This window comes from Lysinibacillus zambalensis, from assembly GCF_040183165.1.
Lineage (GTDB): Bacteria > Bacillota > Bacilli > Bacillales_A > Planococcaceae > Lysinibacillus > Lysinibacillus zambalensis.
The window spans coordinates 173,014-230,684 of record NZ_JBEGDG010000001.1 but is presented as its reverse complement, the minus strand read 5'-3'; the positions used below and the strand labels follow the sequence as shown (position 1 = coordinate 230,684).

General features: G+C 33.3%; 49 protein-coding genes and 1 pseudogene (2 of these 50 only partly in view). 13 read left to right on the top strand and 37 right to left on the bottom strand.

Translation table 11 applies throughout. The features are described 5' to 3' along the window. The 5 genes from arcC to ABNX05_RS01070 form a co-directional block, all read left to right on the top strand. A protein-coding gene (arcC, locus tag ABNX05_RS01090) for a carbamate kinase (RefSeq protein ID WP_349657991.1) crosses the window boundary here: on the top strand, nt 1-319 show its 3' portion. The gene continues 614 nt to the left of window position 1, outside the view; only the last 319 of its 933 coding nucleotides appear in the window; its start codon lies beyond the left edge, outside the window; it ends in the stop codon at nt 317-319. Nucleotides 320-688: 369 nt separating this feature from the next. Further along, entirely contained in the window at nt 689-1,615 is a 927-nt protein-coding gene (locus ABNX05_RS01085; protein WP_349657990.1) for an alpha/beta hydrolase fold domain-containing protein, read from the top strand. Nucleotides 1,616-1,932: 317 nt separating this feature from the next. Further along, a complete protein-coding gene (locus tag ABNX05_RS01080) occupies nt 1,933-2,403 on the top strand; it encodes a DinB family protein (protein WP_349657989.1) in 471 nt (156 codons plus the stop codon). Nucleotides 2,404-3,392: 989 nt separating this feature from the next. After that, on the top strand, nt 3,393-3,812 hold the full coding sequence (locus ABNX05_RS01075) for a MerR family transcriptional regulator (RefSeq protein ID WP_349657988.1): 420 nt from the start codon (nt 3,393-3,395) through the stop codon (nt 3,810-3,812). A 35-nt stretch (nt 3,813-3,847) separates the two neighbouring features. Next, nucleotides 3,848-5,161 (top strand): hemolysin family protein, encoded by a 1,314-nt coding sequence (locus ABNX05_RS01070; RefSeq protein ID WP_349657987.1) that lies wholly within the window; start codon nt 3,848-3,850, stop codon nt 5,159-5,161. Between the two features lie 190 nt (nt 5,162-5,351). On the opposite strand, the gene ABNX05_RS01065 is transcribed toward ABNX05_RS01070, so the two are convergent. Next, nucleotides 5,352-5,810, bottom strand: coding sequence for a hypothetical protein (locus tag ABNX05_RS01065; protein ID WP_349657986.1), 459 nt, complete (start codon nt 5,808-5,810; stop codon nt 5,352-5,354). A 308-nt stretch (nt 5,811-6,118) separates the two neighbouring features. Beyond that, a complete protein-coding gene (locus ABNX05_RS01060) occupies nt 6,119-6,478 on the bottom strand; it encodes a helix-turn-helix domain-containing protein (RefSeq protein ID WP_349657985.1) in 360 nt (119 codons plus the stop codon). 132 nt (nt 6,479-6,610) lie between these two features. On the opposite strand from ABNX05_RS01060, the gene ABNX05_RS01055 reads away from it, so the two are divergent. Next, the gene (locus tag ABNX05_RS01055) at nt 6,611-7,606 is read left to right on the top strand and encodes a DGQHR domain-containing protein (protein ID WP_349657984.1); all 996 of its coding nucleotides are present in this window, start codon (nt 6,611-6,613) and stop codon (nt 7,604-7,606) included. Between the two features lie 64 nt (nt 7,607-7,670). Here the strand turns inward: ABNX05_RS01055 and ABNX05_RS01050 are convergent, their stop codons facing one another. The 19 genes from ABNX05_RS01050 to ABNX05_RS00960 all read right to left on the bottom strand — a co-directional run bounded on the left by ABNX05_RS01050 (nt 7,671) and on the right by ABNX05_RS00960 (nt 32,150). Further along, complete coding sequence (locus ABNX05_RS01050) at nt 7,671-8,846, bottom strand: hypothetical protein (protein ID WP_349657983.1); 1,176 nt, start codon at nt 8,844-8,846, stop codon at nt 7,671-7,673. A gap of 15 nt (nt 8,847-8,861) precedes the next feature. After that, nucleotides 8,862-9,581 (bottom strand): TraX family protein, encoded by a 720-nt coding sequence (locus ABNX05_RS01045; protein WP_349657982.1) that lies wholly within the window; start codon nt 9,579-9,581, stop codon nt 8,862-8,864. A gap of 190 nt (nt 9,582-9,771) precedes the next feature. Then, nucleotides 9,772-10,776, bottom strand: a complete 1,005-nt coding sequence (locus ABNX05_RS01040) for a metal ABC transporter solute-binding protein, Zn/Mn family (protein WP_349657981.1) — start codon at nt 10,774-10,776, stop codon at nt 9,772-9,774. A 138-nt stretch (nt 10,777-10,914) separates the two neighbouring features. Then, a complete protein-coding gene (gene asnB / locus ABNX05_RS01035; protein ID WP_349657980.1) occupies nt 10,915-12,765 on the bottom strand; it encodes an asparagine synthase (glutamine-hydrolyzing) in 1,851 nt (616 codons plus the stop codon). A 190-nt stretch (nt 12,766-12,955) separates the two neighbouring features. Next, nucleotides 12,956-14,374 (bottom strand): sensor histidine kinase, encoded by a 1,419-nt coding sequence (locus ABNX05_RS01030; RefSeq protein ID WP_349657979.1) that lies wholly within the window; start codon nt 14,372-14,374, stop codon nt 12,956-12,958. Beyond that, entirely contained in the window at nt 14,371-15,075 is a 705-nt protein-coding gene (locus tag ABNX05_RS01025; protein WP_349657978.1) for a response regulator transcription factor, read from the bottom strand. The genes ABNX05_RS01030 and ABNX05_RS01025 overlap by 4 nt, the downstream gene beginning before the upstream one ends. A gap of 19 nt (nt 15,076-15,094) precedes the next feature. Further along, the gene (locus ABNX05_RS01020; protein ID WP_349657977.1) at nt 15,095-16,084 is read right to left on the bottom strand and encodes a rod shape-determining protein; all 990 of its coding nucleotides are present in this window, start codon (nt 16,082-16,084) and stop codon (nt 15,095-15,097) included. A gap of 149 nt (nt 16,085-16,233) precedes the next feature. Further along, nucleotides 16,234-16,788 (bottom strand): TVP38/TMEM64 family protein, encoded by a 555-nt coding sequence (locus ABNX05_RS01015; protein ID WP_349657976.1) that lies wholly within the window; start codon nt 16,786-16,788, stop codon nt 16,234-16,236. Nucleotide 16,789: 1 nt separating this feature from the next. Continuing rightward, nucleotides 16,790-18,151, bottom strand: coding sequence for an MATE family efflux transporter (locus ABNX05_RS01010; RefSeq protein WP_349657975.1), 1,362 nt, complete (start codon nt 18,149-18,151; stop codon nt 16,790-16,792). Between the two features lie 13 nt (nt 18,152-18,164). Further along, nucleotides 18,165-18,467, bottom strand: a complete 303-nt coding sequence (locus ABNX05_RS01005; protein WP_349657974.1) for a metal-sensing transcriptional repressor — start codon at nt 18,465-18,467, stop codon at nt 18,165-18,167. Nucleotides 18,468-18,908: 441 nt separating this feature from the next. Then, nucleotides 18,909-20,471: a hypothetical protein gene (locus ABNX05_RS01000; protein WP_349657973.1), complete on the bottom strand. Its 1,563-nt coding sequence runs from the start codon at nt 20,469-20,471 to the stop codon at nt 18,909-18,911. Between the two features lie 15 nt (nt 20,472-20,486). Beyond that, the gene (locus ABNX05_RS00995; RefSeq protein ID WP_349657972.1) at nt 20,487-21,461 is read right to left on the bottom strand and encodes an AAA family ATPase; all 975 of its coding nucleotides are present in this window, start codon (nt 21,459-21,461) and stop codon (nt 20,487-20,489) included. Nucleotides 21,462-21,473: 12 nt separating this feature from the next. Beyond that, a complete protein-coding gene (locus tag ABNX05_RS00990; RefSeq protein ID WP_349657971.1) occupies nt 21,474-23,645 on the bottom strand; it encodes a TnsB C-terminal domain-containing protein in 2,172 nt (723 codons plus the stop codon). Beyond that, nucleotides 23,630-24,280, bottom strand: coding sequence for a TnsA endonuclease N-terminal domain-containing protein (locus tag ABNX05_RS00985; protein ID WP_349657970.1), 651 nt, complete (start codon nt 24,278-24,280; stop codon nt 23,630-23,632). The genes ABNX05_RS00990 and ABNX05_RS00985 overlap by 16 nt, the downstream gene beginning before the upstream one ends. Before the next feature lie 866 nt (nt 24,281-25,146). Further along, entirely contained in the window at nt 25,147-25,836 is a 690-nt protein-coding gene (locus tag ABNX05_RS00980) for a hypothetical protein (protein ID WP_349657969.1), read from the bottom strand. Between the two features lie 974 nt (nt 25,837-26,810). Continuing rightward, nucleotides 26,811-28,373 (bottom strand): glycoside hydrolase family 10-like protein, encoded by a 1,563-nt coding sequence (locus tag ABNX05_RS00975; protein ID WP_349657968.1) that lies wholly within the window; start codon nt 28,371-28,373, stop codon nt 26,811-26,813. Between the two features lie 982 nt (nt 28,374-29,355). After that, nucleotides 29,356-31,212, bottom strand: a complete 1,857-nt coding sequence (locus tag ABNX05_RS00970; protein WP_349657967.1) for an alpha/beta fold hydrolase — start codon at nt 31,210-31,212, stop codon at nt 29,356-29,358. Nucleotides 31,213-31,269: 57 nt separating this feature from the next. After that, a complete protein-coding gene (locus tag ABNX05_RS00965; RefSeq protein ID WP_349658298.1) occupies nt 31,270-31,836 on the bottom strand; it encodes a TetR/AcrR family transcriptional regulator in 567 nt (188 codons plus the stop codon). A gap of 116 nt (nt 31,837-31,952) precedes the next feature. Then, entirely contained in the window at nt 31,953-32,150 is a 198-nt protein-coding gene (locus ABNX05_RS00960; RefSeq protein WP_349657966.1) for a hypothetical protein, read from the bottom strand. 70 nt (nt 32,151-32,220) lie between these two features. Between ABNX05_RS00960 and ABNX05_RS00955 the strand changes: the two genes are divergently transcribed. Next, nucleotides 32,221-32,544, top strand: a complete 324-nt coding sequence (locus tag ABNX05_RS00955; RefSeq protein ID WP_349657965.1) for a TnsA endonuclease N-terminal domain-containing protein — start codon at nt 32,221-32,223, stop codon at nt 32,542-32,544. A 134-nt stretch (nt 32,545-32,678) separates the two neighbouring features. Further along, the gene (locus ABNX05_RS00950; protein WP_349657964.1) at nt 32,679-32,882 is read left to right on the top strand and encodes a tyrosine-type recombinase/integrase; all 204 of its coding nucleotides are present in this window, start codon (nt 32,679-32,681) and stop codon (nt 32,880-32,882) included. Nucleotides 32,883-33,920: 1,038 nt separating this feature from the next. On the opposite strand, the gene ABNX05_RS00940 is transcribed toward ABNX05_RS00950, so the two are convergent. Further along, entirely contained in the window at nt 33,921-34,931 is a 1,011-nt protein-coding gene (locus ABNX05_RS00940; RefSeq protein WP_349657963.1) for an aldo/keto reductase, read from the bottom strand. Between the two features lie 599 nt (nt 34,932-35,530). Then, nucleotides 35,531-36,244 carry a ZIP family metal transporter gene (locus ABNX05_RS00935; protein WP_349657962.1) on the bottom strand — a complete coding sequence of 238 codons (714 nt, stop codon included), beginning with the start codon at nt 36,242-36,244 and terminating at the stop codon, nt 35,531-35,533. A gap of 474 nt (nt 36,245-36,718) precedes the next feature. Here ABNX05_RS00935 and ABNX05_RS00930 point away from each other — a divergent pair, with 474 nt between their 5' ends. Next, complete coding sequence (locus ABNX05_RS00930) at nt 36,719-36,994, top strand: YqhV family protein (RefSeq protein WP_054611762.1); 276 nt, start codon at nt 36,719-36,721, stop codon at nt 36,992-36,994. Nucleotides 36,995-37,336: 342 nt separating this feature from the next. Here ABNX05_RS00930 and ABNX05_RS00925 read toward each other — a convergent pair whose 3' ends face one another. From ABNX05_RS00925 to ABNX05_RS00915, 3 genes are all read right to left on the bottom strand, one after another. Beyond that, on the bottom strand, nt 37,337-37,603 hold the full coding sequence (locus tag ABNX05_RS00925; RefSeq protein WP_349657961.1) for a hypothetical protein: 267 nt from the start codon (nt 37,601-37,603) through the stop codon (nt 37,337-37,339). 619 nt (nt 37,604-38,222) lie between these two features. After that, nucleotides 38,223-40,022, bottom strand: a complete 1,800-nt coding sequence (locus tag ABNX05_RS00920) for a S9 family peptidase (RefSeq protein WP_349657960.1) — start codon at nt 40,020-40,022, stop codon at nt 38,223-38,225. 429 nt (nt 40,023-40,451) lie between these two features. Further along, nucleotides 40,452-40,949 carry a DinB family protein gene (locus ABNX05_RS00915; RefSeq protein ID WP_349657959.1) on the bottom strand — a complete coding sequence of 166 codons (498 nt, stop codon included), beginning with the start codon at nt 40,947-40,949 and terminating at the stop codon, nt 40,452-40,454. 824 nt (nt 40,950-41,773) lie between these two features. Between ABNX05_RS00915 and ABNX05_RS00910 the strand changes: the two genes are divergently transcribed. Further along, complete coding sequence (locus ABNX05_RS00910) at nt 41,774-42,193, top strand: epimerase (protein WP_349657958.1); 420 nt, start codon at nt 41,774-41,776, stop codon at nt 42,191-42,193. A gap of 179 nt (nt 42,194-42,372) precedes the next feature. On the opposite strand, the gene ABNX05_RS00905 is transcribed toward ABNX05_RS00910, so the two are convergent. Together ABNX05_RS00905 and ABNX05_RS00900 are read right to left on the bottom strand one after the other, a co-directional pair. Then, a complete protein-coding gene (locus tag ABNX05_RS00905) occupies nt 42,373-42,906 on the bottom strand; it encodes a hypothetical protein (RefSeq protein WP_349657957.1) in 534 nt (177 codons plus the stop codon). A 553-nt stretch (nt 42,907-43,459) separates the two neighbouring features. After that, nucleotides 43,460-45,616, bottom strand: a complete 2,157-nt coding sequence (locus ABNX05_RS00900) for an ATP-dependent helicase (RefSeq protein WP_349657956.1) — start codon at nt 45,614-45,616, stop codon at nt 43,460-43,462. An 829-nt stretch (nt 45,617-46,445) separates the two neighbouring features. Between ABNX05_RS00900 and ABNX05_RS00895 the strand changes: the two genes are divergently transcribed. Continuing rightward, nucleotides 46,446-46,829 (top strand): winged helix-turn-helix transcriptional regulator, encoded by a 384-nt coding sequence (locus ABNX05_RS00895; RefSeq protein WP_349657955.1) that lies wholly within the window; start codon nt 46,446-46,448, stop codon nt 46,827-46,829. A gap of 53 nt (nt 46,830-46,882) precedes the next feature. Here ABNX05_RS00895 and ABNX05_RS00890 read toward each other — a convergent pair whose 3' ends face one another. The 6 genes from ABNX05_RS00890 to ABNX05_RS00865 all read right to left on the bottom strand — a co-directional run bounded on the left by ABNX05_RS00890 (nt 46,883) and on the right by ABNX05_RS00865 (nt 52,056). Beyond that, complete coding sequence (locus ABNX05_RS00890; RefSeq protein WP_349657954.1) at nt 46,883-47,728, bottom strand: aldo/keto reductase; 846 nt, start codon at nt 47,726-47,728, stop codon at nt 46,883-46,885. 72 nt (nt 47,729-47,800) lie between these two features. Beyond that, complete coding sequence (locus ABNX05_RS00885) at nt 47,801-48,595, bottom strand: SDR family NAD(P)-dependent oxidoreductase (RefSeq protein WP_349657953.1); 795 nt, start codon at nt 48,593-48,595, stop codon at nt 47,801-47,803. A 150-nt stretch (nt 48,596-48,745) separates the two neighbouring features. Next, nucleotides 48,746-49,702, bottom strand: a complete 957-nt coding sequence (locus ABNX05_RS00880) for an LLM class oxidoreductase (RefSeq protein WP_349657952.1) — start codon at nt 49,700-49,702, stop codon at nt 48,746-48,748. A 45-nt stretch (nt 49,703-49,747) separates the two neighbouring features. Then, a complete protein-coding gene (locus ABNX05_RS00875; RefSeq protein ID WP_349657951.1) occupies nt 49,748-50,221 on the bottom strand; it encodes a tautomerase family protein in 474 nt (157 codons plus the stop codon). A 17-nt stretch (nt 50,222-50,238) separates the two neighbouring features. After that, nucleotides 50,239-50,712: a heme-degrading domain-containing protein gene (locus tag ABNX05_RS00870; RefSeq protein WP_349657950.1), complete on the bottom strand. Its 474-nt coding sequence runs from the start codon at nt 50,710-50,712 to the stop codon at nt 50,239-50,241. A 615-nt stretch (nt 50,713-51,327) separates the two neighbouring features. Further along, entirely contained in the window at nt 51,328-52,056 is a 729-nt protein-coding gene (locus tag ABNX05_RS00865; protein ID WP_349657949.1) for a DUF981 family protein, read from the bottom strand. Nucleotides 52,057-53,071: 1,015 nt separating this feature from the next. Between ABNX05_RS00865 and trhO the strand changes: the two genes are divergently transcribed. After that, entirely contained in the window at nt 53,072-54,028 is a 957-nt protein-coding gene (gene trhO / locus ABNX05_RS00860; RefSeq protein ID WP_349657948.1) for an oxygen-dependent tRNA uridine(34) hydroxylase TrhO, read from the top strand. 411 nt (nt 54,029-54,439) lie between these two features. Here trhO and ABNX05_RS00855 read toward each other — a convergent pair. Then, nucleotides 54,440-54,868: pseudogene (locus ABNX05_RS00855) on the bottom strand (hypothetical protein); the annotation flags it as partial. A gap of 261 nt (nt 54,869-55,129) precedes the next feature. Here ABNX05_RS00855 and ABNX05_RS00850 point away from each other — a divergent pair. After that, nucleotides 55,130-55,465, top strand: a complete 336-nt coding sequence (locus tag ABNX05_RS00850) for a 2Fe-2S iron-sulfur cluster-binding protein (RefSeq protein ID WP_349657947.1) — start codon at nt 55,130-55,132, stop codon at nt 55,463-55,465. Between the two features lie 294 nt (nt 55,466-55,759). Here the strand turns inward: ABNX05_RS00850 and ABNX05_RS00845 are convergent, their stop codons facing one another. Both ABNX05_RS00845 and ABNX05_RS00840 read right to left on the bottom strand, forming a co-directional pair. After that, complete coding sequence (locus ABNX05_RS00845; RefSeq protein WP_349658297.1) at nt 55,760-57,205, bottom strand: GMC oxidoreductase; 1,446 nt, start codon at nt 57,203-57,205, stop codon at nt 55,760-55,762. 299 nt (nt 57,206-57,504) lie between these two features. Then, a protein-coding gene (locus ABNX05_RS00840) for a nitroreductase family protein (protein WP_349657946.1) crosses the window boundary here: on the bottom strand, nt 57,505-57,671 show its 3' end. 433 nt of this gene lie beyond the right edge of the window; the window shows 167 of its 600 coding nt (coding positions 434-600); its start codon lies beyond the right edge, outside the window; the stop codon is at nt 57,505-57,507.

Here is a 57,671-nt window from a genome sequence, read left to right as displayed (position 1 = left end):
TATTGAAGCAGTCATTGACAAAGATCGTTCAGGATTAAAGCTGGCACAACAAGTGGCTGCGGATGTTTTCATGATGCTAACAGATGTACCAAATGTCTATATTAATTTTGGGAAAGAAAATGAGCAAAAATTAAGCCACATTACAGTAGCAGAAGCTGAACAGTATGTTGCAGAAGGACAATTCCCTGCAGGAAGTATGTTACCAAAAATGCAAGCAGCTATAGAATTTGCGAAATTAGGTAAAGAGGCAATTATTTGTTCATTAGATCAAGCGATAGCTGCATTAGACGGAAAAGCAGGTACACGTATAACAAAATAAGCTAAATTAGTTGTTTGCAACGTCCTAGAGCGAAATATAGCGTTTTCTAGACGTTGCAAACTTCTTGTCGTTTACTTACTTCGAAATTATTGAATTGCTCTTAGAAGGGATTCTAATAGCCTTTAAACGAACTAGAGGAAAGTATATGAATCGATTGTTTTAATTTGAGAGTCCAAAACTATTTGTCTTAAAAGTGGAGAAATAGTTTTGGGCTTTTTTATATATAGGAAAAAAAGGATAATAAAGTATAATGAAGATGTAAAACAGTTTGAAAACTTCTAAGATTTACGGCTATTACATATCATTATTCTGTGTTTTGAAACAAAATGGACGATAAAAATGATTATTTAAAGGGGAGAAAACTAAAAGATGAGTGTAACTATTTATAACGGAGAACGTTCTGAAGAAAGTATTCAATTCGAAAAATGGATAATTGCTGAAAGTAATAAAGAGAGTTTTTCTAGTATTGCAAATACTGAACAGTTTGTTAAGGAAAGAGGAACTGAAAACACTAAACCATATGTTATTGGAGAGGATGTTACATTTTTAAGCGAAGTTAAGGAGCATGTATTCGAGGGAATGCAAGTTTTCACATTAAATGACGAAAAGTCTTTGAAGCGAAAAGCTATTTTATATCTACACGGTGGTGCTTGGACGGAGCAACCTTTAAGTTTCCATTGGTTGTTCTTGGATAAAATGGCGCAATCTTTGAATGCGAAAATAATTGTACCGATTTATCCTAAAGTGCCTCATTTTAACTATAAGGATACTTACCCGAAAATTCTAAACCTATATAAAGAAATGCTTGCAACTGCTGAAAATTCAAATCAATTAACGATCATGGGGGATTCGGCGGGCGGTAATATAGCACTAGGCCTGGCCCATGTTATAAAATTGAACAATTTGCCTCAACCGAAAGACATTATTTTATTATCAGCAAGTGTTGATTTGACTTTTGAAAATCCTCTTATAGCTGAATATGAAGAAATCGATCCGATGTTAGCAAGTGAAGGAATGGTAGTCATTACTAAGTTATGGGCAGCTGATAAAGATTTAAAAGATCCATTGATTAGTCCAATATTCGGTGACTTTAAAGGACTTGGAAAGATAACTCATTTTATTGGAACGTACGAATGTTTATATCCAGATGCAATAAGACTTGATGAAGAACTAACTGAACAGGGAATTGAACTCAATACTTTTGTTTATCCGAAAATGAATCATGTGTTTGTTGTTATGCCAATCCCTGAAGCTCTAGATGCTCAACAGAAAATTATTTCTATAATTAATAATTAAGTGCTGTTTTTTTAAGTGTAGAACATATGTTCTTTGTGCATATTTATATTTAAACTAGCGAATATGGTTTATTAGAAGTCACAATTTATAAATGTCTTAACCTTTATTCTCCAATTGAAGGTTAACTGCAGCTGAAATCGCAGACTATGATCATTTCGCGCATAAAAGGGCATAGAAGTACGAGCACATTATAAGAAAAGTTAATTATTGGCGATATATGGACGTTTGGTTGGCATAAGTAGTTCAAATATTTTGCCGTATATGATTTTGACAAAGTGGATTATGTATTAAAGGGATTAAATTGGAGGGAACAAACAATGGATGCAAAGACACTATTGTTACAACAATGGGCAAGCTGCTTAGATGAAGAAGACTGGTTTCCAGCACTTGAAAAAGTACTGGAGGAAATTACTTTTGAACAGGTAATTTGGAAACCAACTGAAGGAGCAATGAATTCCATTTGGGAAATAGTTTGTCATTTACTTTTCTATAAAAAAAGACTTTTGACGCGATTTTTTGGTGATACAGCGAATGAACCTCAGGCAGATAATAACGAAACTACATTTCGATTACCAACGATGACGCTTCAAAAGTGGAATGAAACAAAACAAGAATATTATGAAGTTCATCGTGAACTTGAAAAAATACTAGTAAAAGCAGAACAAGAAGATTTGTATCGACAAATTCCTGGAGAAAGATCATTAGTGCTTGAAATGAAGAGTTTAGCATTACATGACGCATACCATATTGGGCAAATAGTCTTTCTAAGTAAAATGCAAGGAGCTTAGAGCTTAGGCAGGTAAACGAGATTTCATACTAAGAATGGGAACGTCCGATTTGGATGTTCCCATATTTTATACTTAAAAAACAACAATACTAATTAAATTAACTTTTTTTAGCTGTTTCGTCTCACTATTATTAGTATACTTTTCATTGATACGTAACTTCCTATAATTTATATTATGTAAACTAAAATTAATTTGCGTGGAGGAGGGCCTGGATTTGTCTACTACTGTACATGGACATCTGTATTGTTGTATATGGACAAGAATCTACAGACGTTTTGGACAAGAATGTCCAGACATAATATAATTCCCTACTTTTTGGACAAGAATGTCCAGACAACCCGCATTTTCAAAAAAATAAAAAGGACAAGAATGTCCAGACAACCCGCATTTTCAAAAAAATAAAAAGGACAAGAATGTCCAGACAATCCGCATTTTCAAAAAATAAAAAGGACAAGAATGTCCGGACAAACTGTACATGAACATGGACAAGAACTTCCAGACACTCATATATTTAAGAAACATAAGCCTCCATATCTTCAAAAAAATCTTCAAATGTTCTATTTTTCCTTATAAGTTTGTAAATCCATTTTCAAGTGTTTTAAGAATTTGATTAAATCATCTAAACTCTTTACAATTTGTATTTTTTCGTATAGTGCCATTTTTAAACCACCTTTTAATAATAAATTCCTTTAAAATGTTTGTTATTCCCTACTTCAACTAATAAGTGCCTCTATAATTATAAAGTTTTAAATCAATCAAGGACGCGTCAATACTGCATCAAAAAGATCCCTAAGGAACATAACTTTGGTAAGTTCACAAACTTTTAAAATTTAATGTACTTGCACTTTTAAGGTAAAACCAATAATAAGTATAATTAAAAGCATTAAAGACCTGGAATGTGTTTTATTCTTTTCTTTAAATATTTACACGTTTAATAAGTGGTAAATTGACAATTAAAATACAACTCGTTATAGTAAAACCATAACGTTATGGTTTGGAGGAGTTTAATTGGGATCGATAGACTAAAAATTGGTGAATTAGCTGAAATAACAGGGATTACAAAGCGAACAATTGATTATTATACGAATCTTGGTCTACTAAAAGCAGAACGTTCATCTTCGAATTATCGTTACTATTCTGTTGATATGATTGACCGTATAAAAGAAATTGAAAAGAAAAAATCTCAAAACATGTCATTAGAAGAAATCAAAAAAAAGATGGATATAGACTATTGTGATGAAGTAGACATCCAAGATTTACGTTTGCGTATCCAGTTACTCGAACAAGATTTATCGCATCTAGTTAATCATCTAGATCATTCTGATACAAAAGAAAAAATCTTGATTAAGCAAAAGATATCAACGGAAAGTGTTGCACTCATGCAATCACTCTTATTACTCATAACTTAGGAGGTGAAGTCTTACTTCTTAAGTAAGACAACTTATTGACCAGTACCATAATTAACTTATCTATCTTTACTATTTTAATTGCTTTAACAGCTTTTTTCGTGGCAACTGAGTTTGCAATTGTTAAAGTACGACAATCTCGAATTGATCAACTAGTAGCAGAAGGAAAAGCAGGTTCAATTGCTGCTAAAAATGTCATAAATCATTTAGATGAATACTTATCTGCCTGTCAGCTTGGAATTACTGTGACAGCTTTAGGCATTGGTATGGTTGGAGAATCTACTTTTGAATTCATTCTCCACCCACTTTTTGAAGCAATTGGTGTCGCACCTAATTATGTTCATTACTTTACTGTTGGTATAGCTTTTGCTTTGGCTACATTTTTCCACGTGGTTGTTGGTGAGTTAGCTCCTAAAACAATTGCTATTCAAAAAGCAGAAGCTGTGACACTCGCATTCTCTAAACCGATACAAATTTTTTATAAAATTTTATATCCATTTATTTGGTTCTTAAATGGATCTGCCCGTGTATTAGTAGGTTTATTCGGTATGAAGCCAGCTAGCGAGCATGAATTATCACACACAGAAGAAGAACTGCGTATTTTACTAGCGGAGAGTTATAAAAGTGGTGAAATTAATCAAACAGAGTTAAAGTATGTGAACAATGTGTTTGAATTTGATGACCGTATTGCTCGTGAAATTATGGTTCCTCGAACAGAAATTATTGGTTTTGAAAAAGACGACACTTTTGAACAAGTATTAGCAACAATTTCAGAAGAACGTTATACGCGATACCCTGTTTACGAAGAGGATCGAGATAATATTATTGGTTTTATCAATATTAAAGACTTTTTAACACAAGGTATTAATAATCGAATTTCTTCAGAAACATTTAATTTAGAAGCATTTACTAATCCTGTTATCAAAATTATTGAAACAACACCAATTAATGATTTATTAATTAAAATGCAAAAAGAACGTGTTCATATTGCAATTTTATTAGATGAATATGGTGGAACTTCAGGTCTTGTGACAGTAGAAGATATTTTAGAGGAAATTGTCGGTGAAATTCGAGATGAATTTGATGACGATGAAATACCTGATATACGAAAAGTTAAAGAAAATCATTATATTATCCATGCCAAGGTATTAATTGACGATGTAGCTAATTTGTTAAACATCGTCATTGAAAATGAAGATGTTGATACTATTGGTGGATGGTACTTTACAAATAATATTGATTTAAAAGAAGACTTAGAGTTTGAATTTGCAGGCTTTATTTTTTCAATTTATGAAAAAGAAGGCCATCAACTTCGATTCATTGAAGTGAAGAAAAAACTTATGTCCACATAGTTCTTATGAACAAGTTGCTGTTGCAATATTAGAGTTAGTACGTTTAGCTCTAATTTACACAGGTATGCGTTCATAAGAAGAATAAATTTAAACCCGACTCTTGTGAATACTTGAGTCGGGTTTAAATTTAATTACTTATGTGGAGAAACCTTCACGATATATGCAAATTTTTTAATTTATCTCCCCCACTTTATTTTTTATATAGATTCAGCGTTTTATCTAAAAACAAATAATATCGATATGCAAGAATGTATGGTAATAAATACGATACAAATGTATAATATCCATTCCAACCATTGTAGTATTTTACAATTCCAAAGTAAACGAATGTCAATTCAAGAAAAGTGGTTAATAAAGTCATAAGGAAGATTATTAAGAAAGGATGTTGAAATTTTCTTATAAAAAAAATTAAATAACTACCTAAAATTGGATATAATCCAATGATAAATGGCAATGCTGATGTATTTTTTTCATCAATCAAGGGCATAACTTCAAAAAAATCAAAATGAAACCCAATTTCATTAATTACAAAAGACAGAACACTACAAAATGAACCAATTAAAGGTATTACTAGTTTATCTCTTTTGTTAAGATGTAATATTCCAATTGTCCAAGGAATTATAAATGCCCATATTATATTAAAAAACATTATAGAAACTTCCCTTTTTATATAATTTTAAACAATTTATGCTTTTATTAAACGATTTCCTACATCATTTTTTAAATAATGAATGTGGAATAAAGATCCTCTTTTTATAACAAGAAAATACCCTTGAAAATTTTGGACATTTTTTAATTTATCAATCGACACTGTTTAAAGTCTCTCTGCATATTTTTTCATCTAATCCTTTATATTTAACAATGTCAGTCCCCTCCTCTATTATTTCAATAGTTTTGGAATAAAATAAAAAAACCACTCAACGAGTGGTATATATAAGTGATAATTATGGTAATTTTTTATTGTTTTTGCGGTCCATATGAATTGAAAATTTCAGTTGCAATATTTAATATCAAGCGAACTTCTGTTTCACTTCTGTCTTCTATTAGATTCTGTAGGATCATATTCAATTCTTTTTTTTCAAAATATTTATTATCAAAATTTAGAGTATCAAATTTAAAGATACTACTTGGTGCTTCTTCCAAGCCTTCAGTAATCTTTTCTAAGGTCTGTATAGTAATATTTCTATCTCCTCTTTCAACCCCAGCTAAATACGAAGTTTGCAGTCCGCATTTTTCAGCCAATTCTTCCTGAGTGAGTTTTTTCGATTTACGTATTTCTTTTATGTTGCTACCAACTAATTTGACTAAACTATCCATAAAATCACCTCACATTTAGACTATGTGAGGTTTGTACTATCTTACAGATACATATAGTATAAATTTGATTGAAATATGAACTTATAAGTACTATAATGTTTGAGTGTTAAATTTTCTTAAGGAGTTTTTATTATGAGTAATAACTTACCTTCAAATATAGCAATAGAAAATGTATTACAATCTAAGATGCGTGGACGTGTTACTTATCAAGGCTTTGTTTCATCACAAATTGCAGTCAATTTCTCATATTCCAAATTATATAATGACTCTTCTGGTAAAGGCTATCAACGCCCTATAGATAAAAAAAGATGCAAAGATTTCTCAAATTATTTATCCCAAGGTGAGGATGCCCTATACACCCCTATCTTGTTAAATGCATTTGGTAATTGGGAATTTCATGCATATGATAGCCATAGAAGAAATTTCGGGAGATTAATTTGCAAAAAAAAAGCAACTTTAATGGATGGACAGCACCGATTAGGGGGAATAAGCGATTATATAAATGAAACAGATAGTACACTAAATGTTCCATTTTTAGCTTTTCATTATTTAGATGAGGATGAAGAGATTAAATTATTTGATGTAATAAATTCAAAAGCTAAGGGTATTGGTACATCATTAAGTCGCTACTTAAATAGGGATAATGATGATAACAGCTGGGTAGCTACCAATTTAATTCTTAAGCCAGAGAGCCCTTTTTTCAGTAAAGGTACATTAATTGGAAGAAGAACGAAAGAAAAAAATGTAACATTACAAAATCTATACAACATCATAAAATTATTGACCAAAAAATCTTCTTTAGCAAACCTGTCAAAAGAAAGAAAGTTAAATTTAGCATTATTTTACTTCAATTTAATAAAAGAATTGTTTCCAGATCAGTGGGAAGATAATCAGTTATATAGAATGACACATATAACTTGTTTAAACGCATTAGCGATTGTAGGAAATAAAATTATAAATGAAAATTATTTGATAAAATCTCAACAACCAGATTCGGTTAAAATCGCTAAACTTCTTACTAATTTAAAAGAAATTGATTGGTTAACTACTGGGAATTTAAAGTACCTTAAAGGAGCCGCTGGATCTAAAATGCTAGCAGACGATATTTTAAATTGCCTTAATAGTTAACTTAACTAAAAATAGCCTCCAGTTGGAGGCTATTTTTAGTTTTAAAGCATATTATAGGATTATATTATTCACTTTCGGAAGGAGGAGTTTCACTATATATATCTGATAATAAATACTCTCCATTGCTACTATTACTAGCAATTTCATTCATTGCATCAATATCATTAAAATGCCACCATTCAGAAGCTAAAGGTGTTAAACCAGCTATAGTACAATATCTTTGGAGCGCAATAGATGAATCGTTCATTGTATCGGTTAAAACAGCATTTTGCCAATCTGTTTTTGATGTAGAACTAACAGGAGCTGTATACGTTGCAGATGCCATGCTAAGTTCATGAATTGGTGTAGGCATGAGATACTCAGTATATAGAGTTACTTTTTTAGTTGAATAAGGTCCAATAACTCGTTCTTGAATTTCATTAACCTTAGCTAAACTGACATCAATTGCATAGCCCATTTGATGATTGGAAATTGTCGTTGCAATAAACCAATTAGTACCCCAGGGAGGAGTGTTGATGCCTTTCATGACCTCAGAATCTGTATTTGCTAAAGTTGTTACCGCACTGACAATCATTTTTTGAACACTATTTGGTCGAAATCCTTCATAGATTACTAAAGAATTGTTTTCAGTTAGAGCTTGTTGTTGAGCTAAATAAATTTTTTTTGACATAGTATATAAGACTGGAATTACAAACTGTTCTTCAGATAGCCGTTCGTTAAATGATTTTCCAGAATACAATGACTTACCTGTAATACCTGGGATTTCTTTACCAGAAGAAATGAATTTGGATGAGTACGTATTCGTATTATTATAAATAATTGACGGTATAACATCAGGCAGATTAATAAAACAATATTGATGGATAACCCAACCGTCAATCATATCACTTTTTATGTGCCACCACTCACCTATTTCTTCCTTAATAACAAAACTATCACCTGCTACAAGAACTCCAACTGAGAGTGCATTAAAATCGGCAGCATTTTTTACTTCTAATGGAATAGAAGCGAAACCAGTTGCGCCTTTAACAGGTAATTCAAACTCACCTTCGTATTGAACCGGTTGTATCTCAGGCTCAGGTTTTTCACTTTCAGGCGAATTAATAACTTCCTCATCTGAATTCTTCTCTTCTTCATTTTCATCGATATCCTTGTTAGATGGCTTATTACTACAACCTGCTGTAAATAAACAAACTATTATAATTAATACACTAAATAATTTATGTTTTTTCTTATTCATGAAAAAATTACGTCCTCACTTAAAAACAATTTGGTAAATTATAAATAATAAAATTAAATGTACTGGATAGAAAACATAAAAACCCCACTTCAAAAAATTCGATTTCTTTCCACGTCGTCCTTTATATAAAACAAGAAAAGGTAGCGCTAAAAAGATACCAAACTGATATGCATGTGACCAGCCAGAGTTAATGATCGTGGGAATTAAATGGAATACAATACCTATCACAATAAAACTAATGATTTGTTTATTAAACTGCCCTTTAAATATTCCGAAGAAGAGAATCCAAAGTACCACAACAAAGTTCCAGTCTGCAGGTATAGCAAAAACACAACAAAGAACAATTAGGAATACTCGTACTAAAAGAGGTAACTTATCATTTTTATAAATAGCTAATGCTATTAATCCCAAAGCTAAACTCCAAAAAACACTTGTTGCTTTCCACCATGGTAAACCGAAATAAATAACATAAGGAAAATGAGAAATAGCTGCAAAAATCAATAACCTTTTAGCATACTTTTTTACATCAGATGTAAAAAAGTAACCTTCAGCAATTAAATAACACATAATCGGTGCTACGATTCTTCCTGGAATTCTTGAAAGTGCTCCCTCCACACTATCGTGAAGAAGAAATACTGCAAATAAATGGTCAAAAAACATCGCAATTATGGCAATGTATTTTAACGTATTAGAAGTTAAATCTTTTTCATAAAAATTTCTTGTTAGTGTTACCATTCATTTTCTCCTAACTATATATGGTTTCAGATTACGTATACTAATAGGGATTTATACAATTTCACCTCCACTTTCTCCCTCTCTTTTTCATCATAAGAAACAATTGTGGAGAAAGTTTGTACAAAAAAAACTCGTTACAATTTGTAACGAGTTTTAGTTAATGCCACTATTGAAAGCTATATTTAATTACTTATTTATTATCTAACGCTTGGCGTAAAGTCTCTACGTTTTGTTCCATTATCGTCAAATAAGTTTCACCATTTTTAATATCCTCTTCTGTTAATACACTTAAGTTATGAAGAGTTAAAGCCTCAGCGCCTATTTCTGATTGAATGACTTTCGCTAATTTTGATGAAACGTTTTGTTCAAATATAATATATTTGATATTTAATTTATTAGCTAAGTCAATAATTTGTGCTAACTCCTTTTGAGAAGGCTCATTTTGTGAGTTGAGTCCAGCTATAGGTACTTGTTGCAAATCGTATGTTCCTGCAATATAACCAAAAGCCGCATGTGACACAAAGAACGTACGATTTTTTGCTTGTGCCACCATTTCTTTAAACTGTCCATCTATATCTTTTAAATCTACCATGAGTTTTTGGTAATTTTCATTAAATACATCAGCTTGCTCCGGCATTTCTTGGACAAGTGCATCTTTTATTGATAAAGCAAGATCTTGTGAAATTGATGTAGATAACCAGACATGTGCATCTACATCACTATGTTCGACCTCATCTACTTCAGCCCTCTCTGTATGGTTCTCATCTTCCTCGTCTAAATGCTCGTCTACTTGTGCTCCTTTGCTCAATTTATATTTTTCTTCCGGAACATTTTCTGTTGTTGCAACAAATTTAACATTCTCATTTGCTAACGTTTTTTCTGCACTTTCAATGAACCCCTCTAATCCCAAGCCTATATAAAATAATAAATCTGCATTTGCAAATTTTATCATGTCCTGCTGTGTTGGCTCAAAAGAATGTTCATTTGCTCCTGGAGGATATACAGAGGATACCTCAACAAATTCGCCACCTATGCGCTCTGTAAAATAGCTTAATGGATAAACCGTTGTATAGATCTGTATCTTTTTGTTTTCATCCTTTTGCTGGGATGAACTTTCATTTTCGTTATTATTTTCACTACAGGCCACTAGCAAAGCAAAGCATAAAGCTAAAATAAAGACTAAATATTTTTTCATTCCTAATCACACACCTCAAATCGTAATCGTTACTATTAAGCGTTTTTAATTTTACAGAAACTTTGTATATATTTCAATCATTTAATGAAAATAATTTCTCAAAACTAGTTAGAAAATTATTCTCTGATAACAGATCCTCTATTCTGTTTCAATAAAAAATCGTTTATACCAAATTAAAAATACATAAACAGTCCAAAGATAGCGAGCATGGTTAGCTGCTTGTTTATAATGCTCATCTAGATACCTCATTAATTCTCTGGTATTAAAAAATTCCGATACAAATTCTGATTGAAACATTTCTTTTACCATTCGATAATATTTTTCTTCACGAAGCCAATGACGAATAGGAACTGGGAAGCCTAATTTTTCTCTGTTTGCACACTCTGAAGGCAGTGTTTGAAAAGCAGCTTGACGTAAGACGTATTTCGTATCAAAATCGTTCACACGATAGTCTGATGGAATATTTTTAGCCATTTCCATTACATTTTTATCAAGGAATGGAACCCTCACTTCGAGAGAATGTGCCATACTCATTTTGTCAGCTTTTAATAAAATATCACCTGGTAACCATAATTCTAAATCTAGGTATTGCATTTTTGTTAAATCATCTTCACTTTTAACTTTTTGATAAATAGGCCTTGTAATAGTTTCTACTGATGGACCTGTAAGATAAGCTTCATTTAACACCTTCAACACATCTTTTTCCTTCCAAACATGTGCTTGCCCAATAAAACGTTCTTCAACACTTTGTCCACCTTTAACGAAAAATTGTGTAATTTTCGATTGGGGTAACTTTTCGACATTAGATTTAATTTTTTTACGTAATTTGTATGGTAACTTTCCATAAAGTTTCATTTTTTTTGATTCTTTGTACCACAGATAACCTCCAAATATTTCATCAGCACCTTCTCCTGATAATACAACTTTGACTTCTTGACTTGCTAACTTAGCCAAATGATAAAGTGGTACGATTGAAGGGTCTCCGTGTGGTTCATCCATATGCCATTGAATGTCTGATAAAGAGGTAAAGGCATCTTCAGCTGAAATGAATTTACTAGTATTATTTAAACCAAGGTTACTAGCAAGTTCAGAAGCCAAATGTGTTTCGTTAAACATATCTTCTTGTTCATTAAAACCAATTGAAAAAGTTTTTGAAGGTAATAAAAGAGAAGCGATGTAACTAGAATCAATTCCCCCAGATAAAAATGATCCTACTTCTACATCACTAATCTGATGCGCTTTTACAGAATCTTTTAATACATTACGTGTATCCTTAACGTATTTCTCTAACGATTCATCTTTTGAGTGGAATTTTTTATCCCAATACTCATGTAGTGAAATATGATCGCCTTCAATTACCATATAATGTGCTGGTGGTAATTTATAAACTCCTTTAAAGAAGGTTTCATCCAATACTGAATATTGGAATGTTAAATAAGGTCTTAGAGCATCCTTATTAAACTCTTTAACGAACGAGGGATGTGGTAAGAAAGATTTAATTTCAGAACCAAACAAAATAGAACCATCCGTTGTATTCCTTGTGTAATACAGTGGTTTAATTCCAAAACCATCACGAGCTAGAAATAATACCCCTGTATTTTTATCCCATATACAAAAAGCAAACATTCCACGGAGTTTTTTTACTATATCAAATCCATATTCTAAATACCCATATATCAACACTTCACTGTCTGAAAGAGTTTGAAAGTTATAACCCTTTCGGAGAAGCTCCTGTCTTAGATCCATATAATTATAAATTTCACCATTAAAGACTAAAACAATGTTACCATCTTCACTTATAATTGGTTGATTCGCAGTGCTACTTAAATCAATAATACTTAATCTTCGAAATCCAAGTGTTACAAAGCTATCACTATATTTGCCTCCATTGTCTGGTCCGCGATGGATAATTGTATCCATCATATCCTTAATTATTTTATGATGATTCAACTCTTGTTTACCATGAGTATAGCCAATAAAACCACACATATAAAATTACTCCTATCTGTTTACTTGTTTTTTTGGATAAAAAAACTACTTAAGCATAAAAACAAAGTAAATGAATTTTAATAAACCTTTATATTATTGAGTTACCACAGTAGATATAAACAATTAATTATATAGACGTTTAAAAGCGTAATGGGACACTATTTATCTCAAGTGTCCCATTATGAAATGTTTATAGTTGATCTAATATTTCAGATTCATTTCGGATAGTTAATGGAAAAATAATCCTGAATTCTGAGCCTTCGCCTAGCTTACTATTGACAATAATTTCACCTTGTAGATGTTTAACAAGCTCTGCTACAATTGCAAGACCTAACCCGGTTCCCCCCATTTGACGGGCGCGTGACTTTTCTACGCGATGAAAACGGTCAAAAACAAATGGAAGATCTTCTGGAGGAATCCCAAGACCTGTATCTATAACAGCAAATTGAATACCCTTCTTGACCTTATTTACTTGAATGTTTACTTCCCCTTTATCTGTATAATTCACAGCATTTTCAAGTAAATTTAATAGTATTTGCTCTAATCGTAAACCGTCTGTCTGCATAATTGGCAAATTTTGTTCTATCTCCATAGACAATATTAAACCTTTTTCTTGACCTTTTAATTGAACTTTCTGAACAACGGATTCAACTAAATCTTCAATATCAACAGATTGAACATATAGTTTTATCATCCCTTCTTCCATTTTAGATAGTTCAAATAACTCCTGTATTAATTTAGCCAAGCGTTCTGATTCACTTTCAATGATATTCGAATAAATTTTTAATTCATCTTCATTTTCATATTGACCATTCTTTATGACCTGTGCATATCCTTTTAAATATGAAATAGGAGTTCGCAATTCGTGAGATATATTTGCTAAAAGTTCACTTCGATTAACACGATAATTATTAAGTTCGACACTTAAATCATTTATTGCTTTAGCCAGCGATCCAACTTCATCATTTGATTGGATTTGTACTCTTGTGTCCAGGTTCCCTTTCGCTATCTCCCTTGTGGCCTGTTCCATTTTTAGCAATGGGCGTGATAATCTCCATACTAGAAAAATTGTATAACCAAGTGCTAACACAATGGCTGTTATAATTGCACGAATAATCCAATCCCGAACAGCATGCATTTTGTGGTGGAATTCATCTATAGAGGAAAAGATTAGAACACCACCTTGGAAATTATTATTATCCATAATAGGTTGTCCTACATAATAAAACTTTTCGTAAGTATATTCTTCAAAACGTTCCCCTTCAACTTGTTTACCATCTTGTAATTTCTGCAGCCATTTTTTCGGAATCTTCTCACCTGTTTTGAACTCCAGAACATTCTTAGAAATTATCACTCCATTTTCATTAAAAAAAATCACATCGTGATTAGTTAAAGCAGTAATATTTTCGTAAAAATAAGGATCCTCTTTCATAGAAGTACTTGCAACAGTAGACAATCTATTTGCCATGTCTTTAATATTTTCATTTAAATAAAGTGAATAAACATTTAAAAAAATTCTATCAATAAAAAAAGCAAATGGAACTAAAATAGAAAGAAAAAGTACCATTATTACAACACCTAGTTTAAAAACTATACTATTCCACTTCATAGTACATTCTCTGGAATAATAATTTGATATCCCAAGCCCCAGACAGTTTGAATAATTTTTGTACCCTCTTTTACTTTTTTAAATTTTGTACGAATATTTTTAACATGAGAATCAACTGCCCTCAAATCCCTATTTTCGTAGGTATCCCATATTAATTCGAGTAACTCTTCTCTGGTAAAGACACGTGTAGGTGACTCTGCTAAAAATTTCAATAAACAAAACTCTTTAGCAGTCAATTCCATAGCTTCTCCATTAAATCGTACTTGTCTATTTGCTTTATCAATCACTAAAAATCCGTTATTAAACATAAGCACTTCATTTTCTTCCGGACTACTCTCCGTGTATTCTAAACGCCGAATTAAAGCTTTTATCCGAGCCTTTAACTCTTCAAAATCGAATGGCTTTATCAGATAATCATCTGCCCCCAATTCTAATCCTTTAACACGATCTTCTATTTCTGTACGTGCCGTGAGCATTAAAATGGGTACCTTGGAAGCTTTCCGCACTTCTTTACAAATTGACCATCCATCAAAATAAGGTAACATGACATCTAACACAATTAAATCAAAGTCTTTTTGTTTTAATGTCTGTAGAGCCGTTGCACCATCTTTTACTAACGTTAATTCATAATAGTTTTTCAAATGAATGTTTAATAAATCCAGCATGTAGGGCTCATCTTCGACAATTAAAACTTTTTTCAAAAACATTTCCCCACTTTCTTCATTTTAATATTTTTACATTTTCCAACACTTTTGCTGTCCCCTTGACTACACAATCCAAAGGGTCGTCTGAAACAATCACTGGTAGATTGGTTGCGTTACTAATAACAGTATCTAAGCCTCTCAATTGAGCGACTCCTCCTGTTAATATTAATCCTCTTTCCATTATATCAGCTGCCAATTCAGGTGGCGTATTTTCTAGCGTGTGCCTAATTGTTTGATTAATTATCTCAATAGGTTCTATTAAAACATTCCAAATTTCTTCATCTGTAATTTCTATAGTACGTGGTAGACCGGTTACTAAGTCTCTCCCTCGAATGCTTTTTCTATTCGAGAGTTCTTCATTAAATAAGTTTATCTTAATTTTTTCAGCTGTTGGTTCTCCGATTAAAAGCTGATATTCTTTTCGTATATGTTGGATTATTAGACGATCCATCTCATCACCTGCAACTTTGCAGGAAGTACTAATCACAATCCCACCAAGAGATATAACTGCTACCTCAGTAGTTCCCCCTCCGATATCAACAATCATAGAACCTGTTGGCTCCCATACTGGAAGGCTTGCGCCAATAGCAGCAGCAAAAGACTCTTCTACTATATGTGCATCCCTTGCACCACCTTGTATAGCAGCATCAATAACTGCACGTTTTTCCACACTTGTAATATTTGATGGTACAGAAATAACTAAAGTGGGTTTTGTTGCAAAAATACCTTTAGATACTGCCTGTTTTAAATAGTGTTGAATCATCAAAGTTGTTGACTCATAATCAGCAATTACTCCATCTCGAATTGGACGGATTGTTTGCAACCCACTATGTGTACGACCTATCATATCTTTTGCTTTTTGACCCGTTGCTACAATTTCTTTTTTGTTTACATCTATTGTAATAATTGAAGGCTCACGTACAGTAATCCCTTTTCCCTTAATATACATTAGAAGGTTAGCTGTACCAAGATCTATCCCTACTGCCGTACCACGATATTTAAACATTCTACTAAACTCCTTTTTACTACATTTATATTTATAATATTAGTAATCAAATATGGAGAAAGTATGTAGTTTTAATATTAAAGTTATAACTGGAAAGAAATCTTTTTGCTTTTAAATGTTAGAAAAGAGATATCACATGATATCCCTTTCTAATTTTTTGACCATTTATGTTTCAATTTAAAAGCAATCATTATAAGTACAAATAAATAAAGTAATACAAATAATGTCGTAATTAATTTCTGTTCCTCGAATTGAGCTCCAGCCAAAGTAAATGCTAGCATAGTAGGAAACTTACCTATAAGTGTTGCAAAAAAGAATGAGAAGAATTTAATCTTAGAAACACCAGCTATAGTATTAATAGCAGCTGAAGGCATAATTGGGATTAGTCGCCCAATTAAAATGGCCAAAAAGCCATTCCTTTCAAGTAAATCAAAAAAACCATGTATAGACTTCCATTGGGTTATTTTTCTCAATGCATACTTTTGTAATACATAACGAGCAACATAATACATACATATAGATCCGAATAAAGTACCCCCTAGACTAATAATAAGGGCAATTATAAAAGGATAACTAGAGGCAATAATACTTGCTAGTAATGGTATAGGTACAGCAGGAATAAAAGCAAGTGCGGACATTATGAAAAAGCTCGTAATAGCTGACCACAATGATGGCACTTGAAGCCAATCTAATAATACTTTCATACTATTCCTCATTTTTTATCACTCGAAAATGTCTATTGAATTTCCAAGCTAAGAAAAAGGCACGAGCAAAGTAATCAATTATAATAGCATACCAAACTCCAGCAATTCCTAAGTTTAAATGAATTCCTAATATATACACCCCGATAATTCGTATAATCCACATGCCGATTGCAGTACTATACATTGGACTCTTTGTATCACCTAATCCTTGAAGCGCACCAGCTAGAACTAAACCAATTGCCAATGCGGGTTGCGAAACGGCAGAAATACGTAACGCAGTAACGACCATATCAAGAATTGTTGGATCAGTTGTAAACCATGATGCTAACCAAGGTGCTAATACAAATATTATAGCTCCAATAATGGCCATAAAGATTATTCCAATAATGGATGTGATGTACCCATATGAACGCGCCTCTTTAAATTTTTCGGCTCCGTAACATTGCCCAACGAGCGTTGTTGCTGCAACAGCTAACCCATATCCTGGCATATAAGCAAACGCTTCAATATTCCCTGCCATTGTATGAGCAGCGTAGGTTTCAGTACCAATTCGTACAATTAAACCAAAATAAAGTACCTGGCCCATTCTCATAATTAGACGTTCAGCTGCTGTAGGTAAAGAGACTTTTAATAATTCCCTAGTCCATTTATTGCTATCGGGTATCACAGCTTTTAGTAAGTTAAATGCTACTTCAGATCTTTGGATATGTTGAAACAAACGGATAGCGCCAATTAATCTTACTATTACTGTAGCCCAAGCAGCACCTTCTACCCCAAGACCCGCAAATTTCCCAATTCCGAATATTAATAAGTAGTCTAAGACAATATGTAGCACATTAATCCAAATACTTACGGTCATAGGTGTTTTTGTATCACCTGTCGCACGCAAAATACTACCAAATGTGAACATAAATGATATTAAGAATGCCGGTATACCAACTATTTTAAAATAAGGTACAGCAACTCCAATTACTTCATCAGAAGCTCCCATAATTTGAAGTAAAGGTTCATTGAAAAAAAACGTTACAACTCCTAGGATAAGTCCTATTAGTAAAGAGATCCAAGTTGCATTCCTAGCAATGGTTTTTGCCCCTTCAATATCCTCTGCGCCAATACGTCGTGCAATTAGGGATGATGTTCCAACACTAAGCGCCATAAATAATGCAATATAAACGGCCAAAACTGCGTTAGCAATTCCTACTGCTGTTACCTCTATTACACCCAACTTTGCTACAAATAATGTATCCACAAAGCCAACAACAGTTTGTAAGATATTTTCAATCATTGCAGGAATGGCTAAAGCCAGTACAATCATAATTTTTTGTTTCAACGTGAGATTGCCAGTGATATCTTTAGTTACCATCACAACTCATCTCCTACCGTATAAAATTATCTAAAGCTTTCTTCAAATCATTCAAAACAGCCTCTTCATTTCCATCATGTACTGCATCTACTAAGCAATTCTCCATGTGATCAGCAAATACTACTTTTGCGGTACTATCAATCGCTTTTCGGACTGCAGCTAGCTGTAACAAAATATCAGCACAATCACGATCTTCTTTTGCCATTTCTTTTATAGCACGTACGTGACCTTCTATTCGTGCTAAACGATTTATCACTTTTTTTCTTTGAGTATGATCGTGCTTATGGTTATGTGAATGCGAATCTGATTTACACAATTTTCATCACTCCTTTTCCTAATAATATCCCCCCTGGGGGGATGTGTCTATAACATAATATAATTATTTTTACTTTTGTGTTATTCCTAAATCGTCTCAGGATTTGAAAAGGATTACTAAAACAATATTCTGACTTAGTAAAAGGAAAGGTTTTATTCTTAAAGCATAATTTTGGAGTATATATCAAGAAACCAACAAATTTTTTCATAAAAAAAGAGCACGCCTTTAAAAGCATGTTCTTTTTTGTTTTAGTTATTTATTTTTAACAACATTCGACGGTATATAATTAATCGATTTCCAATCAACACACTTAAAACTTAACAAAACAGAAATTTATCCCTTTTATACTCTGGTAAGGTTATTAATAACAATCCACGTTTGAGTTGCTGTTTAAGGGCTTGTAAGGGTGTAATATTTCTAATCAATTAGTGACAACTCAATTCACCTGTTAAGATCCATTCTTAACATTACAAGCTGTGACGGTGTTTTATAAGGTTCATATTTTTTGTTTTTATCAAAACCACAAATATTTTTTTCTTCGTTCATGTTCTTAATTAATTTTTTTAGTTTTTTAAATGTATTTTGATAGTAAATTGTAGTCTTAGGTATTAGTTTATCAATTACAATTAAATGCATTGGTATTATATCAGGTAAAATATAATTATCTGATTTATAATTTGAAGGATTTAATATCAACTTTAAATATTCACAGAATCTTTCAAGCAATAAATAGGGTAGTATATTACTTACAACCTTTTTTATTTGATTTATATCGATTGAATCAAAATCTTTAGTGATTTCAAAACAATTATTCAATAGATCTTCAAGATAATAACAATAAACTCCCTTAGGATAAAGTGAAAATCTTTCTAAATAACATTCAAAGTTAAATATTTTTGATTCAACTGGTCCTTGCCTTATTTTTTGAGATAGATTTATATCTTCAAATTCTTCTCTCCAAAAAGTAAATGCCAAAGCGAATCCACAATAAGTGTCATTGCTATTTAATTTGTTATTTAACTGAATACAAGTCGTATGGCTATTTATATAGTTTTTCACCAAATATCTTTTAATTGCTTTATAAATATCTCTAGATTGCATATAAATCTCATAAAATACAGCATCAATTTTATCTTTTTGCACGAGTGAACGAATGTTATAACGATGATTGAAAGTGTAATTGTAGTTATTTATTGTATCTTTTAAAACACTTTTTGAGGAAAGTAAGTTCTGTGTATATACTTCTTTTAGAATTTTATTTTCTTCAAATTCTTTATTCAAATAGTAATTTTTTTTATAATCAATTAATAAACTTAAATTAGATTGGTCGAATTCATTATATTTTCGTGAAATTCGTATTGGATGGATTAATAAGGGAATTTCCTTATGATGTTTATATAAGCTAAGAAGGTTTAACAGTTCATCATCTTTGATTGTAAATTGTTTTTTCCAACCATTAAAAATTGAAATTACATTATTATTATCTAATAAACATAAACCACATTCACAGGTAAATGGAGGATTTGAAAAATTGGACAACAGATATTTACCTAAAACCTTACCACACTTTTCACAGCTATCTAGTAATGTTTCATTTGGATGAAAAACACAGGTTTTAAAGAGGGTCATTTGATGAAAAATACTATGAAAACCAAATTTAATACAACTGGGGCAAAAGGTAATATTATCTTTGATAGCATAAGCATAGTTTAAACCTAATATAGGTTTTATTTTTTTGTATAGCAGTGAATTTCTACTTTTCAAGTTTACTCCAATTATTTTAATAGTTTTTTCTTTATCTAAACCAGATAAGCTTACAAGATTTCTTAGATAATCACCTGCACCTTCAATACGCTTTACTGCTTTAACATTATTGTTTCCAAAAATACCGAGTAGATCATTATTGTTTAAGGCATTAGAGAATTTAAAACGTTCGAATATACACCAATTGGATATATAACTATGGATCCAGTCCCTGTTCCAAACAAACTCCTTTTTATCCATTTTACCCCCTCCCCTTTAATCAACATCTAATAAAACTAACTCGGATTGAATGTAACCAGAATTAATTATTGCTTTTTTAAAAAGATTTTTATTTAGTAGTTGAACATTTTCAGCAAAAAAACCATAGTTTTTCAAGATATATTCTATAGACAGTGTAACGTATTGCATTGGTATTTCTTTGTTGTTTTGTAATCCTTTCTCTAATTGTAGTTCTAGATATACGTCATAAAACTCCTCTGCATAGTTAACTAACCTAAATCCATTTTCAAAATGGTCCCTGTAATAATACTGAGTAAATGACACATCTGAATTAACAGGAAACTCAGTTCCTTCATCATATTGCCCCAGTAAAATTTTAAAATCTTCGACATCTTTTAACCCATTAAATTGATAGCTATCACTCATAAATCTACCCACTATCTGAAAATCCTTATTTTTAATGAATCTTTTTCTACGGTCGATTAGTTCATCATGTCCTACTAAAATAGTAGTTAATACAATCCCATATTCATCTAATTCATTATATATATCCATTAACCAGTCATATTGAATGGCAGATAGTTTTTGCGCATCATCAATAAAAATAACAATTTTATTTTGTTTTGATTTTTCGGCTGCATTTATAAAAAAATGTTTTAAACGGACTCTTTTTTCACTTGGTCTTCCTAGATCAGGTGCAGCATGTCCAACTCCATCTAACAAATCCTCAAAAAAGTTACTTTCCCTAGCACTTTTATAGGTTCTACATCTTATATGGAACATAGGAATATTTTGATTCAATTCATCTGGAAGTACTTTGATTAAGTAAGAGATTGCACGTGTTTTACCTAATCGGGGGCGACCATGTATAATAGCACCTGGAAATCTGTTATCAATCCAGTTCCCTACTATATAACATAATTTATCAATTTCATTTGTAGCAATTAGATATTTTCCAGTGTCTACAGGGTGTTTTCCAAAAGGAACATTAATATTAGATACGTTCACCATAATATACACCACCTACAGGTTGATTGATTTTCTTTTATTTTTGTTTTTATTTTTCTCTACGTTTATTAAGTGCTCATAGTAGTTTGTTTCTGTGATTTCAGGATTAATGATATTTAATCTAATTTCATTTTTATCTGGATTAGTATTAGCGGCCGTAGGATTTTTTTCTTTTTGAATTAATTTTTGCTCTATGATTAAATCGTGAGTTGATTTGAATTCATCATTTTGTTTATTAATAGGATTATCTCTAAAAATATCGTCAACCTTAGCAACCTTTCTGACATCAATAACTTCTTGGTGTAGTACTTGTTGCTCTTTTTTTAACCTAACCTGTACTTTCTTCTTCTCTTTATTTTTCGTATCAATGTTATATCTTTTTTTATAGGATTTGAATTCAGCTAATAGATTCCTAAGTTTTCTATCGTTAATTGCATTTTCTTCTAAAAAAGCTTGAAAAGCATCCATGGGATCTTCATCTTCGGTGTAATGGAAATATCGTTCGCGCTTAAATTTATTTATTGCATCTCTTAATTTTAAGGAATGCTGCACAGTCCCCCAATAACCACTACAAGTTAATACCCCATATTTTGAGCCATCTTGTCTATATATTACAACTGAACGAAGATCCTCAGTATTAATCAAGATAGTTACTTTTTCATTTACCATTGAAAAATCTGTGCTAAGTTCAGGGCTAGAATAACGTTCATGTTTATAATGTATATATGGTCTTCTGCCTTGTTCTAAGTTACCATTAACTCTTCGTACACAAGTTATTGGAAATAAATTAACTAAGTTTCTGTTTTCCGCAGGAATAGTAGCAATATGAATTCCTTGATTAATTCTACTTTCAAAGATCTCTAAAGGAGTAAAGCCATCATTACCATCATGTGGTGTTGCATTGTAATTTGCTATAATTACGTCACATAATTCCTCAATCGCATCAGAGGTAATAGAAAATTTAATTGCATTTTTCTCAGCATCTTTCCTTCGAGGGTCCATTACATTACTACCTGTAGTTGAGGGAAGCCTATGAAAACTATTCTCTTCAATATTTCTGAAAAGACGTTCAACAATTGGTCTATTAACAGGAACTGCTACAGGTCCCATATTAATAGAACAACCTATTTGTTTTGTTAAAATATCTTTTATTTCTTTAGAAAGGTGTGATTTTGCGTTGTCATAGCTAATTTCATCCCATACGCCGTACTCAGCTTCAGGAAATTTAGATGAGGGAAACCCAGCATTTTTAGAATAACTTAATCCTGGTATATTAAGGCCTTTAGGTTTCCAAGGTAAAATTGCCGATTGAAAACACTTTTTAACATCTTCTTGGTTATATTCTTTATTGAAAGATAAGTGGTAACCTATAACAGCTCTAGTTGCTACGTCAACAACAGTTAATAACCAAATACGATTAAGTATATCTATTATTTCTTCTCCCTTTGGCGTTTGATATACAATTGCGGATATTACATCAAGTTTATGACCATCAAACTCTACTCTTTCTAATGGTCTAGTGATTGTTGAATTCGAGTTAATAGAATTGTTTACATTATCTAAGATCATGGAGGATTGCCCTCCATTAAGATTAGCTACTTCACGGATATAATTATTTGAAATATCTTTAATAAATCTTTCAACGGACTTTCGGGCTAAACTTATCGTGTTAAAAGGATATTCATTAGGTTTAATACCTATCTTCCTACATTCATTAATGAATTTCCTATGCAGATTTTTAAAACTAATTTTACGTTCTCTAGCGCAATTTTTTACTTTAGATTTATTAAAATACTCCTCTATTAAAAAGATTTTTAATTCTGGGTAATTTTTCAAAAGTAATTGGAATGCACCTGAATAATTTGTTGGATTAATATTACAAATCAATTTACGATTATATGGAACAACAGTTTGATAATGTATCAATCCTCTATAACCCAAAATTTTGTTAGAGTCATCATACATAATACAGCGGGAAGCAAAACGATATATTTCACTCCTTACTATTCCTGTTTGTTCAACTATATTATCTATGGGAAGTTCGGTAGTGAAAAAGAGATCAATTGCCTTCTTCCGCGAATTAAACGTTTGTAGTTCATTCACAGACATATCTCCAGTATAAACATTTTCCCAATTTGTAATATCTAAATCTTTAATTGGTACTTTATCTGTTAGGTATCGTCGCATGTCTTCCAAACCTCCGTATTCTTCCCTAAATGTTTTGTATCTAAATCACACTTAATAAATCCGTTATATACAAGATTACATACAATATTTATCAATTCACTAGTTTCAATATCTGTTTCAAGTGCTATTTGTTGAATTGATTTTGGTTGCTCAAAAATGTGCTTTTTTACAATGTCTATATTCTCTTGTCTAGCTTCTAGAGTATTTTTAACTTGTCGTATTAAAAGTTTTAAGTTCGATAATTTAATAGGGCTGAGTCCTATTTCATTTTCCGTCTTAATTAAATGACTTGCTTGATTTGCTTTACACCAAAGTTGTTGTACATTTATTTGTTTCTTTACAGAATCCTTCATTAAATCCTTTGAATATTTAATTTCAATAAAAAATTGGTTCCCATTTTTGTATCTTACCCACATATCTATAATAGAGAATTGTGTTTTATTATCTTCTATAATCTCCATTTTTATAGCTTGTTCACAAAAATCAATTATATTTGGATCGGTTTCTATTTGTAACCAATGATGATATTCTAAATCGCTAAATAAATAAACATTTCGTTTTAATTTATTGCTAAAAGCTTCCCATCTGTTGTTGCCATATCTTTTACTAGCAGAAGTTATCAATGGTTTATACAAAAATATCACCCGCCTATATAAATTGAATTTTCTGAAAATGTTTTATATGGATATTCTTGTCTTTATTATACAAAATCCGGACATTCTTGTCTCTAAATTTAGACAAGAATGTCCAGACATAATTTTAAAAAATGCTATTATATCAATTAATATGTAAAATATTTAATGTATGTAGATTCTTGTCCATACACATGTATTGTATATGGACATGAACTTGCAGACACTTTGGACAAGAACTTCCGGACAGTTTATTTTTTGGACAGGGATTGTCTGGACATTCTTGTACTTTTTACATCAAATCCGGACATTCATGTCTTTATTTTTGGACAAGAACCTTTAGACAATTTACTAAAGATTACTTATCTAATTCCATTTTGAGTGTACAGAAGTTCTTGTCCACGTACACAGACGTGATGCACACAACTTAGTCGTGAAGTCCATATACACTAAGTTGTACCCTTAGTGTTCACACACAACTAAGTTGTACCCTATGCAACCTAATCTTACCCCAAACAACTAAGATATACCCTTAGGGTTTAAAAATCTTCTTTATATAAATAAAAGAACTGAGCGAAAAATAACGCTCAGTTCTTTTGCAAATATTCACTCGATGCCTTTTGTCGAAATCCGAGGGCAAATCCCCCTTTTTAACACAACGTTTTTCACTTTAATTCGTTCTCAAAGCGCTTTCGTATTACTAGAGCCCAGACAGTGAACACCGCTAAAACAAATGCTGAGGCGACAGCAATCTGCAACACTATTCCGGTTTGAGATTTGAACAATAGCACGACTGAAATTATTAAAACGGATCCAGTAAAACCCATTCCAAAAATCAAAAACGCTAAAACCTTGTTCATCGAATCACCTCATAGATAATTAAAACAAGCTACTGCTCCAGAAATAGTACCAGCACCAAGAACTGCATATGCACCAATACATGCAGCACATATCACTGCAGTCACTGGTGTCGGTGCTACACACGAACCGCCACACGCAACAGCAATAGCATAAGCCAGCGTACCACCAATACCCATGGCTACTACAAGACAAGCTGCCACTTCGCTTACACCCTTGGTTGACATAGAGGGCTCTTCTGCAAGCAATTCTTCATCCGTCATATAAGCAATCCCAATATCCTCAGAATTAACAAGCGTTCCATTCAAATACGTCGAAACCTGGAAGTTTCCTAGCTCATTCTTGGTAAGAAACATTTCATTTGTCTGCAATACATTATCATCCTCATCGAAGAACACCGTGATGTTACTAGAAAGGCTATAATCCCCATACAAAGGAACTGAAACAGCTGTAACTCCACCACCGACAGTGTACACAACTGATCCTTCCAATTTAAGAGCAGACGCAGGAGCTACAGTCCCTTCACCCTTTTCGACTAAACGAAACGTTGCATCAATCTTTTCCTCAGCCTCAAAGCCGATAACTTGAACAATACCTGGAGCGTCATTAGTTATCGCGGAAACTGTAGTTTGAGGTAAACTATACAAAAAAGTAGCCAAAATCATTAATACTGGCAAAAAGAATTTTTTCATCTTCGACATAATAAAACCTCCTTTTTATTTCGTGATTTTGGTACAAATTACTAATTCTGCATCAAACTGTAATTATCCTTCTTGCCTTTGAAAAAAGATTGATAAATAATTTCTCCAATCCTTAATTTTGAGATAAAAGTAAACCTCGAATTTTAAACAAAGTTTGAACAAAAAATCTGTATCTGGACGTGGCAAAGCAAAAAATTGTACGGCTACTTTCAAATGTTCAATTCGCCCTTTTCTTAATTTATATCTACTTGAATTTAATAAAGCTGAAGTTAAAGATGGCATGAGCAACGGATATTCCAGCTCGTTTTTTGCCCTTTCGAGCTGCAGTCCGTCTGTATAATGCGCCTAGATAGGTTTTAGATCCTCTAACGGAATGAGCTACGTCCCTATTACTAGGCCCATTATTAGCGCTTCTCTTCTTGCTGCATCTGCTGGCTTAGGTTAGATTTTTGTCTGACAATTGGAAGTGCAATTAATTCTTACGCTGAATATTTTATTCGTCTTAAGGAGAATCTAGATTAAACGATAATTAGCATTATTTAAACGAATAATCCCCTTTTGAACGATAAATTATAGGAACCATCCGATAATTAGAAAGTTGTGACCAAGGTATTTATATTATGTAAACTAAAATTATTTGGCATGGATGAGGGCTTGGATTCGTCTACTACTGTACATGGACATCTGTATATGGACAAGAACTTGCAGACACTCATATAAAATTAAGTGTAGTCTTTTAATAAAAAATCATTAAAATGTTGCTTTAAAATAAAGTTTGTTCAAAAATTCTTCACAAGACAGTATTTTACGATAAATAAAAAGAATCCATTTTGTAAAAAGATTGCTCAAAATGGATTCTTATCCCTCAAATTTAAGATTGGTTTTTATAAAAAAGATCGATTATTTTCTACCAACAGGCTTTGAATTTACAGGTTTTTCTGGTTGCTCTGGCCCTTCAGGTGTTGGCTCTATTGCTACTGGTGAGGATTTCCATCTTTTGGAACAAAAGCAGTTTTACTTTCCACACCTGTAGCAGATATAGACTTTATACCATATGTGTATACTTTACTATTATTTGCAATAGTATCTACATAAACAGTATTACCTTGTGTGTTATAAACCACGTCTACTATATTTTTAACGTCTTCATATGATCCTTCTTTTGTTCCATCAAATCGGTATATTACATATTTCCTTGGTTGAGTACTATTTTCATCTGTAATAGTAAGTTTCCTGCCGAAAGACTCTTTACTCAATTTAACATCAGTTGGACATAAAGGTATTGCAGAGCCTTTCCAATAAATTGTTGGTGTTAAAGCTTTATAATTGTATAGTTGCTGATTTAGATAAGAAGCATATCCAAGAGCGTTATTGTTAATACTTCTTAGAGAAAAATGCATTTGTCCTTGAGCATTTTTATTTGCTCTGTTGGCGATTACTTGGCTGATAAGTTCCGTCTTATTATTCCATGCAGTATCAGAATCATTTCCAACTTTATGATTGGCCATGCCAATATATAGATTAATAGGATGGACTTTTGCGTACGTTTGAACTTCTCTTCCCCACCAATCTAATAAAACTGAGTAATTTGCTGCTTTATGATTTCTGGACCAATAGATTTGAGGAGCAATATAATCGATACTTCCATCTTTAATCCACTGTCTTGTATCAGCATAAAGATCATCGTAGTTACTCATTCCATTCGTGTTACTACCAGTAGAATCTTGCCCTTTGTTTCGCCAAATTCCAAACGGAGATATTCCATATTGAACATGAGGTTTAATTGCCTTAATGCTGGCATAAACCTTTTTTACTAATTGATTAACATTATTTCTGCGCCAGTCTTCAATATTTTTGAATGAGCCACCATACTTTTTAAAAGTTTGTTGGTCTTGAAAAGTCTCCCCTTTTATTTTATAAGGATAGAAGTAATCATCCATATGTACAGCGTCGATATCATAGTTGCTTACTAATTCTTCTATGGTTGATAATAAGTAATTTTGAACTTCCGGCAAACCAGGATTTAAATAATATTGTTTACCGTATTTCACTACCCAATTAGAATTTTTACGGGCTACATTATCGGCAGCAAGATTAGACAAAGATTGCGAAGGCATAGTGACCCTATATGGGTTTACCCAAGCATGAAGTTCTAATCCTCGCTTATGTGCTTCGTCCAGCATTATTTGTAATGGATCAAAACCTGGATTGGTCCCTTGTGTCTTGCCTGTTATATACGATGACCATGGAGCAAGCTTAGACGGGTACAGTGCATCGTTTAATGGCTTAACTTGAAAAATAACTGTATTAAAGTTATCAGTTTTTAATTTGTCTAAGGTACTTTGAACCCATTGAGTATATTGGGTTTTACTCATACCTGCCTTCATATCAATATTAGATACTGTTGCAATCCAGGCTGCACGCATTTCATTTTTAGGTAGTGAATTAGCTGTAGCCTTTTGATTTGTAAAAATAGGAATAAGTAAAAGTAAAACAAAAAAAGTTACTAAGCACTTTCCATAAAAAATTTTAAACATAATTAATGAAATCTCTCCTTTTAATTCTCAGCTATTAAAACCTAGCTGTTACTATAACCTAAGTAAATACCATTTCAGCCTATTCTATAAAAGTAGGAACTGATTTATCCTTCTAAATTTTGTCGGCAGGACCCCCTATTGGTAATTTCAATTGTTTGCAAAGCTCGTTGGAAAATTTTATTCTGTTTCTTCGCTCACTATATAATACCACAAATCCCCAATTATTCTCCCTTCACCGGTAATCTCCATCTATTTAAATTCTTGACGCCTATTTTATGATAGCGTTGAATAGCAATTATTTGCTCAATTGTTAAGTTTGTTTGATAAAGTGGACCATACGGTGGAAGGATTGGAAGAAATTCTTCACAAGATAAATATCAGTTTTAACATAAATGTCCAATAAAAAAATCATCTCAAAGGATAACTGTAGAGATGATTTTTATTATTCTGAAGAACAATACTAAATAACCAGTCGTCAAATAAATTTCGACAACTGGTTAGGTGTATACTTTTCCGACTGTAATATATTAGCAATTTTCACTTCTACCTGTAAAAAGGATACTCAACATTAGTTTTTACAGAAGCAAGATCTCATCTTCTTTTGCAAATTCATTTTCTTTAAAAAATTTCTTTACTTTTTGCTGGTTGGCTGTATAAATAATCAGCACTAGGGATTTAATGGCTCGACTACATGCAATATAAAATAATCTGTTTGTTTTATGAAAGATTATTACGTTCTTTCATGGGAGTTTAAGTATATTTCTTCACAAGGTGGTTACATGCCATGCGTAAGGAGCAATACATTGTTCAATTCTCATTTTACTACCTCAGGATACTGATATGTACGCTGTAATTGATTAGCTGTTAGATTCTTAAGTAAATATATCCAGCGTTCATGTAGACAATCTTTTTTTTCAAACAGTACGACTTTATTTCAAAGACACAACGATCTTACTACACGCTTTTTATTTATCCCACACTCTCATCTGCTAGTACTACTATTTTTTATTACCAAATTAGCCGTTTCACTCGGATGGTTAAGAGGAAAATGATGACCATATGGAACAAAATCAACCTTACCAAGATGCGAAGGAGCAGAATAGACTCTGTCATAATCCCCCCAAATAATGCGAAGATTATACTTTGTTACTTCATTGAAATCACCTTGAACGTTTTTCAAAAGTAAACTGTTAAGCTGAACCGTAGTATTTAAAATTCTAGGAGAAGTAAAACTGTTACTTATTTTTTCAATATAATGTTCAGGGATGCTCTCCGTACTTTCAAATAAACCATTACTTAATAAATAACGCTCTATCAAATTAGTAGTTGCCAATTTCAATGACCATTTGTTCATAAATTGAGGAACATATATCGATTTAGCATTTTTTTTAGCAATAGGTGGCTGAAGTAAAGTAATTGTATACTTCTTATCTATGTACTTTTGTACTAATGCTTCCAAAAGAATATACGCACCAAATGAATGGCCAATTAGATGGGCACCATTAGTAGCTTTCTCCAATAACTTTTTTAATACATTCAAATAGATATTTAAAAGATTTTTCTCTCGTTTAAAAGGAGAACGTCCCAAACCTGGAAGATCCAAGATCCATACAGGTTGACCCGTTTTTTCATGTAGCTCTTTCCCTAAAGGAAATAAATCCTCTCCATCACTCAATAAACCATGTAATAAAATATACGGTTTCCCCTCTCCATGTAATTGGTAAAGGGTATTGTTATCGCATAATGTTCGCTCAAATAAATGATGATGCTCACCATTTTGATACATCAATCGATAATCCAGATCAGCTACTACGGCCGGGAAAAAGTTCATGACACTCATCTTCTTAAACCAATCTCCCCCCTTCATGTTTTTCACCGAAACATTTGAAAATGTTCGTTTTGTCATAAAATTCAGTCCATCAGAAGGAATGTTTGTTATTTTACTTACTCCACTTTTCATTATTGTTTTCATAAGCGGCATTGGAACAGAGATTTTTGGTGCCCTCATATTCATACTTTCCGACATAACACTTAATAATTCAGCAATGTTCGGATCGTTCTCTTTGTCATCAACAAGTGTATATGTTTGAATAGCCGGCTGCTCCAATTTGAAAACCTGCACAATAAACTTCGCAAACTCATCGTTTGAAATCAGTGGCAACCTATATCCCTTACCTCCAGGAATCACTGGCATGAGCCCTCTTCGCATACTTGTCACAAGCAAACCTAATCCTGCTATCTGCTCTGTACTCCCTGTTTTACTACTACCGACCACAGTTGGCGGATTAATGACAGACAGCGGATAACCTACTGCTGATGCCTGTTGACGGATATAGAGATCTGCTAAAAATTTTGTTTTCTCATATGGATTTTTTATTTTCAAATAATTGTTTCCTTCTTTAAACACATCAATTGCAATCCTGCTATTTTTATCATCAAAGGGACTCATATAACCTACAACATGAATAAATTGCTGCAAGCCCTTCAATCGGTGAATACTTTTAGCGAATTCACTAATATGTTTGGCGCCATTCAAAAATACAGAAGCTGCCTCTTTGCTTGTCGCTTGAATATCCATGGGGCCTCCTGCGTGAATAATCACATCCGTTTTCAATACCAACTCCTTATCTTCAGCACTTAGACCTAAGTCTATTTTCGTTAAATCACCTTCAATAAACTGCATAACTGCCTTTTTTAAGATGCCTCTTTCCTGAAAAATGTTTGTTGCTTTACTTTTCGACCTCACTAAAAGAAGAATGTTCACATCCTCTTTGGCTAATTCATTCACTAATTTCTTTCCAATAAAACCTGTTCCACCCGTTAAAAATACTGTTCTCATAAAAATCCCCCTTGTAGTACTATGTAGTACTAATTTGATGTAAAAAAAATGCTTCTTTTACCGAAGCAAGTTAAACAAATGATCTGCTGTTTTCGTGATTACTGTTGCATCCTCCAGTGTTTCTGAAATAAATAGCGCTCCTTCAAGATTTGTAATAAAAAGAGATGCAACCTCGTCAATATTTATTGTCTTTCTAAATTCACCATTCTCTACCCCTTGTTTAAGTAATAGAGAAACTTTCGTTTGTAATCCTACCAAAAAAAGACCTATTTTTTCTTTTACTTTTGTGGCATTTGTAGGGCTTTGAATATAAAGCGTAATAAATGGACAGCTCCCCTTATATTCTCTCGTCTGAACTCCTTGTGATAATTGCTTTAAAAACAGTTGGATACGATCTTCAACTAATAATTGGTTTTGAGATAGTAAGCCATCAATTGCAGATTGATACATTTCAATCCAATAATCAACGACCCCTTCCAACAATTCTTCCTTATTAGAGAAGTGATAATATACATTAGACTTTGAAACTTTGCTTACACGAACTAATTCATCCATGCTTGTATAAGCAAACCCTTTTTCTAAAAATAATGTTGCAGCTACTTCAATCACACGTTTTTGATTCATTAATTTTACCTTTGTCATAATTAGTACTGTACAGTACTATTATAGGTGTTGCAAGTATTTTTGTTAGTTTAATAAAAAAATTAATCAAAAAAGCTATACTTTAATTGATTTTACTGCTAAAAATTAATCTCATTTTGAACAAAGTTGAACTGAAGCACAAAACTGTTTTGGATGGCTTGCAATTTTTCACCTTGTGTTTTTAACGCTAGGTTCATATATTTTTGAAAAAAAAATAAATATGTTTTTTCGGGAAGATACATACGAATTTTTTTTGTAATCACTAAATTGTTTAGAGGAGATGCTTTTATGCCCATTTCAGTACAGCATATTCGACATGCTACACCAATTATCTCGATAAATGGAAAATGATTACTGATTGATCCGATGTTGAGTGAAGCTGGTAAACTTAGTGATTTGGAATATGAGCATTGGCTACAGGTAGAAACTGATCCGGATATTATCGATTTTTGTGACCAACCCATTAAAATGGAGATGATTGAAAATGAAAAAACATACTCATCAATTGTTGATATGTGGGTGAAATATAAAAGTAATGAAGAAGCTTATATTGAAATTAAGTACAGAAAAGATCTATTAAAAGAAACTGTTAAGAAACAAATATATATTCAGGAAGAGTTCGGTGGATCGAAAAATTACTTCCTTAAAATCGTTCGCCAAATATTGTTTAATAGAACGATACCTTGCTAATGATTTTACGCACGGGATTGAATCACCAAGGTCAGCTGATAAACTCCCTGTCTATTTGACATTAACGGATCTAAAACAGCTATTTGAGTATTTAGAGCGCTCTCAATCACGTTTTTCGATGCGAAATCAGTTAATTGTTTAAATTGTTAGCAACAACAGGTCTGAGACGTTCTGAACTTGTTTCATTAACTTGGGAACAAATTGATTTGGTAAATGAAACGATTCGAATTGATGGAAAAGGGAAAAAAGAACATATATTGCCCCTTCATTCACACTTAATGCCGCTTCTGGCATCCTATAAAGCTTCTTTAAGTATCTGTCGAATTTATCTAACATAACCTGTTTTTCTAAATAAAAATCGTAAAGCATAGATCCGCGGGGGTTACATGTCATCTTTAAAGATGTGTTGAAAAAGGCAGGCCTCCCACCTTCCTACCTTCACGCTCATGCGTACAGATCCGTTCATACTTACCTTTATCACCTTTTATTAAATATACAACATGGTATATTTCTTTGGTTTTTTAAGGTGTTTAATTGACTCTACATTTGGGACAGCATATACATACAGTTCTTTTAACGATTCGTTTATTTCTGAATGCCTAGATATTGCATTTCAGAATTGCGAACGTATCGACGATATTTTTCAAACATCATTGGTGATATTATTATTTTTTCAGAACCACAAAAGTTTTTCCCCCATTGCTTCGGAAATAAGCTTTAATGTTGTAACTCTCTCAAAGCTGCTACTTTAATACTTGCAACATTTTCTAAATCAAGTGAGAACACTGTTTGATTTTCGTATGCTGAATAATCCAATACCTGATAAAAACCATCAAATAGTTCCGTTACAATTCCTTAAGCTTCGATGTGATCCCATTCTGCAATATTTGCTAAATCTCCTATATTGACATCTACGCTTTCAAAGCTGGGTTCCATAGGGTTTACTAATATGATTGTTGACATATACTTCACTCCTTAAGATTTTTCAATTCATTCCGTATCATCACTCGCCTAAATATAAAAAGACCCTTTAAGCCAAGTACGATTTTTCGCAATAGGCCTAAAAGGTCATTGATCACCCGAATCAACACTGAGAATAATCCTCCTCTTTAGTGCTTGCAAGCAACAATACCCCCACGGTGTACGAACTTAGTTTGTTACCTACCGATATCAGATCGTTCTTAATATCAATAAAGTACGCCCAAAAACGAACAGCCAAGGCTTTTTTGAAAAAGCGCTTGGCTGCTGCTTACCTCACTGCTGGGTATATAAAATAACCAGTTCTGAAGGGAGTCAAATCCCAATGTTAATTTCCAAATCTGTTCAGGTGAAGCTTAAGTTTTAATAGATGTGTTTATGCCTTTTCATTACTCTTTTTATTTAACATCGATTGGAAGTGGTGCATTAGGTGCTACTAGTTTTTGTATACGCATTTCTTCCCAGAATGCTGCCGGAATTACCGTGTTCAATGCAACTTTGTCTTCTGCAATTCGCTCTGGTTTACTTGCACCAGGAATGACAGCAGCAACTGCTGGGTTCGCCAATGAAAATTGTAAAGCAGCCGCCTTGATGCTAATTTGATGACGATCTGCAATATGTTTGATTTTCTCCACTTTCGCCATAATTTCTGGTGACGCTTTTTGATATTCGAAGTGAGTACCTCCCGCAAGAACACCTGAACTATATGGGCCACCAACGATAATGTCCATGTTATTTTTTTTAGCTTTTGGCATTACTCGTTGTAGCGCATGTTCATGGTCTAATAAAGTGTAACGACCAGCCAGCAAGGATACATTAGGCTTTGCTTCTTCCAGGTCCAGCATGAGTTCAATTGACTCTACTTTGTTTACTCCAAGTCCCCACCCTTTAATGACTCCTTCATCACGTAAACGTGTGAGAACACGAAATGCCCCTGTTCGAGCAGTTTCAAATTGTGCAATCCATTCATCGCCATAAAAGTCTTGCGCTAAATCATGTATAAAAACAAAGTCTAGACGATCTGTTTGTAAACGTTTCAAGCTATCCTCGATAGAACGAAGAGTTGCATCAGCACTATAATCATTGATAATTTTATTCTTACGGCCGAATTCAAAAAGTCCACCTTTCTCACCTAAATCACGTGCAGATGGATCTTCTAATTCATCTGAAATAATTCGACCTATCTTTGTACTTAAAACGTACTCATCACGATTTCTTTTCGATAATGCTTCACCAAGACGAATCTCCGCTAAGCCAGAGCCATAAAGCGGAGCTGTGTCAAAGTAACGAATACCACTCTCCCATGCCGCATCTACAGTTGCTATAGCTTCTTCTTCGGGGATGTTACGGTACATATTACCAAGCGGCGCAGTACCAAAACCTAGTTTTCCTTGCAGTATATCTCTCATTTAAAGATCCTCCTAAAAATTTATATTAAGAATTGGATTGAATAGTGTGAATAGATTAAAAAACAATGACTGAATGATATTTCATCACCTGACATGATAAATCGTTTAATACCTTATTACTCATTTCCGTCTTACAAGTATCATTATGAAATATATTTAACACGATGAAAAGTACGTACTTCAAAGTGCTTTAGAAACAAAAAAGTACCCTATATATCCTTTATAAAAATAAAGAAACTTAAAAAGCTTTATAAAAAGTTTATGCCTGATATAGCTCAAAACATATTAACACAATATCGTAAAGGAAAGAGATGATGTAATTCTTCTTAAGGTTACAATGTTCCACCTAAAGTCGAATATTTACTTACCGAGGATGTTGTCTTTAGATAAAATATAAGTTTTTTGTTTACACAGTAAAGCTGCTATCCCTGTAATCACATACATTACAATTTCAATTCTAGAAAGTTTTCTTTCTAACCTGTTATATTTCAGTTGACTGAAATATATAGCCACATTTTCATAGGTTTGTTTTCAAAATTAAGGAGACACAAAAAAAGGATTGAACAAAGAATATCAATCCAAAAAGTACAAACATTTAATTATAATAACTTCAGATAGAATCCTATTATCCCTAGTCCTACTAGAATACAAATTAAAACTTTTAATGTTGAAGATTTGATGAATGCTGGGTATAAAATTTCTGATACTGTAACCATGAAAATTATGCCTATTGTAATACTAATTAAGATTGTGTTTATTGACTCGTGTTCAAATCTTAAAAATCCACCAATAAAAACGCCTATAGAAACTGGAAAAGATACAATAAGGGAAATTAAAAAACCAATCAAGATATTTGAACCTGCTAAAATCATAGGAATAAATAAAATAATTCCTTCTGGGATACTATGGAATAAGAGTGTTTGTAATAAAGTCATTGTAAATTCGGGTTCTTGATTTGCACCTAAAACAATTCCCATAGGTATATTGTGAACCGAGAAACTAAACACTAATATTAAACCAGTACGAATATACAGTTTTTTCATTGAAGTACTCTTTATACCTTGTTTATTGTGCAACCGATTATGCAATACTTCGAATATAAGCATCCCTATAGTAAATCCAATAAAGGTACTTAACCAACCACCAGTTTCAATTGCTTCTGGGAAAATTTCGAAACTAATTAAGCCCAAGATAATACCTGCACAGAGTCCATAAATGATATCTACCTTCTGTTGCAACCCCTTAAAAAGCCAAGCTATCGTTCCACCTAACAATATCCCTGAAGAAGTACATAAAAAACCTAGTAGCCACATTCCACATTCACCTTTCAATGGTTATAATTAGTGGTATGATTAACTAGCTGTTTTTAGCACACCAGTCATTTTTATTTAACTAAAGAAACAAGCTTTCTTGTATCCATTTCATATTTATCAGGGATTGATGGCAGTATAAGAACAGGATAATGTTGTCTTTACTCTTGTTATATTCGTATTTTCTTAAAGGGCGTTCTTCTCTATCTACTTTCCTATAAATCTTTAGCATTTTATTATATGCACCTATCCAATTTCCCTTTTAAAAAAGAAAATGGATTTATAAAACTGATTCCATTAATAACTTCTTTGAATTTTTAACTAGAAAATTACCTTTAAAATTAACACCATAAAGCATAATTGAATATTTGATACGAATAATACATATATTGGTTTTAATATTTCATTAAAACAGAACTCTATAGTTATCCTAATGATGGAATTATAATATAAGTGAAAATTATCTATAAAGATAGGATGATGACAATTATTGAAAAATCGGTTCTTGCTATGGTTATTTTACGTGTATTGTCTGGAAGTATTGAAGTAAGTGCTGGATTGTTGATGCTAAAGTTGAATAATTTAGAAAAAGCATTCTATATTAATACAATGCTTGCATTGGTTGGTCCAACAGTTTTAATCGTAACGACAGCAATTGCATTATTTGGACTAGCTGACAAAATTCCTGTGACGAGAATCATTTGCCTATTTACGGGAATAACACTTATTATTATTAGCTCACATGTTAAGTAAGACCACGTGCATCACAGACTGTCCCACTAAGGTATTTATTTTATGTAAACTAAAATTAGAATACGTTACCCTCTGTATTTGTATTGTATATGGACAAGCTTTTAGACATTGTATTCCTCTACTTCCATAAAATTATTCATATCAATAGTTATGAATTTCATATTACTACTTAATACTCCATCTCGTTCCATAATAGAGTCCAATACAATTGTATATATTTCTCGTAAATGTTCCTTTGGTTCTAATCTAGTATTACAAGCAGCATGAGCAACATCATAAACAGACAACTAAAATATTTAAATTTTACCCCGTCCTTACTGTTCAGTTAGCTCAATTAGTACATTATTTAAGCAACGGTTGAAGACCTATTAGCAATGGTGCATACACGATTAGTGGAATAAGCAAAATTACTGCACCAATTTTTTTAATTTCCTTTTGTAATAGTAAAAGAGAAGTTATGAAAAATAATGGGTAAATAATAAAAGTAATTATTAATACACCATCAACTAATTGATATAATTTTCCTGTGAATGCACCTATGAATGGGATTGAAATCCATTCTAGTAAGCTAAAGGCAATAACCAATATCCACAACCATTTAAGTGTCATCACTAATCACCTCAATATCCTTGATTGGTTAAAAAAAGTAAAAACTCTTTTTTCACTTTATCACCAATTAATATTTCAATTTCTTGTATTAATTTTACCGAATAAACCTAGTTGCATTTAAGTTATCGTAAGGTCATAAAAAGGTTTCATTCGTGACTTTTTTCAAAAGATAAAATTCGTGTTTTAACCGATTTATATTGTATCCAGCCGATGGACGAATGGCATTTCTACTATTTAAACACGAATATTCAAAATGATTAAACTCTAAAATGTTCGTTAATTGTATTCGTCAGGAATTTTTGCAAACAAATCAGCACTTACTTGTATTTTTGCAGAACTGAATTTACTTGAACTGTATTAATATCAGGGAGAGTAACTCAAATAGATATGATTTGTTGGAATATCTTCTAGTGGATTCGATCCCTTACTAGCACATGTGGTGGAGTTTATGTAGTAACACAAGGGATGTTGGTTGGTTTATGAAAAAGACTAGGGTCTATCATAGTAGAACCTAGTCTTTTCATTTAATTTCAAACAGTATTTCCATCAACTTACACACTCATTACGTAAAGAATGGTTTTCTTCGCAGTCAGGATTCTTTTTTCAATGATCCGTATCGTTATGCTTTCACTTTAGATCCAACGAATTGATTAAAAAATGAGAGGATTTTTTGATAAACAGCAATTTCATTTTCTTTTTTAGAGAATCCATGTCCTTCGTCTTCAAGAAGCATGTACTCGACATCACGACCTTTATCTTTTAAAGCTTGCACGATTTGATCAGATTCCTCTTTCACAACACGTGGGTCATTCGCTCCTTGGATAACGAGCATTGGTTTGACCATAGTTTCTAAATACGTTAATGGTGAGTATTCAATGAGTTTTTGCTTGTCTCTTTCAGGATTTCCTACCCATTGATCCATAATTGGCTTCCAGTCTTCAGGAACCGAGTTGATAAATGAGAACAAATCAGATGGACCAAATATATCCACTACGGCTTTGAAATATTCAGAATGTCTACCGTGAAGCAATAAGGCCATGTATCCTCCATAACTTCCGCCCATCAATAAAATATTGCCTTTTTCCGCGTAGTTGTTATCAATGAGCCAGTCGAGACCAGCTACATTATCAAGGCGTGGGCCGTGTCCCCAATCTCCTTCTACCATTTTCATGAAAGCCAATCCATAACCTGTCGAACCACGGAAATTCGGAGCAAAGATGCTATAGCCATGATTTAAAAAGAATTGGAAGGAAGCTCTAAAAAATTTACGCTCTGCAGCTTGCGGACCACCATGCGGCCAAAAGATGATTTCGCCATTATCAATTTCCTTTTTAGCTTTGAAAAATAAGGACTCTATTTCAAGTCCGTCAAAGGAAGAATAAGTAATCACATCCGGCTCAACTAATTCGCTTTGATCTACACCTGGAACTGTGTATCCCATTAAAGATGTCCAGCCATTTTCCTTAAATTGATAAATATTATGCGGTTTCGTAGCCCCTCTTCCTAATAAATACAAACTACCGGATTTTGTGACTATAAGTTTTTCGATGACACTGCATGGTGAATCTAGTTCTTCCCAATTATTCGATAGCAAATCATACATGTATAAATGATCTTCTACACCTTTTTCACTAACTACATACAGGCACTGCTTTTCTTTGTTATATTTCAACGAAGTAAAGCTTTCATTCTCCAAATCTTTCAATTTTAAAAACTCATTTGTCTCTAAATTATACGAAGCTAAATACGTAAAATCAGCATCGTAATTCGTTAATAAATAGATGAGCTCATTGGATACAAAAACTGCGTCACTGACCGTATGTTGCTGATCTGTTGGCGGTGTTAGGAGAATATGTTCCTCTCCTCGTTTGGCGTATAGGAGTGTATACGTATTTGCAAAATGTTTATAGTAGAGGGTTACCTTTTCATTCGGGCTAAAATCGATTAAAAAAGTGGGTGCATCTTTTCCCTCAAGAACTGTTTCTTCCTCACCAGTCACCAAGTCATAGACATATGCATTTAAATACGTAGGATTTCCTTTCGAAGATGTATAATAAAGCTTGTTCCCATCTTCTGATAAAATTGGCTTAGCATTGCGAGTTCCTTCTTCATAAATAATTTTCTTCATTGTCCCACCTTGAAGTGGAAGTCCATAAAATTGCGTATTTTCGTCCCCATTCTGGTCAAAACCGGCAATGATGAACCGTCCTTGTTTATCATAGAGTAGTCCTTGACAGCTCTGATCAATAAAAGTAAGCGGCGTCGGGAACGTATTTGGTAAATTCATGGCCCATAAATTATACTTACCACTTAAATTAGTACTGAAAACTAGTTGTTTTTCATCCGGACTAACCGCAAAATCCCCAATCGAAAATGTTCGTAAAAACTGTTCTACATCTGGTTTAGAAAAAGATAGCATAATAAAAACTCCTCCTTTTTCGAATTGAGTGAAAAGTCTATCTATTTACACAATACCATTATTCCACTTTAATGTATATTTTACAGTAATAGTTATTATCAAAACTTTGATTATAATAGTTAAAATCATAATACTAGGTACAACTCAGTGACTGAATAATATCGCCGTTAAGTATAACGGTATCAAACATTTCAAGTTTTTCTTGGGCAATTTTCAAACGTTCTATTTCTGTTTTAAATACCATGTTTTAGACTCCAACAAAAATTGCATTATTCCTCTATAAAATAAAAAAACGATTTCCATCATCAGAAATTCGTTTTTTTCATTATACTCCTCGCATTGTGTTGTTTCTGTTATCAGTAGTTGTTAATGTTATCGTTGAAGAACAGCCATTAATTAGTAGCTGCACTTATTGTCGAAAAACTTAGTTCATTGGGCTTCCTCGTCGGCCGAGGGACCATAGATGCCTGGGACCGAAATATCAAGTAGACGCAAGTATACCCCGAGCTGTGCCCGATGGTGGACCATGTGGTTTAATCCGAAGATGCGGAACGCAATTGCTCTTGGCTCACTGCGGATGATATGGTCACCGTGGCGCAGCGTCCATTCCTCTCCGAGCGTTTTCTCGTCACATTTGGCCAGCAAATTTTTCAATTTACCGATGTTTGCGTCAAACTCATCCAGAACGTCAGATTGTTTTTCCAAAGGCTTTCGTCGCAGCGGCACGGTTGAAAGATCAAACTCTGAGTACTGAAGAATCGCGATTTGCCAATTCAGCACATTGATCAGGTGCGTGGCCAGCTCGCCAAGCGTCATCGATTTCTCATGTGGTTTCCATGACATATGCTCCTCGGATAAGCGTTCCAAAATGCGACGCGTAGTAGCCAATTCATTCGTTGTGTCGCCAACAATTAATTGTTTAACCATAAATTTCTCTCCTCCATTTGGTTAGCATATTTTAAATTCCATTCGAGTAGAAAGCTACAGTCTCAAGAACTGTTTCCGTTAAAATCTGTGCCGTATGAAACTGGTTATATTTTTTAGTGATCCACAGATCAGCGCTCAGACGAATCGAAAATCATTTTGACGGGTACTTGGTTACATGGATTACGCTCAGGTCATAAAAGTTTCATCGTGACTTTTCCCGAAAGAGAATATTCGCGTTTTATTCGATTGATGAAGTATCCAGCTGATAGACAAATGGCACTTTTATTATATAAACACGAATGTTCCGTGTAGTTTTATTGATAAACGTCCGTCAATTAACGTTTGTTAGGAATTTTTGCAATCAATCGTCTCTAACTATATATTACTTCACTCTCTCTCTTTTCAAAGGTTACTCAAGGAATTTTAACATTGTTTAATGATCACTTTTAAAGTGTATTCGTCTTATGTTTCGCTAATTCTCATTGCTAATAGGATAAGAAAGTTGCAGCCAAAACAATTCCATTTCCTAATAAGCCGAAATGCTGAATTTTGATACAAGGATTTCAATCTTATATTTGAAATAAAACTAACTTCTTGTTAATAGCAATGGCTTCTGCTGTAATCGTACTCATTTTATCGAATAAGCAGTGCTGACTAACTACAGATTGTGAAATGCCTAGAAAAAATTACAATATTGCATTATTTCCTTTAACCCTATTTACATACGAAATGTGATTCTTATCAGAAAAAATAATAAAATCCAGATGGTTGCTTCAATTTGATATAATGAACCAGCATTTTTATATTATTTTTTCGGAGGATTTATGAGCAACCCAAATAAAAATAAAAATTTAGCTTCATTAACTATTATTGTTGGTTTACTATTACCAATCTTTCTACCTGCATTTATAATGATTGCCCTAGTTAATTTCATGCCTAATGAAATTACTCATTCAGGAATAATGTCATTATTTATATTATCAATTGCGCTATTTATAATTGCTGGTATTTTCACTAAAGTATTAAGCCTTGTAGGTTTAACTGAACAAAAAATAGTAGAATTAGGCTTTCTAGGTTTTGTTATCTCTGTTTTGACGTCATTTATCTCTATAGTTGTAGGATATTATTGGATGAAAACACTCCACTTCACTTCTGTTGAGTTATCTACTATTGGAATTTTAATAATTGCAGCTATCACTACGATTGTTTTAACAGCCCTAATAAAAATTTTAGAGAAGTTATAATCAACACAAATGCCCAGGCTCAATATTATTTGAGACCTGGGCATTAAAATTATGCAGGTTACTACTTATTTCTTCTGTTACTAAGTGTGAAGTTGCAGAGTGTACTTCATCACATACTCCTACTTCTGGATTCCACAAATATAGGTAGGACATTACTAAAAACGTTTTAGCAGTTTACTCTAAGAAGCCTTTGATGGTGTATACGTATTGTTTTTTCTAACCTTTTGTTTTATGTTTTTAAATCGATGTTCAATCCCAAGGTAACGATCTAAACTTAAAACATAACTTTTGTTTATAAATAGCAATATACAAAAAGCACTAGTATAAAGAGTTAAACTAATTAAATTCATATTCCCAGAAAGAATAAAATTTACATGCATAAACAGACAAATAAGAACTGAGGGAATGATCATTAATCCTACGATCAGAACAATCCCAATACTAATTTGAACGATTGGAATCGTGTAATTAAAAAACATAATATGCTTTAATGCGAAGTGTTCAATAAAATACTTATAAAATTCCGGTACATTCGGTTTATCTAGTGCCATCATTAAGTAATTTTTAATAAATATTCCTGGTTCACTAAACCAATTTTTCTCTGTAATTTTCGTTATACCAGCAAAAAGCCAGCCAATCCCAAAAAGCAGCCGCATTAAAGTAACTAATGTTTGAAAGGCTTGTTCTCCAAATCGTGTTGATATTAATTTCATATGCTTAATTGTCCTCTACAGTTTATTTGAGAAGGTTCGCCCTTCTCTGTAAAATTCTTGCTTACTATTAATTTTTCTTCCTTCAAACTTTACTATATTGGTTTTTAAACTCTTTCACATTTTCAACTTGAAGAGTTCAAAGATCTTCCCTCTTTTCCTATAAGGGTATAGCCATTTTTCCAGGTTTTTATGTACATGCCACAACTACTTTTCGAAACGTTTACCCTTTTTAATCGACAATGATAATCATTCTCAAGAAGAATAGCAGTAAAGATTATCATTGTCAATGGAATATTTAGGTGAGAAATTTATTAGTTTACGTATGTATGATATAATTCAAACTTCCTTTAAAAATATGATTTCAAAGAGTGGAAGGCAACAAACACTATTATCAACTTTGCCACTGCTTCGCTGAAATTTGAAAGAATCAATATATGGATTTTGTGCCACTAAATGAGCAGCTGCAGCTAACCCGATTAGACCAGCACCAATTAACCCATCAAAATAACACTACTATAAAAGCGTATTCGAAAAAATCCCGAATACGCTTCATTTAATCTTCCCTCTTTTCTAAATAGCCTTGCTGTAAACATGTATCCGTCAAAAACTTCTTAATCCCCGAAGCAAATGACAATTCAATTGTGCTACTCGTAACAGCTAATATTTCCCCTTCACCAAAAATCATATGCTTTATTTTTGAGCCGACGATTAACGATGACTCAGTTGTAATCGTACGCTCATTACGGTATTGCTTCAGTACTTTACTCGTATTTTTTGGCGCTTTCTTTGGCAATTCCTGCGGTGAGACGATTTGTTTTAATGACTTCATGAAAATCGATGGCACTACGCTTGTTTTAAAGCGTTTATTATACGAAATTAATTCCAAATGGCGAATCGCACGCGTAATACCGACATAAAAGAGTCGTGCTTCTTCCTCGCTTTCTTCTTCTGCCTCACTAGGTATAATCCCCTCAATCAAGTCAATCAAATACACACGGTCAAATTCCAAGCCTTTTGAACTGTGCAATGTTGTCAGTGTAATTGCATTCAATTCATTTTTCATATGAGCCGAACGTGCTAAATTTTCAAGTTGCATCAAACGACCCGCAAATTCGGTCATCGTCGACGTATGACGAGCAATTGAGCCAAGTACATTCACAATATCTAGTAAATTTTCATAATTAAAACCGAGGTTCTCACTCATATTCTTTAAAGTACGCTCATATCCAATGTCATAACGGATATGCTCTAGCATAGCTGTTGGCGTCGTTTTATCAAATTGAATGCTATCATACGTTTTGCGAATCCGCTTAATATATTCATGCTGATAATCCTTTAACTCAACATGCTCTAATAACTGTGTGAATACACAGCCATCTGTCGGTACTTTCTGTAGCGCCTTCAATTGCGTGGGTGTAATATAAGCATTCATTTTTCTGTAAACTTTTTCAAATACCGTGATATTTTTTGTATTGTACGCTAGACGCATGAAGTTCATAATATCCTCCACGACCCAATGCGTGAAAAAGCGAATCGTGGAATCTTTCATATAGAAAGGCAAACCTGCTCTGTCAAACGCGTCCATAAGCGGAATGGCTGACATATTATTTCTATATAAAATAGCCGTTGAGCCGCGCTTAGACTGATTTTTCAACTGATCCACTAAATATTTGGCCTGTAAATTGTAATTCTCTAAGATTTTAAACGAGATTGGCTCTGCTGCAGGATTTTCCGTAAACATTTGTTTGTTGAAACGCTTTTTATTACGCTGAATAAATATATTGGCTGGCTCTACAATCGTTACAGATGAACGATAGTTTTGCGTCATAAGTAACACTTGAGCCTCCGGATATATCTTTTGGAAATTCAACAAATAATCTGGCTCTGCACCTCGCCAGCTATAAATGGCCTGATCCTCATCCGCAACGACGCATAAATTTTGATGGACTGCGACGAGTTTGGCGATGATTGCATGTTGAACAGGCGATGTATCTTGACTTTCATCCGTTAAATAATAATCGTAACGGCGTTGGTATTGCGCCAACACCTCTCGATTTTTCGTGAAAATATCATTCGCCATTAATAGCATATCGTCAAAATCAATTAACAAACGGTCACTACCTGTGCGTTTATATTCCTCATAACGCTGTAAAATCTCGATTTTTCTAGGCACCTTTACTTCTGCAATTTCCCATTCCTGTTCTGGCAGCATTTTATTTTTGATAAACGTTATGTACGTCAGTAGCTCGTCTAACTGATCTTCGGTAATTTTTGAGCCATTTAATTGTTCAAAAATCTCGCGAAGCACTCGTTTTTTTGAAACAATACCAGGCTTGTCCGATTCTTCGATGATGCCGTATGTAATGCCCTGTCGTTCAAGTGTCTGCCGCACAACTTGAAATGCTAAACTATGAATCGTCGAAAAATCAACCGGTGGCAAATGCGGGAAAAACTTTGCAAACCGCGCCTTCATATCACCTGCCGATGCCTTACTAAATGTGACAGCCTTTATGCGAGAAGGATTCACACCAAGTGCCTCAATCATATAGCCAATACGCATAATAATCGTTGTCGTTTTTCCTGAACCGGGAGATGCTAATAGTAACAGCGGGCCATTCGTTTGTAGCACCGCCTGCGTCTGCACATCATTTAGACGAACGCCAAGTGAACGCTCCTTTTCCTCAAAAAACGCTTTTTGCGCTCCATTCATATCAATCGCTCCGTTCTAAAAAATCTATTTGTTATTATACCAAATGATGAGGATTCATCCGAGGAAAGCTGCACAATATTAAAGCATTTAAGCGTCACCTAGTGATACAGTTACAATAGGAGTCAAAACTGCTTGCTATTTACCAGCTGTAGCTACAAATAAAAAGCTATGAGACGCATCGAGATTCAGTAACACGTACCGTCGCCCATCTCGATTGCTCTCACAGCTCATAAATAAAATCATTTTTTTAAGAGCACCTTTTGATTTTAAAAATTAGATTATTCGCTCTTGCTAATTTCTCCATTCGCAATTCATTTGCAATTGATCTCCATTTAATTCTGCTGATAAATTCTCATCCATCTTTGTCATTAGACTTTTCGCAATATATAATCCTAAACCTGTACTTTTTTTGTTCTTGGTTGATTAACTTTATAAAACGATCACAAAGAAAATGAAGATCGTATTCTTTTAATTCTTTGGCGGGATTCAATATAGTAAGTTGAACAGATGGTTAATTTTTAACAAGTTGAATAGTAACATCTTCACTTGAATGTTTAATCGCATTGGATATTACATTTTCAATTACACGTTTAACAGCCTATGAATCCGCCAAAATATAAAATTCATCCTCTGGAATTAGGATTGAAGGTTCTATTTGTACATTTTTAATATCATCATAAAAACGAATGTTTTTAACACTTTGCTTTTTGAATGTGACATACTACTAATATATCCTTTGATTTTTATTATCATGTGTAGTAATATACATACATGCCTAAAAGATATGTAGGATACTTTTAGTTACTTTTAATGTTACAGGAGGTTTACAATGCAAAAAATTTATAATATTGGTGTTGAAGCTACACTTGAAGTCATTGGTGGTAAATGGAAACCGGTCATTCTTTGTCATTTAAACCACCATGGTAAAATTCGAACAAATGAATTTCGTCGATTAATTCCAGGAATTTCACAAAAAATGCTTACAAGTCAATTAAGAGAATTAGAGCAAGATGGTTTAATCCTTCGAAAAGTTTTCAATCAAGTACCGCCGAAAGTTGAATATTCCTTAACGCCTTATGGACAGGGAATGGAACCTATTCTGAACATGCTTTGTACTTGGGGCGAAAATCATGTTGAAGTATTACAGGATAAAGGCGAAGATGTAATTTTAAAACACCGTGATGATGATATAGCTATGCAGCAAACATCTTAATGAAGGAAAAAGAGACTGTCAAACACAAGACAGTCTCTTTTCCTTTTTATTGCTTATAGAGCAAAATCGTATTCATCTGGATTTGGTCCAACACGTTGTTCAAGATTCAACGCATCGATGATAGCCATTTCTTCAGTTGTTAAAGTAAAGTCAAAAATATCGGCATTTTGCATCATGCGTTCTCTACGTACAGATTTTGGGATAGTGATGACTCCATTTTGTAAATCCCAACGTAAAATAACTTGAGAATTTGATTTTCCATATTTTTTTGCGATTTTTGAAATCGTTTCATCTTCAAGAAGTCCACCTTGCATTAAAGGTGCCCATGCTTCAAGTTGAATTTGGTGCTTGTCACAGAATGAACGTAGCTCCACTTGTTGTAAGCGTGGGTGAAATTCCACTTGATTCACAACAGGTTTAATACGAGCAAATGATAATAAGTTTTCTAAGTGTGCAACAGTGAAGTTACATACACCAATTGCTTTGATCTTGCCTTGTTCATATAGGTCTTCAAGAGCTTTCCAAGATTCAGCATATTTATCTTTCCCAGGCCAATGAATAAGATAAAGATCTAAATAATCTAACCCTAGTTTTTCTAGGCTCTCTTCATAGGCAGCGATAGTTTCCTCATAGCTTAATCCGTCGTTCCATACTTTTGATGTAATAAACAAGTCTTCACGTCGTAAGCCAGTAGATGCTAGCGCTAGTTTAATACCTTCTCCTACACCTGCTTCGTTTCCGTAAATAGCAGCAGTATCAATGCTTCGATACCCGACCTCGATGGCATTTTTGACCATTTCTGCAGTAGCATCATTCTCTACTTGAAAAACACCTAAACCCATACCAGGCATTTGTAGGCCGTTATTTAATGTGATTGTATCTTGCAAATGATTGACCATTTTTATTCCTCCAATTGTTTATTTTCTTGATTGCTTTTTCATTTTGATCCACTGATAGCATTTGAAACCCTCTTAAAAGACACTACGTACTAATCCCCCATCAATTCTCAACGCAGACCCATTAATAGCAGAAGAAAGAGGACTACTTAAAAAGGTAACAAAATTAGCAATTTCCTCAGGGCGAATAAGTCGCTGTATGATAGAAGTAGGACGATTTTCTTTCATGAATCGTACTTCGGCTTCTGCCATTGACAAATTTTCATTAGGATAAAGAGTATTTAGCATCGTTTCTACGCCTTCAGTTAAAGTAGAACCTGGCATAATCGTATTGACAGTAACATTCGTTTCTTTCGTTAGCTCCGCTAAACTACGAGAAAGAGAAAGCTGCATCGTCTTCGTCGCGCTATAATGAGCCATTTCTTGTGACGGCATAATGGCTGCTTCACTCGCAATAAATATAACTCTTCCTTCCTTTTTTTGAATCATTTGTTTGAGGTACCATCGCGTAAGTCGAACTCCACTCATAATGTTGACCTCAAACATCTTCAACCATTCTTCATCAGAGATATTAAAATACTCTCTAGGCTCAAAAATCCCTAGGTTGTTAATTAGAATATCTACTTCTTGGAATTCCTCTATAGCCTTTTGACATCCTTGAGCTGTTCCTAAATCAGATACTAATGATTGAAGGTTGGCTTCGGGATATTGTTCTTGAATTTCTTGCATTGTTTGATGAACTTTTTCTTCATGGCGTCCATTAATAATGACAGTAACACCCTCAGCTACTAATGACTTTGCAATAGCTTTACCAATTCCTGCTGCAGACCCCGTAACTAGTGCCGTTTTCCCTTTCAAATTCAAAAACATAATAAATCCCTCCCAATGTAGTTTTGTAAATAATTAATTGCAATATACGCTTAATAGTATGGGGTTCCCTCATTCATTTAAACAGTTTATGAATAAATAAGGAGTGGATAAGGAAATTTCTCCTAACACTCCACTCCGTTGTTTCATTCTCTACTTGATTGCTGGAAAATGAGGCAATACCTCTTGACCAAGCTCATGAATAACTTCTTCGGCCGGTCGTTTACTGTCAAATAACGCAAAGAACAGATGATTAACACCGATTTCCTTATAAATGTTTAGTAGTTCTATTAACCGATTTCGGCCTACTCGGAAACCCAAACGAATTGGTGTAGGCATTTCATTGGGATCTTCTGACAAATCCAAATGCATAGGCTGAGTAAATGGCTTGAAAACTCCAGGGCAATACTGTTCTACAAGCTCTCTCCATTGTCGAATCGTCTCGGCTTGAAGATAGGGACTTCTAGGATAATACATCCATCCGTCTCCATTTTTCGCGAACCATTCCATTGATTGCTGTGCGTATCCTGTAATCATCGTTGGGATTCGCTTCGTTGGTTTCGGTACTAAATTACTTCCTTGAATATCGCCTAATGATGAACGAATAGAAGGAAACTCTTCATATAGCACTTGATTTAAATACTGAAATGCTTCAATGAATCGCCGACCTCGATCTTCATGTTGAATATTTAATCCATGGAAATCAGCTCTTCGGTCGCCAGATGAAACGCCCATAATTAAGCGTTCTGGGAATAATTGATCAATCGTCGCTATTTCCTTAGCCACTCGTAAAGGATGACGTAAAGAAAGAACAATCGCAGACGTTCCTAAAGCAATTTCTTTTGTTTGGCTTGCTAAATAAGTTAAATAAATAAGCATATCATAAATTTGACCTACTGCTGGGTCACCAAAGGAAGGATCCTCTAATATTACATCACGAAACCATAAACTGGTAAATCCGTAATTCTCGGCTAATTGCGATAATTCTACTTGCTTTTCCATTGTCGGCGTGTCAAATCGATAATTTTCTAATGGAATGTGGAGGCCTAGTGTTAGTTCACCTTCTTTATACATTCGATTATAGCTACGGTAATTAGAAAATTCACTCATAACTATTCTCCTTTCTACTTACTTAAAATTTTCGAATAGATTTTTTTAATATGTTCGACTTTTTGAAAGAAAGTCTTTATCTGCTCCCGTTATCCCGCTTTGTCCCCAGTTACCTGGAATCATTTCACGAATGACGATTAGTACCTTATCCATCGGGGCATGGGTAAATTTAGATGTTATTTGTGTAAGCTGATTAACCCACTTATCCTTTATCACTTGATCAGATGTATCCCATATATCAATCGCGATTATAGCCATTCCATCTACATTACTTTCCTGTGTTTGATAAGACTCTTTAGTTTCCCAATTGACAACTCTACTTTTCTCAGCAAAGTTAGCATCATTTGCTACTGCCCCAGCTTTCCCCCAATTTTCTTTAGCAAGTTCATGTATTACTATTTGAATTTTGTCAGGAACAATCTTTAATAATTTTGTTGTAAGTTCAGTTACGGAAAAAATGTATTCCTTTTTTTCTTCATTTGACATAGTTGGCCAAGTTTTTAGTTCAATTAATGGCATAGTATCCTCCTCTAAAACTATTTATTTAAATAATTTTTAATTGCTTTTATCACCAATTCATGATCTTCTTCAGGTGTTAATCCTGATACCGTTATTACTCCGATGGTCCCTACGTTTTTTATTTTGATGGGAAATGCTCCACCGAATGCAGCGTACTTTGAAGGATCTAAACGGTATTCTACATGATGCGGAATTCCACTTAATTCACTTTGTATCTGCATATAATAGGAGCTATGATTATGCAATGAAACGACCTGTTTTTTGCGCTCAATCCATATAGTATTTTCCTCTGTCATCCCCGACATCTTGAAATGAAACAATTGCACACCATTTTTAGTGATATCAACAGTTATTAATTTGCCATTTTGCTTCGCTGCTTCAACAATTAATAAACCTAATTTAAAGGCATCTTCATTTGTAAATGTAGAAAATTGAAGCGTTTCCTCCTCTATTAAAATTCTTTTTGTTTTGTCTAAACTTAAAATACTCATATCTTTAACCTCCGTACAATCTTCACTATTTTGTACTTTATCCCTAAAGCTATACTTCGACTAATAAGGAAAGTCCTCTGTTTCTTCTAATACATATAAGAAAACTAAGTTTTAAAAGGGAAATAAACCATTATTTATAAATTACTCTTATAGCTAAAGCATAAAGACTATGGATCTTTCACCATTCTTTTGTCTTTTAAAAACACTGTCAGAAGATATCTACAAATGTATTATATGAAGTATACTTTATAAAAGTAAGTACGCACTTTAAAGTTTTATAGGAATAAAAAAGTGATTTAGGCACTTTAAAGTTCCTATCAAAAAACTTATTATTTTAAGGAAAAGAACAAGCCTAATCTTTTTATAAATGCTTATTCTTTTTTGTTTTACTTACTTTTGCAAGCATACAATTACCCTATTTCCCCTATTTTTCTAAAGATTACAAATAGAATGGATTGAACTTTAACACAACAGACCTTGGAAGCGGGGGTAAGAGGTTTAGTTTTATAAACTACTTTATTTTGAATAACTTTTTTATCACTCCACAGCAAAGAAAATAAAAAACCATTTGAACATTTGTTCAAATGGTTTTTTTATTTGTAGATAATGATCGGGCTATTTTGGCATTGTATTAACAATCAATCCGATATGTGTAAAGTAATTCATGGCTCCAAATAGAACAAAGGTAATACCTGCAATTGTCCAAAGGAATTTAATAACTTTAGCAAAATTTGGATTGGCGTTTTTGTTTAAGGCAAAAGGTAATAATACTGCTCCAATCCCTATAATAGCGAATAATGCAGACATAAAAGTTGCTTCCAACATTGGATAATCAGCAAAAGCTCCTGAAATTGGTTCTTCTGGCGGTGCTGCAAATAATTGATATTTAATACCTGCACACGCGATAGAAATAAGTGCTAATCCCATTGCTGCAGCAAAATAAGATAAAGGTTTTATCAAGTATGGCAATTCTTTCTTTAAAGTATTTGAAACTACTTTCGAATCGTCCATATTAATACCTTGTTTTAAATAGAGATTAGATTTTCTCCATAATAAGATAGATACAGCCATAAGCAGAATACCAAATGCGAGTGAAGGCTCGCCAAATATAATATCATCAAATGGGAATCCAATCTTCGACAATGGCCAGGTAAAGCTCATATGAGCTCCTGTTATTGTTAATATAAACCCTGGTATACCAAAGCCTATTGCCCACCCTTCTAATTGTCCAACTTTTTCTTTAGCTATATGGGAAGCAAATTGAAGAATTAATAATAAACCAATGCCGGTTGAAACCGCCATAATGGTGTTATAGACTTCTGTTACTGACCAATCGATAACCATATAAAAAACTCCTTTCGTATATATCTCGAATTTGAGATGTTTTGTTCCGAAACAAATATTATTCCTTTGTCACAAAATTGTCAACCCATTAGTTTTTGTTTTTTTCTTTACCTGAAACCGAAAGAAAATTCAAAAGTTATAAACTTTTTCTCATATAGGGGAAGCCTTATTTAGATACGTTATGGTAAATTTTCATACTGAAAAATCAAGCTTATTAATATTTTAAATTTCCTTAACTGTGTAAAACCAATAGTAAAGTTGACTTCAATACTTCATTCTTTTTACGCAATTCTCCATAGATAACCAAGCAGCCCAGAAAATTTTAACGGACAGTAAAATTTTCTGGGCTTTTTATTTGAACTTATAAATTTTTATAATAGGCGGATTTCTTAGAATAGCAATTTTATTAGTCACTTGATTGAATTAATTGTATCTATGTACAAATAAACTCATAACGACGACATTACTATTTGAATAATAATTCAGACCTAAGTCTGAAGACAGGAAACGAATAAAAGTTGTATTATTTCATTTATACTTTTTAGTTATAAAAGTATTTAGGAGAAATTCTAGACAACCATTACGTAGTTTGAAAATTACTGCTACTAATACATTCAATCATATTAATTTTTAAATACTACGTAATGCGTTTGTTATATGGCACAAATATGCAAGCAGCATCTTGTACATCTTTAGTACAATGGTGTTTTTTGATGTCTTTTTAGCCATGTGCTATATAGTACTTCATCATGCCATTGACTGATTTTTAGCTGAAGAATATTGATATGAATTAATGCATTATATTAATTATACTTTTTAGTTTATATAGATTTTTTAGTAAGAGGAGGAATTGCTTTCTGAATTTATTTCGGCAATTTTACTTACACTTAATCATTATCGAGGCTAAGATTACGATTATCAGTTTTGTTTGTATATTCTTTTTAACATACCACGTTTATTGATGGTATTAGCTATCAGTGTATCCTGAAAATATAAATGATAGGTGGAAAATAAATTGAACTATCGAGTTTTACTGTATTACCATTATGCAAATATTCAATCTCCTGAGGAATTCGCTGAGGAGCATTTGCAAATATGTAAAAAAATGAACTTAAAAGGTCGTATTTTAGTTGCTTCTGAGGGCATCAACGGTACACTTTCTGGATCAATTGAAGAAACAAACGCTTATATAGAAATGATGAAAAATGATCCGTTATTTAAGGGCATTGTGTTTAAAATTGATGAGGCAGACGGTCATGCATTCAAAAAAATGCATGTGCGTCCAAAACCTGAGCTGGTTAATTTAAGCTTAGAGAATGATATTGACCCACTTGAAATGACAGGTCGTTACGTTGCACCTGCTGATTTTTATGAACAAATGCAGCAACAGGACACAATTGTTATTGATGCTCGAAACACTTATGAATTTGATGTAGGTCACTTTGAAGGCGCAATTCGACCAGATATTCAATCGTTTCGTGAATTACCTAAATGGATCGAAGACAATAGTGAATTATTAGAGGGGAAACGTATTTTAACGTACTGTACAGGTGGCGTACGTTGCGAAAAATTTTCTGGTTGGCTTATAAGAGAAGGTTATGAAGATGTTGGTCAATTACACGGTGGAATTGTAACCTATGGTAAAGATCCAATCGCAAAAGGTCAACTTTGGAATGGGCAATGTTATGTATTTGACGAACGCCTTGTTGTTCCAATAAATCAAGTAAACCCAACTATTGTCGGTAAGGATCATTTTGATGGTACTCCGTGTGAACGTTACATTAACTGTGCAAATCCAGAATGTAATAAACAGATATTAAGTTCAGAAGAAAACGAGGCAAAACACTTAGGTGGTTGTACGATTGAATGTACAAAACATATACACAATCGTTATATAAAAATTCATGACATTTCTCACGAAGAGGTTACCAAACGTATTGCTATATTGGAGAAATCATTAAATTTAGCATAAGGGAATAAAACTGAACTATTAAAAGATCTGATAATAATAAGTTACGCATAGCTCTGTCGAAAGAAATTCTTTTGGGTACTGAGTTATGCGTTACTACTTAATTTATTTGAATAGTAAGCCTTACTGACGAAGAAATGATTTACGGCTAACAATTTATCCTGTTCATCTTCAGGAAGTAATTCACCTTCATGATAAATTGCCTCTATTAGACAACTCAAATTCAATACAATTTTGGTGCTACATCTTATGAGAATTCTTTAGTAACTGTACATATGATAAATATAATTAACCTTCATCATTACTTATACAAAAAGAAGCGAATTTGGAAATTCTATCTTCCAAGTTCGCTTTATTCTTAATCACAATACGAATATACTGAACAAGTACTACTCTTTTATAAACAAATATGAATTAACGGATTCGAGCTTTACGGAAACCATCGAATATACTGATTGCCGCAAATAAAACAAAGATGATTATTGCACCGCCAACTATCCATATTTCAAATTGCTTAGTTGTTGTGGTAAGTAATTTACTCATGTACGTTATAAATTCTTGGTTCATTAAATTCGGATTACTTACTATAACAATGAATACAACGTTTGCGAAAAGCTCAACAGTAGTATTAAAGCTTGCTATCTTTTTCGTCCATTGTCCTTTAAGTAATTTGTAGAGAGCTAAACCAATTTCAAGAGCGATGACAACTATAACAATTGGCCAATAACGAAGTAAAACATCCTGATTTAAAGCTGGAATTACAAATTCGAGACCATCATCACCGCCTTCATATATACCTACGATGTAATTTGCATAAAAATAAAGAGTTGCCCAAATTGCCGTTTTCCATCGCTCATCCATACCCATACAGTGTTACGCCAAGCATGATTTTATATTGAAGAGCAAATTCAATGGTGTTCTAACTTCCTATGGCTTGTTATTCTTCATACGGCTAATTGGCATACAGAGTTCTTCGCTAGGTAAAAATTTGTTAAATTCTCACTAAATGAATGATTTCTGAGTATGAGACTAGTCGGATCAATACAAACTGATAATAACAGGTGCTTCATTATAATTAGGAAAGTATGAAGGGAGTATTGATAGATGCCATTTATCACTGTATTTGGAGGACAAACCTTTGAAGTAGAAGAAGGAAAAAAATTAGTATTAGCTCTTGAAGATAATGATATAAATATTTTTCATCAGTGTGGCGGAATAGCAAAATGTACCACTTGTAGAGTGGAGGTACTAGCTGGTGAATATAAGGATATTTCTAAAATTGAAAAAAACGCTTTCGCTACAAAAAATATTGATGAGAATTTATATGATGACTGTTTGCGGCTATCTTGTCAAATTCGTGTAATAGGAGACATTACAGTTCGGCCTATTTTAACCTTGGAAAATACACAGGGCGATAGAGGTCCAAGACCAGCAGATTAACCTAGAATCGATTAATTCAAACTTAAAAAGATGAATTATTCTATATCACAAATTTAGAGAAAAGTTAAAAACGCGGGCTTTAAGATATCCGCGTTTTTAAGCTAAATTATTTAAATTTGCTTAAGTAACATAACATCAAGTGTTCAAAATTTTTTACAGACGTCTGGTCGAGGTTGAAAACATCAACTATGACATCACCCTTTACAGCTTTCACTTCCCAGCCGGTTTTAGAAAACTTTATAAACTACTGACTTTCTATAGTGTTAATAACTGCGAAATGTCCGCGCTATCCCATTACGGATTTCTTCGAATGATATTATCTGCCATTCGTATCGCAAGTGCAACCGTTGAGTTTGTCGGATTTGCCGCAGCAAGAAAAGGTATTACACTGTTGTCTGCTATATACAGACCTGAAACACCATGAATTTCTCCATACGGATTTGTTGCCGAAATAGATGGATCGGTACCCATACGACATGTACAGGATTCATGCACGTCACTTCCCGGTGGCATTAAGGTAGGCTCACCATCCAATGTAACTCCCATCGCCTCAGCAGATCGAATGATTCCCTCGCGCATTTGATTAATAACAGCCCTATCCCTTTCACTATAAGAAAAATCTACTTGCCTCAGAGGAACACCATATTCATCCCGTTGGTTAGGATCTAAGAAAACCCTGTTCTCTCTCCGAGGCTCTACCAAACCGAAAGTTGCATAGACAACACTTACTTGGTCTGGAAGTACTTTATCTTCAAACTGTTGGTAAGAAAAATATTGATTGGGACCTAATATTTGTATTTGATAAGGGAATTGACTTGTTTCACGTTTCAAAATGGCTAAATTACCGATATTATCTGAGAACTGCCTCCGACTTATTTTTCCCGTACCTAATACAAATGAATGATTAGTTAAATAGCGTCCTATAGCTGGACCACTAATCCCGGAATTTAGCAAAATTCGAGGTGTCTCTAATGTACTTGCAGAAACAACTACATTTTTTGCACGAATAGTGTAAGTTTTTTTGTCTTGTGTTGATACAACACTTACTCCAACAGTTCTTCCGTTTTGAACCAACACTCGCGTCGTATAAGCATTTAACGCAAGATCAAATGGTTTATCATTTAAGGCATAAGCAAGAAATTTGATTGAACTAAACCATGCGTTAGAGTGAATTTCCCCCATGCGTGGTCCTCTCATATCGATGGCAAGAGGCATATTCGTTGCTTCTAAAATACCACCAGCGTGAAGCCGATTCATAAGAATCCGTTGCATTGAAGAACCATCTGCATAGGTTGTTGTACAATTCAAGACACGTTCTGCCATTCTGAAATATACATCTAATTCATCTGGATGAACAGGCCAATTCTGAAGTTGAAACTGAGCAGGTCTCGGACAGGCAGCATTCCAAAATAATGTCCTGCCACCAAGTGCGAATGTTAATCTTGCGCCTGAGAATTCTGGTAAGTTTTCTCCTACAGGAGTAGAATTGTCAGGCCATAGCTGGTCGCGCATTCGATCTACATTCATAGTGGGGATATTCAGCGCATGTGAATGAAATAGCTTCTCCCCTTTCTCTAAAATACCGATTCGCTTAGCCCCTTGATTCTTCCACATTTCGCATAAACGGTAAAGCGTTGCCCCTCCACCTGCACCACTTCCGACGATTAGAACATCATAGTTCGTATTGGCCATTTGCTCCAGTGATTTAGTTGGGATCCAATTATTTGGATAAACCCACATAATAGCCACGCCCTTTCGCGTTAGTCTTTGACATTTAAGGTTATGACCTTTGGTATTTTGATATCACCTTTTTGGAGCTTTGAAATAAAGTTTGACTAAAAATTTCATCCAAACCAGATTTTTGGCATATAAATACGCAGATAGATAATTAATTAAGAAAAATAAATAAGACATTGGAAAAGGTTTATATGCTCGTTTGGTCCCAATGTCTGTTTTTATTTATGCTACTGTTTCTACAAAATTTTCTCCATGAAAAAACCAGTTCCATGAAGGTACTGGTTTGGTATAGTATACATAAATTATTTGTAAAATTTCATTCTCTCTTCAAGTGGTTGGAATTCTTTTTCACCTGGTGATACCGTTGGATTGCCAAAAGGCATTTGTGCAATGAACTTCCAATTATTAGGGATATTCCATTCTTTTTTCACTTCATCATCAATTAATGGATTATAATGTTGTAAAGAAG

Coding starts and splice junctions, on each gene's coding strand:
- ABNX05_RS01085 (WP_349657990.1), top strand. CDS start 689: ATGAGTGTAACTATTTATAACGGAGAACGTTCTGAAGAAAGTATTCAA.
- ABNX05_RS01080 (WP_349657989.1), top strand. CDS start 1,933: ATGGATGCAAAGACACTATTGTTACAACAATGGGCAAGCTGCTTAGAT.
- ABNX05_RS01075 (WP_349657988.1), top strand. CDS start 3,393: ATGGTTTGGAGGAGTTTAATTGGGATCGATAGACTAAAAATTGGTGAA.
- ABNX05_RS01065 (WP_349657986.1), bottom strand. CDS start 5,810: ATGTTTTTTAATATAATATGGGCATTTATAATTCCTTGGACAATTGGA.
- ABNX05_RS01060 (WP_349657985.1), bottom strand. CDS start 6,478: ATGGATAGTTTAGTCAAATTAGTTGGTAGCAACATAAAAGAAATACGT.
- ABNX05_RS01055 (WP_349657984.1), top strand. CDS start 6,611: ATGAGTAATAACTTACCTTCAAATATAGCAATAGAAAATGTATTACAA.
- ABNX05_RS01050 (WP_349657983.1), bottom strand. CDS start 8,846: ATGAATAAGAAAAAACATAAATTATTTAGTGTATTAATTATAATAGTT.
- ABNX05_RS01045 (WP_349657982.1), bottom strand. CDS start 9,581: ATGGTAACACTAACAAGAAATTTTTATGAAAAAGATTTAACTTCTAAT.
- ABNX05_RS01040 (WP_349657981.1), bottom strand. CDS start 10,776: ATGAAAAAATATTTAGTCTTTATTTTAGCTTTATGCTTTGCTTTGCTA.
- asnB (WP_349657980.1), bottom strand. CDS start 12,765: ATGTGTGGTTTTATTGGCTATACTCATGGTAAACAAGAGTTGAATCAT.
- ABNX05_RS01030 (WP_349657979.1), bottom strand. CDS start 14,374: ATGAAGTGGAATAGTATAGTTTTTAAACTAGGTGTTGTAATAATGGTA.
- ABNX05_RS01020 (WP_349657977.1), bottom strand. CDS start 16,084: ATGTTTAAATATCGTGGTACGGCAGTAGGGATAGATCTTGGTACAGCT.
- ABNX05_RS01015 (WP_349657976.1), bottom strand. CDS start 16,788: ATGAAAGTATTATTAGATTGGCTTCAAGTGCCATCATTGTGGTCAGCT.
- ABNX05_RS01010 (WP_349657975.1), bottom strand. CDS start 18,151: ATGGTAACTAAAGATATCACTGGCAATCTCACGTTGAAACAAAAAATT.
- ABNX05_RS01000 (WP_349657973.1), bottom strand. CDS start 20,471: ATGGATAAAAAGGAGTTTGTTTGGAACAGGGACTGGATCCATAGTTAT.
- ABNX05_RS00995 (WP_349657972.1), bottom strand. CDS start 21,461: ATGGTGAACGTATCTAATATTAATGTTCCTTTTGGAAAACACCCTGTA.
- ABNX05_RS00990 (WP_349657971.1), bottom strand. CDS start 23,645: ATGCGACGATACCTAACAGATAAAGTACCAATTAAAGATTTAGATATT.
- ABNX05_RS00980 (WP_349657969.1), bottom strand. CDS start 25,836: ATGTCGAAGATGAAAAAATTCTTTTTGCCAGTATTAATGATTTTGGCT.
- ABNX05_RS00975 (WP_349657968.1), bottom strand. CDS start 28,373: ATGTTTAAAATTTTTTATGGAAAGTGCTTAGTAACTTTTTTTGTTTTA.
- ABNX05_RS00970 (WP_349657967.1), bottom strand. CDS start 31,212: ATGAGAACAGTATTTTTAACGGGTGGAACAGGTTTTATTGGAAAGAAA.
- ABNX05_RS00965 (WP_349658298.1), bottom strand. CDS start 31,836: ATGAATCAAAAACGTGTGATTGAAGTAGCTGCAACATTATTTTTAGAA.
- ABNX05_RS00960 (WP_349657966.1), bottom strand. CDS start 32,150: ATGGGCATAAAAGCATCTCCTCTAAACAATTTAGTGATTACAAAAAAA.
- ABNX05_RS00955 (WP_349657965.1), top strand. CDS start 32,221: ATGTTGAGTGAAGCTGGTAAACTTAGTGATTTGGAATATGAGCATTGG.
- ABNX05_RS00940 (WP_349657963.1), bottom strand. CDS start 34,931: ATGAGAGATATACTGCAAGGAAAACTAGGTTTTGGTACTGCGCCGCTT.
- ABNX05_RS00935 (WP_349657962.1), bottom strand. CDS start 36,244: ATGTGGCTACTAGGTTTTTTATGTACTTCTTCAGGGATATTGTTAGGT.
- ABNX05_RS00930 (WP_054611762.1), top strand. CDS start 36,719: ATGATGACAATTATTGAAAAATCGGTTCTTGCTATGGTTATTTTACGT.
- ABNX05_RS00925 (WP_349657961.1), bottom strand. CDS start 37,603: ATGACACTTAAATGGTTGTGGATATTGGTTATTGCCTTTAGCTTACTA.
- ABNX05_RS00920 (WP_349657960.1), bottom strand. CDS start 40,022: ATGCTATCTTTTTCTAAACCAGATGTAGAACAGTTTTTACGAACATTT.
- ABNX05_RS00915 (WP_349657959.1), bottom strand. CDS start 40,949: ATGGTTAAACAATTAATTGTTGGCGACACAACGAATGAATTGGCTACT.
- ABNX05_RS00910 (WP_349657958.1), top strand. CDS start 41,774: ATGAGCAACCCAAATAAAAATAAAAATTTAGCTTCATTAACTATTATT.
- ABNX05_RS00905 (WP_349657957.1), bottom strand. CDS start 42,906: ATGAAATTAATATCAACACGATTTGGAGAACAAGCCTTTCAAACATTA.
- ABNX05_RS00900 (WP_349657956.1), bottom strand. CDS start 45,616: ATGAATGGAGCGCAAAAAGCGTTTTTTGAGGAAAAGGAGCGTTCACTT.
- ABNX05_RS00895 (WP_349657955.1), top strand. CDS start 46,446: ATGCAAAAAATTTATAATATTGGTGTTGAAGCTACACTTGAAGTCATT.
- ABNX05_RS00890 (WP_349657954.1), bottom strand. CDS start 47,728: ATGGTCAATCATTTGCAAGATACAATCACATTAAATAACGGCCTACAA.
- ABNX05_RS00885 (WP_349657953.1), bottom strand. CDS start 48,595: ATGTTTTTGAATTTGAAAGGGAAAACGGCACTAGTTACGGGGTCTGCA.
- ABNX05_RS00880 (WP_349657952.1), bottom strand. CDS start 49,702: ATGAGTGAATTTTCTAATTACCGTAGCTATAATCGAATGTATAAAGAA.
- ABNX05_RS00875 (WP_349657951.1), bottom strand. CDS start 50,221: ATGCCATTAATTGAACTAAAAACTTGGCCAACTATGTCAAATGAAGAA.
- ABNX05_RS00870 (WP_349657950.1), bottom strand. CDS start 50,712: ATGAGTATTTTAAGTTTAGACAAAACAAAAAGAATTTTAATAGAGGAG.
- ABNX05_RS00865 (WP_349657949.1), bottom strand. CDS start 52,056: ATGGTTATCGATTGGTCAGTAACAGAAGTCTATAACACCATTATGGCG.
- ABNX05_RS00850 (WP_349657947.1), top strand. CDS start 55,130: ATGCCATTTATCACTGTATTTGGAGGACAAACCTTTGAAGTAGAAGAA.
- ABNX05_RS00845 (WP_349658297.1), bottom strand. CDS start 57,205: ATGTGGGTTTATCCAAATAATTGGATCCCAACTAAATCACTGGAGCAA.